This is a genomic window from Isoptericola sp. NPDC056134 (assembly GCF_042264825.1).
GTDB classification, from domain to species: domain Bacteria; phylum Actinomycetota; class Actinomycetes; order Actinomycetales; family Cellulomonadaceae; genus Isoptericola; species Isoptericola nanjingensis.
Genome location: NZ_JBHJVM010000005.1, coordinates 211,312 through 265,643 on the forward strand (window position 1 = coordinate 211,312; position 54,332 = coordinate 265,643).

Below are 54,332 nucleotides of genomic sequence, written 5' to 3' on the forward strand. Positions count from 1 at the left end.
GCGCCCGGCGGCGCAGGGCATCGACGAGGTGCAGGACCTCTACCTCGGCCGGATCCGCCCGCCCGTGGAGTACGGCGGCGCCGCGGGGCCGGTCGCCACGCTGGTGGAGCCGCTGCCCGACGACCCTCTCGCGGGCGGCACCGTCACGCTGGAGCCGCCGCCCGACGCCGCGCGCTGATCGCGCCGTGCGGGCGGACGCCGGGGTCTGTGCGCTCGGCGGTCTCCACGACGTCGAACCCCGCCCGCTCGACGCGCGCCGCCAGCTCGTCGACGGGCCAGAACCAGGCGGTCGTCACGGCGTGGTCGAACGGCTCGACGCGCGGGCCGCGGCAGAACCCGAGGAGCAGCCCGCCGCCCGGCGCGACGGCGCGGGCGAGCTCCGCCAGCACGGCGTCGACCCCCGTGCCGTCCACAGCCTCGGGCGGGCTGTGGATGAGCGAGTACCAGGCCAGCACGCCGCCGAGGCTGCCGTCCGGCACGCCGAGGTCGGCGAGCGAGGCGCGGCGGAACGGCACGGCGGGGTACTCGGCCCGGGCACGCTCGAGGAACGGCTCCGCGAGGTCGACGCCCTCCGCGTCCAGGCCGCGACGGGCGAGGAAGTCCGTCCAGTGCCCCGGCCCGCACCCGGCGTCGACGACGCGCCCGGTCAGCCCGGCGGCCCACCGCTCGACGAGCGCCCGGTCGTCGTCGTGCACCGCGTCCATCGAGCCGAACAGGTCCGTGTACTCCTGCGCCCGGGCCGCGTAGGCCGCGCTCGCGGCGCGAGCCGACGAGGACACGGGGCTCAGCCGAGCTCGCGCAGCGGCGCGGTCCGCTCGCCGCCGGCGTCCCCCGTGTTGACCGTGGCGGTCGGTTCGACGAGCAGCGCGTGCACCTCGCCGTCCGCCCGGGGGCAGTGCTCGACGCCGCGCGGCACGACGAACACGTCCTGCGGCCCGAGGACGACGTCACGGTCCCGGAGCTGGATCGTGAGCTGCCCGCTGAGCACGAGGAACAGCTCGTCGGTGTCGTCGTGCGTGTGCCAGACGAACTCCCCGTCGAGCTTGACCACCTTCACCGCGTAGTCGTTGACGCTCGCCAGCAGGTGCGGCTGCCACGGCTCGGCGATGCTCTCGAGGGCGGCCCGGATGTTCCTCACGTCGCTGCTCATCCCGTCAGCGTAGGCACCCGGACCGACGGTCAGACGAGGAACGGCGCCACCCGCCGTCGGACACCCGCCGCGTCGAGGCCGTGCGCGGCGGCGTGCTCGCGCGGCGTCCCGTACCTGCGCAGCTCCGACTCGCCGGGCACGCCGACGTGCAGCACACGGCTGGGCCGGTCGACCAGCGCCGCCGCGACGGCGGCGGCGCTCGTGCCCTCCAGGTACGGCTCCACGACGGCGAGCACCGGCGCCGGGCCGGCCAGCACGCGGAGCCCGTCGGCGTCGAGCGGGTGCGGCGTGGCCGTCCACGCGACACGGACGGGCAGGTCGGCGACGGCGTCCAGCACGGTGTCGAGCATCGGGCCGACGGCGACGACCAGCGGCGCCGAGCCGGACGACGGCGGCGTCTCCCCGCCGTCGCGCACCAGGTGCAGCCGTCCGTCCACCGGCCCCGGACGGGCGTTGCGCTGCCCGGAGAGCCGGATGTACGTGCGGCCCGTTCCGGCGGCCTCGCGGTGCAGCAGCTCGGCGACCTCGTCGGCGTGGCCGGGCACGTGCACCGTCCAGCCCGGCAGCGCGGAGATCAGCGCGACGTCCGCGGGCGACTGGTGCGTGCGGCCGCCGGCCGACACGTCGTACGAGGCGCCGGCGCTGACCAGCACGGCGCCGACGTCCTGGTGCCCGAGGTCGAGCTTCACCTGCTCGTAGGGCCGCTCCACGAGGAACGACGCGAACGTGTGCACGATCGGCCGTCGCCCGGCCAGGGCCAGGCCGCCGGCCACGCCGATGAGCGCCTGCTCGCGGATGCCGACGTCGATGATGCGGCCGGGGTGGCGCGCGATCGCGCGGCCCATGTAGCCGGAGCCGATCACGGCCAGGACGACGTCGACGTCCGGGTGCGCGTCGAGCAGCGGGTCGAGCTCGGCGTAGAAGCGGGTGCGCAGGTCGAGCGCCTGCGGGGCAGGGGCGAGGGCGGTCATGCGGCGTCCTTCGAGGTGGTGTCGACGACCACGACCGTGGGCCGGTCGGGCTCGGTGTGCCGCAGCGCGGCGGTCAGGCGGGGCTGGTCGTGGGTGCGCACCTCGGCGGCCGTCCAGCCCTCGAGGGCGAACCGGGGCGCGATGCCGCCGGGCCAGCCCAGGTTGTCGCTGTGGTTGTCGACGACGACGCAGGTGAGGTTGCCGAGCCCGTACCGGCCGGCGACCTGGATCGCCTCCGCGTTGCTGCCCTCGTCGAGCTCGGCGTCGCCCACGAGGACGACGACGCGCGCGGTCGACCGGCCGCGCAGCCCGAGCGCGAGGCCGACGGCGAGCGGCAGCCCGTGCCCGAGCGAGCCGCTGCCGATCTCGATGCCCGGCACCAGCATGCGGTCGGGGTGGTGGCCCAGCGGCGAGTCGAACGACCCGACGTCGTCCAGCCACGACGCCGGGAAGAAGCCCTTCGCCGCCAGCACGGCGTACGTCGAGGCCGGGCCGTGGCCCTTGGAGAGCAGGAACCGGTCGCGGTCGGGGGCGTCCGGGCGGGCCGCGTCGACGCGGAGCACCTGGTCGTACAGCGTCCACACGACGTCGAGGGTCGAGTGCGCGCTCGGGTCGTGCTTCTCGTCGCCCGTGACCCGGGCAACCAGGTCGCGGACGTGGCGCGGGACGGCCCGCGGGGTCGCGGCGGGCGGGGCCGGAGGTGAGCTCGTCGTCGTCATCCCTCGATGGTGTGACCTGAACCATGGTTGAGGTCAACCCTGTCGGGGAAAGCGTGCGGGTGCGCCACCTCACGTCCCGACGTCCTGCGGAAACACGGCACCGGAGGCAGGATCGAGACGGACCAGCCGCCGTCATCAGGAGGTCTCGTCATGGCCCGCACCGTCGCCGAACACCTCGTCGACCAGCTCGTCGCCGCCGGCGTGAAGCGCATCTACGGGATCGTCGGGGACTCCCTGAACCCCGTCGTCGATGCCGTCCGCCGCACCGACGGCATCGACTGGGTGCACGTGCGTCACGAGGAGGCGGCGGCGTTCGCGGCCGCCGCCGACGCCGAGGTGACCGGCGAGCTCGCCGTCTGCGCCGGGTCGTGCGGGCCGGGCAACCTGCACCTCATCAACGGCCTCTACGACGCGAACCGCTCCAGGCTGCCGGTGCTCGCCATCGCGTCGCACATCCCCAGCGCGCAGATCGGCACGCAGTTCTTCCAGGAGACCCACCCGGACCGCATCTTCAACGAGGCGTCCGTGTTCTCGGAGCTGATCTCGTCCCCGGCCCAGCTGCCGCGCGTCACACGGTCGGCCATCCAGCACGCGCTCGCCGCGCCGGGCGTCGCGGTGCTCACCCTGCCGGGCGACGTCGCCGACGAGCGCGTGCCCGACGACGACGCCCCGATCCTCGTGCCCGGCGCCTGCCCGGCGCGCGTCGTGCCGAACACCGCCGACGTCGAGGCCCTCGCCGACGCGATCAACCAGGCCAAGAAGGTCACGCTGTTCGTCGGCGCGGGCGCGCGCGACGCCCGCGACGCCGTCCTCGAGCTCGCCGACCTGGCCGCCGCGCCGGTCGGGCACTCGCTGCGCGGCAAGGAGATCATCCAGTACGAGAACCCCCACGATGTCGGCATGTCCGGCCTGCTCGGCTACGGCTCCTGCCACGAGGCGATGCACTCGGCGGACCTGCTGGTGATGGTCGGCACCGACTTCCCGTACGACTCGTTCCTGCCCGCCGACGTCCGCACCGCTCAGATCGACGTCGACGCCTCCCACCTGGGCCGCCGCACCCGCCTCGACCTGCCGGTGCACGGCGACGTCGGCGAGACCCTGAAGCTGCTCAACCCGCTGGTCAAGCGCAAGAAGGACCGCAAGTTCCTGCGCACGATGGTCGACAAGCACGCCGGGCTCATGACCAAGGTCGTGGGTGCGTACACCCGCAACGTGGAGAGGCACACGCCCATCCACCCCGAGTACGCGGCCGTGCAGCTCGACGAGACGGCGGCCGACGACGCCGTGTTCACCGTCGACACCGGCATGAACAACGTGTGGGCGGCCCGCTACCTCACGCCCAACGGGAAGCGGCGCGTCATCGGGTCGTTCATCCACGGGTCGATGGCGAACGCCCTGCCGCACGCCATCGGCGCCGCGTTCGCGGAGCCCGGGCGGCAGGTCGTGGCGCTCGCCGGCGACGGCGGCCTGTCCATGCTGCTGGGCGAGCTCATCACCGTGCGCACCTACGACCTGCCGGTGAAGGTCGTCGTCTTCAACAACGCGACGCTCGGCATGGTGAAGTTGGAGATGCTCGTCGAGGGGCTGCCGTCGTACGGCACCGACTCCCCGCCCGTGGACTACCGGAACATCGGCCTCGCCGTCGGCATCCCGTCGGTCCGGGTCGAGCGGCCGAAGGACCTGCGCCGCGCGCTCCGGGACGGGCTGGACCGCAAGGGCCCGGCGCTCATCGAGGTCGTCACCGACCCGAACGCGCTGTCCATCCCGCCGTCCATCACGTCGGGGCAGATCCGCGGGTTCGCCACCGCGATGACGAAGCAGATCTTCGGCGGCGGCATGGGCGAGGTCATGTCCATGGCGCGCTCCAACCTGCGGAACCTCCCCCGCTGACCTGACCCTGCCCCGCCACCCACCCGGGTGGCGGGGCAGGGTCAGGGGCGCCAGGTGGCGGCGACGGCGAGGAAGGCGTCGTTCGCCTCGACCTCGCCGATGCTGACGCGCAGGCCGTCGCCGGCGAAGGGGCGCACGAGGACGCCGGCGGCGGTCGCCTCGGCGGCGCGCGCCACGGTCTCCTCGCCGAGAGGGAACCACACGAAGTTGGCGTGCGTCTCCGGCAGGTCCCAGCCCTGCTCGCGCAGGGCGGCGACGACGCGCTCGCGCTCGGCGACCAGCGCGTCGACCCGCTGGCGCAGCTCGTCCTGCGCGACCGGCTCGAGCGAGGCCAGCGCCGCGCGCTGGGCGATGTGGTTCACGCCGAACGGCGTCGACACCGCGCGGATGCCGGCGGCGAGGCGCGGCTCCGCGACGGCGTACCCGACGCGCAGGCCCGCCAGCCCGTACGCCTTCGACAGCGTGCGCAGCAGGACGACGTGGGGGTGCCGGCGCAGCAGGTCGACACCCTCGGGCGCCTGCGGGTCGCGCACGAACTCGAGGTACGCCTCGTCGACGATCACCAGCACGTCGCGCGGAACCGCGGCGAGGAACTCCTCCAGCTCGTCCGCGTGCACCACGGGGCCGGTGGGGTTGTTGGGCGTGCAGACCATGACGACGCGCGTGCGGGGCGTGACGGCGGCGGCCATGGCGGACAGGTCGAGCCGGCCGTCCGCGGCGACCGGCACGGTGACGGCGACGCCGCCCGCGACGGCGACCACGATCGGGTAGGCCTCGAACGACCGCCACGGGAACACGACCTCGTCGCCGTGCTCGACGACGGCCTGCAGCACGTGCCCGAGCACGGCCACCGAGCCGTTGCCCACCACGACCTGCTCGGCCGGGACGCCCACGTGCGCCGCGAGCGCCTCGACGAGCTCCGTCGCGTACATGTCGGGGTAGCGGTTGGTCTCCTCCGCCGCACGCGTGATGGCCTCGAGGACGGACGGCAGCGGCGGGTACGGGTTCTCGTTCGACGACAGCTTCCACAGCTTCGCGCCCTCGGCGGGCCGCGCGCCCGGCACGTACGCGGGCAGCGCGGCGACGGCGGCGCGCAGGGGGACGGCAGGGTTCTGGACGGCCGGCGAGTCAGCGGGGGTGGTCACAGCGATCAAGGATGCCACCCGCGCGGTGGTGGGCGAGGTCGTCCCTCCCTCCGCGAGGCAGTACTACCTCGCGAGGGCTCGTACTACCTCGGCTCGGTCCGTACTACCTCGCGAGGGCTCGTACTACCTCGGCACGGTGGGTACTACCTCGCGGAGGCGGGTACTCCCCCGGCGAGCTCCCGCACCAGGCCGGCGAAGAACCGGGCGATCGCGTCGGCGGCGGGTACCTCGACGGACTCCTCGACGTCCGGGCTGTAGTTGGTGTTCGTGTTGATGTCGTACGGCACGGTGCGGCCGTCGACCGTCTCGAAGAACTCGACCCCGGCGATCTCGATCCCCTGCTCGGCGAGCAGCCGCTCGAGCCGCACGACGACCGGGTGCTCGGCCGTGACCTCGGGCCGCAGGGCGAACAGCGGCGGCGGGGCGACGCCGTCGGCCCCCGGCAGCGCGCACGCCTCGGCCGGGCACAGCTCGAACCCGGTGGACGTGTCCACGCGGACCGCGTAGTGGAGCCGGCCGCCGACGAACTCCGCACGGGTCACGAACGGCTCGGGCGCGACGAGCAGCTCCTGCAGCAGCCACACGCCGTCGACGGGCTCGTCGAGCAGGCCCGCGTCCAGGGCGGCGGCGAACGTCTCGACGTCGTCGAACCGCTGCACCCCCAGCCCCTTGCCGCCGCGGTTGTGCTTGGTGATGAACGGGGCGCCGAACCGTGCGGCCGCCGCCCGCAGCGCCGCGCGGTCCGTGACGGCGGTCGTGCGCGGCACGTCGAGCCCGGCGGCGCGCAGCAGGGCGTACTGCCGCACCTTGCTCACCTCGAGCGCCGCGGCGCGCGTGCCGTTGACGACTCGGCGGCCCGCCGCCTCGGCCCGGGACAGCACCGCCTGCGCGGCCTCCGGTGCGTGCGGGACGCCGCGCGTGTGCGCGGACGCGCTGAGCCGCGACCAGTGCACGGCCAGGGGCGGCGGCGCGGCGAGGTCCAGGGCGACGTCGCCCAGGTGCACCGGTTCCAGGGGCACGCCGGCGCGGTCGAAGGCCCGCTCGAACGGCGGCAGCCAGTCGGGGTTGTCGTGCAGGACGAGGACGGACGGCTCGCTCACCCGGCGAGCCTACGCGCGCGGGCCGGTCGCCGGGATCCGGCCGCCGAGCCCCGCGGCATCGAGCGTCGCGCCTGCCCCGCGCACTCATGACGTGCCACGATGGCCGCATGAACTTCATCGTCCGCACCCTCGTCACGGCCGTGGCGCTGTGGCTGAGCGACCTGATCTTCACCAACCTCGAGATCCTGCCCCCGTACGACGGCGACAACGTGCTCGAGTACATCCTGGCGGTGCTCGGTGTCGCGTTGGTGTTCACCATCATCAGCAGCTTCGTGAAGCCGATCGTCAGCATCATCTCGATCCCGCTGCTCATCCTCACGCTGGGCCTCTTCTACCTGGTCATCAACGCCGGTGTGCTGTGGCTCACGACCTGGATCACCGACCAGGGGTGGTTCGGGGACTGGGGCGTCGACGTCAGTGGCGGCTTCTGGTGGTTCGTCTGGATCGCCCTCATCCTCGCCGTGCTGCAGGCGATCATCGGCGCGTTCGCGCCGAAGAAGGGCTGACGCACCGGCCTCCGCCGCACGACACGCTCAGTGCAGCATCGCCCCCGTCGGGTTCCCCGGCGGGGGCGCCGTCGTCCCGGGCGCCATGACCAGGGGCGGCGCCGGGTCCACCCGGCGCGCCGCGAAGAACCGGGTGCGCGCCCGGGTGCCGTCGAGCAGCCGCTCCAGCCGCGCCGTCACCCCCGCCACCTGCACGTTCCCGGACCGCCGCGCCGCCGCCAGCGTGCGCAGGTGCGTGGGCATCGCATGGGCGAGCGAGATGCTCCCGGCCGCGGCGACGTCGGCCGGGTCCGTCGAGTCCAGCAGCCGGCGCCCCACCGTGACGCGGTCCGCCGTGGCCGGCCCCTCCTCGCGGGACCTGCCGTCCACGTTCTCGACCAGGCTCTCCTCGTTCTCCACGTGCAGCACGGGCACCCCCGCGGGGAGGGCGAACGACGCGGTCGGCGCCCCCGCGGTCACCACGCCGCCGACGGGGTGGTTCGCGCGGAACGCCGACGACGCCGCGAGCGCCGCCGCAGCGATCCCGCCGAGGCTGTGGCCCACGAGCACCACGGGCTCGTCCGGGGACGCGCCCGCCGCGTCGAGGGCCTGCTCCACGGCCACGGACACGTCCGCCGCCTCGTGCGCCATGAGGCCGAGGTCGGTCGCGGCGTCGAACGGGTTCGAGGACGACAGGAGCTCCTGGGTCCCGGGGATCAGCACGGTCCACGACGTCGTGCCGTCGCCGTGCACGACCTCCTCCACCGCGAGCGTCCCGGCGGGCACACCGGCCGCGGGCCGGTCGACGACTCCGCTGCCCTGGGGGTAGAGGTCCGCGGTGCGCGCGAGCGTCTCCGCGACGGAGCCCGCCGGCCGGTCCGCCCACCCGGGCCGAGGGCCGGCGAGGTCCGCGTCGGCCAGGGCCACCACCTGGGGCACCGCGTCGGGCAGCAGCGCGGCCACGACGTCGGACAGCGAGCCCGCGCCGCGCGTGACGGGGTCCAGCGCGGTCGCCGGGCCCTCCTCGATCCCGCGCCGCAGGTCCTGCCAGGTCAATGGCCGGGTGGCGCTGAACCCCGCCGCGAAACCCCCGACCGCCTCGTCGGAGAACGGCGCGACGACCCGCCACACGCTCGCCAGCCTCCCGTCGGGGCCCGTGGTCACCGGCGCTGTCGGCGGATCGGGCGGGGAGGACGCGGTCGGCGGCGCCACGGTCGCGCCGGTCGGTCCAGAGCCGCGTGGGCCAGAGCCGGGTGAGGCGCCGCGGGCCCGGACACCGCGCAGCCCGTCCGCCACGGACGTGACGGTCAGCACCGGCGTCGCCGCCAGCCCGAGCCAGGCTCCCGCCGCGCCCGCCAGCAGGGTCACGGCCCCGTCGGCGACGCGCTGCACCACGCTCTCCGCCTCCCGGTACAGGCCGGCCGCGAGCCGCAGCCGGCGCGAGCAGCCCTCCGCCGTCGAGGCCCGGGCGCGCAGCCGGGCGCTCACCTCGTCCAGCCGAGCCGCAGCCGCCTCCCGGTACGCGGCAGCCGCGGCGTCGTCCCCCGCGGCGCCGGGCAGCGGCACGGCCGGTCGCGGCCACGGGTCGGGGGCCCACGCCGCACCCCGCAGGGTCCCGGCGGCGCCGAACGACCGGTGGGACGCCCGCCGCAGGCCCTCCGCCACGCCGTCGAGCAGCACCGCCGCGCCCTGCACGGCCTCGGCGTCGACCTGGGCGAGGGCCCGGCCGCCCACGACGTCCAGGGTCTCCTCGGGCGGCAGCCCGCGCGTCACCGGGCCAGCACCTCGGCAGCCCCCTCGAGGAGCCGCAGATCGGCGTCGAGGTCGGCGAGCAGGGCGCCGACGTCGTCGCGGAACCGGTCGGCCGCCGTCGACTGCCAGGCCACCGCCAGGCTGCGCCGTGCGCCCGCAGTGGCGTCGAGGACGTCGTGGCGCGCCACGAGGACGGCGGCACGGGCGGCGCTCGGGTCGGGTGCCGGGGACGAGAAGGGTGGGGCCGGTGAGGTCATGCCCGCGACGCTAGGCCGCGCCCCGACCGTGACTCCGGGCGCGACTTCGGCCTGTGGACGGCGCCGCCCTGGGGACAGGCTCCCCACCGCGCCGCGCCGTCCCCGCGTCCGAAGCCGACGTCGGATACCGACGTCCGAGACCGACGTCCGCTATGCCTCCGGCACCCCCGCGAGCCGGGCGGCGTCCGACAGGATGTCGATGCCGACCACCCGGCCGTCCCGCACCGTGAACGCGAGCAGCGAGTAGACCGTCCCGTCCTCGAGGACGGTGACCAGGCCGGGCGAGCCGGCCACGAGCGCGAGCCGCGAGAAGCGCGCCGTGCCGAAGTGCAGGCGCGCCTGCTCCGCGACGGCCTGCGCGCCCCGCAGCACGCGGGACAGCTCCCCCGGCCCGTAGTCGAGGCGCACCACGACCTCCGGGTCGAGCAGCGCCACGAGGCCGTCGAAGTCCCCCGCCTGCGACGCGGAGAGGTAGGCGGCGACGACCTCCCGACGCCGCGCGACGTCGTCCTGCACGGGCACGGCGTCGCGCACCTTGCGGCGCGCGCGGCTGGCGAGCTGACGCGTGGCGGGGAGCGACCGGTCGACGAGCGGCGCGATCTCCTCGAAGGGGACCGCGAACTGGTCGTGCAGCACGAACGCGACGCGCTCGGCGGGAGCCAGGGTGTCCAGCACGACCATCAGCGCCGAGCCGAGGTCGTCCTGCTCGACCGCCCGCCGCTCGGGGTCGGCCGGCCCGTCGGCCGGCGCCACGAGCAGGTCCGGCAGGTGCCCGTCCCACGCCGTCTCCCGGCGCGTCCCGCGCGAGCGCAGCAGGTTGAGCGCCACCCGTCCGACGATCGTCGTGAGCCAGCCGCCGAGGTTCTCCACCCCTGCGGCGCCGGCGGCGTGCGCACGCACCCACGCGTCCTGCACGGCGTCCTCCGCGTCCGCCGTCGACCCCAGCACCCGGTACGCGACCGCACGCAGGTGCGGCCGGAACGCCTCGAACTGGTCCGCCGTGAGCCGGCCCGCCGCGAACTGATCCGTGCTCACCGGTCACACTCCTTCGTCGGGCCGTGTCAGAGAGGTGACAGCGCACGCTGCCGGTGACACCGAACCACGAGGGTGCGACACCGGCCCTTCGACCAGGAGCCCGCATGACCTCCCTGACCTCGAACGATCCGGCCTCGACCGATGTGGCCTCGACCGACACCTTCTCCCCGGCCTCCGCCCGCGACCTGCGCGGGCGGGTGCTCCTGCCCGGCGACGGCGCGTTCGACGCCGCCGCGACCCCCTGGAACCTCGCCGTCCGGCAGCCCGTCGCGGCCGTCGTCGAGGCCGCTGACGCCGACGACGTCGCCGCCACGGTGCGGCACGCGCGCGACGCCGGGCTGACGGTCGCCGCCCAGTCGACGGGCCACGGCGCGTCGGGCGACGTGGTGGGCACCGTCCTCCTGCGCACCCGCGCGCTCGACGCCGTCGAGGTGGACCCGGTGCGCCGCACCGCCCGGGTCGGCGCCGGGGCGTCGTGGGGAGCCGTGCAGTCCGCCGCGGCCCCGCACGGCCTCACGACCCTGCTCGGCAGCGCCCCTGGCGTCGGCGCCGTCGGCTACACCCTCGGCGGCGGGCTGGGGTGGTTCAGCCGCGCCCACGGCCTGGCGGCCGACCACGTGCGGTCGTTCGACGTCGTGTCCCCCGCGGGCGAGAAGGTCACCGTCACCGCCGCCTCCGACCCCGAGCTGTTCTGGGGGCTGCGCGGCGGGGGCGGCGACCTGGCCGTCGTGACGGCGATGGAGATCGACCTGGTCGAGCTGCCCGCGTTCGCGGGCGGCAAGGTCGCCTGGCCGGCCGCGCGCGCCGCCGAGGTCCTCGGCGCCTTCCGCGAGGTCACCGCCACGGCCCCGGCCGAGCTCAGCGTCTGGCTGTCGCGGGTGGAGGCGCCCGGCGCCCCGGCCGTCGTCGTCGTGCACGCCGCGTACCTGGGCGACGCCGCCGCGGCGCGCGCGCTGCTCGCCCCGTTCGCCGGGGTCCCCGACGTCCTCGGGCCGGGCGTCGACGCGGCGATCGGCCCGGTCGCGCCGGCCGACGTCGGCGACATCACCGCCGACCCGACCGACCCCTCCGCGGGGAAGGGCCGCGCCGAGCTGCTGCAGGGGATCGACGACGAGGCGGTGGAGCGCCTGTTCACGACCTCGGTCGCGCCGCTGCTCGTGCTCCAGCTGCGGCACCTGGGCGGCGCCCTGGCCGCGCCGGGCGACGGCGCGGGCGCGCTGGGCGCGATCGACGAGCCCTACCTGCTGTACGCGTTCGGTCTGGCGTTCGAGCCGAGCCTCGCGGCCGCCGTCGGCCACCGCCTCGAGGCGCTGCCGGCCGAGCTCGCGAGGGTCGCCACGCTGCGCAAGCCCGCGACGTTCCTCGCCCCGGGCGAGAGCGTCGCGGCCGCGTACGACGACGCCGCCCTCGCCCGGCTGCGCGACCTCAAGCGGGCCCGCGACCCGCGAGGCACGGTCCGCGGGAGCTACCCGCTCCTCGGCTGAACCGGGCGCCGGCGATCGTGGTGAGCGCGATCTCGGGGACAGTTCGCGGTCGGCCTGTCCCCGAGATCGCGCTCACCGCGTCCGTCTGGGCCCGTGGGAGAATGTGGGCCGTGACCTCCCCCGCGCCGCAGACCTCGCCGACAGAGTCCACAGCCGTCCCGACCCGCGTCACTCTCGCGGACGTCACCCCGCCGATCGCGCTGGGGCCGCTCGACGGCCGCTACCGCGGCGCCGTCGCGCCGCTGGTGGACCACCTCAGCGAGGCCGCGCTGAACCGGGCGCGCATCCACGTCGAGGTCGAGTGGCTGGTCACGCTGTGCAACGGCACGACGGCGACCCCCGGCGCCGTCGTCCCCGGCGCCCCCACGCTGACCGACGCCGAGATCGCCTACCTGCGCCGGATCCCCGCCGCGTTCGGCGCGGACGAGATCGCCGAGCTCGCCGCCATCGAGCGCGAGACGGTGCACGACGTCAAGGCCGTCGAGTACTTCATCAAGCGCCGCATCGCCGCCGCGCCCGAGGTCCTCGGCGAGACCGGCCTCCCCGCCGCGAGCGAGCTGGTGCACTTCGCGTGCACGTCCGAGGACATCAACAACCTGTCGTACGCGCTCATGGTGCAGGGCGGCGTGCGCGAGGTGTGGCTGCCCGCCGCGACCGCGCTGACCGACCAGCTCGCCGAGATGGCGCGCGAGCACGCCGAGGTCCCGATGCTCAGCCGCACGCACGGTCAGCCGGCCACGCCGACGACGATGGGCAAGGAGCTCGCCGTCCTCGCGCACCGCCTGCGCCGTCAGCTGCGCCGGGTCGAGGGCGCCGAGTACCTGGGCAAGCTCAACGGGGCCACCGGCACCTACGGCGCGCACGTCGTCGCCGTCCCGGGCGCCGACTGGCCGGCCGTGTCGAAGGCGTTCGTCGAGCACCTGGGCCTGGTCTGGAACCCGCTGACCACGCAGATCGAGTCGCACGACTGGCAGGCCGAGGTCTACGCCGACGTCGCCCGCTTCAACCGCATCCTCCACAACCTCGCGACCGACGTGTGGACGTACATCTCGCTGGGCTTCTTCACGCAGATCCCCGTCGCGGGGGCCACCGGCTCGTCGACCATGCCGCACAAGGTCAACCCGATCCGGTTCGAGAACGCCGAGGCGAACCTCGAGATCTCGTGCTCGCTGCTCGACACCCTGTCGGCCACGCTCGTGACGTCCCGCCTGCAGCGCGACCTCACCGACTCCACCACGCAGCGCAACATCGGCCCGGCGTTCGGCCACTCGCTGCTCGCGATCGACAACGTCCGCCGCGGCCTCAAGGCGCTCAACGTCAACGCCGCGCTCATGGCCGACGACCTCGACCACAACTGGGAGGTGCTCGGCGAGCCCGTCCAGTCTGCGATGCGCGCCGCGTCCGTCGCCGGCGTCGAGGGCATGGAGAACCCGTACGAGCGGCTCAAGGAGCTCACGCGCGGGCAGCGCGTCGACGCCGCTCGGATGCGCGAGTTCGTCGCCGGCCTCGGCCTGCCCGACGACGTCGCCGCGCGCCTCGCGGACCTCACGCCCGCGTCGTACACCGGCATCGCCGCCCGGCTGGTCGAGGACTACCTCGCCTGACCCCGGTGCGCCGGGGTCAGCGCGCCATGGCCTGCTGGCCCAGGACGGCGAGCAGGGCGAGCTTCTCCTCCGCCTCGGAGCGCGGCGGCGCGGTGAGCACCAGCAGCGCCTGGGTCTGGTCCTCGGTGAACAGCACCTGGCAGTCCAGCTCGATCGGCCCGACCTGCGGGTGCACGAGCGTCTTGTGGTCGGCGAACCGCTGGTGCACCTCGTGCCGGTCCCACAGCTCGGCGAACTCGGGGCTGCGCTCCCGCAGCTCACGCACCAGCTCGCCCGCGCGCGAGCGCGGGCCGAGCATCCCGTGTGCCACACGCAGCGTGGACACGAGCGAGCGCCCCTGCCGGTCGCGGTCGTCCTCGGGGTACAGCAGCCGCTCGGACGGGTCGGTGAACCAGCGGTAGACGTCGCTGCGCGCCCACCCCGTCAGCGCCGACCGGTCGCCCAGCAGCGCGACGGCGAGATCGTTGGCCACGAGCGTCTCGCCGAGCGCGGACAGCACGAGGGCGGGCGTGTCGGACAGTCGGTCGAGCACGCGCAGCAGCGCGGGCGACACGTGGGACGACATCGTCACCCGGTCCGGCGCCCCCCGACCGGCCACGCGGAACAGGTAGTCGCGCTCGTCGTCCGTGAGCCGGAGCGCCCGCGCCAGCGACGCGAGCATCTGCTCGCTGGGCTGCGGGCCGCGCTGCTGCTCCAGCCGCGTGTAGTAGTCGGCCGACATGGCGGCGAGCGCCGCGACCTCCTCCCGCCGCAGCCCCGCGGTGCGACGTCGGGCGCCCGTGGGCAGGCCGACGTCGGCGGGCTGCACCGCCTCCCGGCGACGGCGCAGGAACTCGGCCAGCTCTCGACGGTCGGCGGCACGCTCCATGCGCCCATCGTCCGCCGCCGCCGCCGGTCGGGCCAGGCCGCAGCCAGGGATCGTCGGTCCCCCGACGACCGCTCCTCTCCCGCCCGCGCGCCGGGCCGCGCAGGGTGAGGGGCATGGACCTCACCCGCAGCACCGTCTTCGTCCCCGGCGCGACCAGCGGCATCGGCCTCGCGCTCGCCCTCCGGCTCCAGGCCCGCGGCAGCACCGTGATCGTGGGCGGCCGCCGCACCGCCCTGCTCGACGAGATCGTCGCCGCCCACCCCGGGATCGACGCCGTCCGCGTCGACACCGCCGACGCCGCAAGCATCGAGGCGGCCCGCGACGTGGTGCTGGAGCGCCACCCCGGCCTGGACGCCGTCGTCGCCATGGCGGGCATCATGCAGCCCGAGGACTGGACCTCGTCCGACTTCCTCGCCACCGCCGAGCGCACGGTGACCACCAACCTGCTCGGCCCGATCCGCCTGGCCGCCGCGTTCCTGCCGCACCTGCGTGCCCGCGCCGCGGCGGGCTCGGGCGCCGCGTTCGTCACGGTCTCCTCGGGGCTGGCGCACGTGCCGCTCGCCGTGACGCCCACGTACAACGCGACCAAGGCCGCGGTCCACCGGCTGAGCGAGGGCATCCGGCTGCAGCTCGAGCCGGCGGGCGTGCAGGTGATCGAGATCGTGCCGCCCGCGGTCCGCACGGCCCTCATGCCGGGGCAGGAGGACAACCCGATCGCCATGCCGCTGGACGCGTTCGCCGACGAGGTGGTCGACCTCCTCGCGGCCCGTCCCGACGCCCACGAGATCCTCGTCGAGGGCGTGAAGTTCCTCCGCTTCGCCGAGACGTCGGGCGCTTACGACGCGACGGTCGCGCGGCTCAACGCCACGGACCGGCACGCCGTCTGACGCCCGGCGCTCAGGGCTTCGTCGACCCGACGTACTTCGACGCGACGTAGCCCTGGTGGCCGTTGACGAACACCTTGACCCACCCGCCGGAGGAGTCCCAGATCTTCTTGACGGCCTTGCCCTTGTTGAGCGTGTCGATGGCCTTGTAGCCGGTGCCTGGGCCCGAGCGCAGCCGCAGGCCGTCGACCTTCACGTACCGCGTCCCCAGCGAGGTGAGCCCCGGGGAGACGTAGTTCGCGTGCATCCAGCCGGTGGTGCCGCCGTAGCTCACCTTGCGCCACACGCCCGAGCCGGCGCCGGGCTTGGCGGTGAGCCAGCGGTTGACCTTGACGGTCTTGAGCACGCGGTAGCCGGTGCCCGGGCCGGAGCGCAGGTTGACCTTGGTGGTCGTGTAGTAGTTGCAGGACTTCGGCACGACCCGCTTGTACGCCCACGCCGCGCCGGCGGTGAGCGACGCCCCGTGGTTCTTCATCCACGGCAGCGGGTCGGTGGTGCTGCCGGAGCCCTTGTACTCGCGCTTCCAGATCTCCAGGTGCAGGTGCGGCGCGGTGGACGTGCCGGAGCTGCCGACGTCGGCGATGCGCTGGCCGCGCTTCACGTACTTGCCGGCCTTCACGTACTTGTCGCCGTCGACGACGTGGCCGTAGACGGCGAAGACCTTGCCGCCGTCGGCGTTGGAGCGCACCACCACGACCTGGCCGAAGCCGGGCGCCGACCCGGCCTTGACGACGGTACCGGGGGCGACGGACTTGATCGGGGTGCCCTTCTTCGCGCTCATGTCCTGGCCGAGGTGGGAGGTGGACGCTCCCCTGATGGGCATGCACCTCGGCCCGTAGTAGGAGGAGAGCCCGTAGCTCTTGTCGGGGAGCGGCCGGACGGCGGCCGCCGCGGCCCCCGCCCCCGCGACCCCGCTCGTGAAGGCCACCGCCGTGGCGATCCCCAGGGTGACTCCGGTCGTGATGATGCGTCGCACGGTGCGCATGGTGGTGCCCTCTCCGCGTCAGAAGGTCCGGGGCGTCGTTGCCCGAACGCACGGTAAGCACAGGCGCGGGGGTGGCGCGCGCGGTACCACATCCGCGACACTCGTCTTCACAGGTACCCGTGAGCGTGAAACTCCCTTACCCCACGCCTGACCACCGGAGGTCTGCAATGACGCACCCCGATCCGACCGGCCGAGCCGACCACGGCGCGAGCGAGCGCGCCCTCGACCGGCGCGGCTTCCTCTCCCTCGCGACGGCGGGGGTGGCGGGCTCGGCGCTGTCCGTGACCGTCGGCTCGATGACGCCCGCCAGAGCTTCGGAGGCCACCCCGAAGGCCGCCGCCGGGACCACCGCCCGCAAGCGCGAGCTGCGCGCGATGTGGATCTCGTCGGTCGTCAACATCGACTGGCCGTCGCGCACCGGCCTGAGCACGGACGAGCTGAAGGCCGAGTACCTCCACTGGCTCGACGTCGCCGTCGGCATGCACCTCAACGCCGTCTTCGTGCAGGTCCGGCCGACGGCGGACGCGTTCTGGCCCAGCCCGTACGAGCCCTGGTCGCAGTACCTCACGGGCACCCAGGGCGGCGACCCCGGGTTCGACCCGCTCGCGTTCGTCGTGGCGGAGACGCACGCCCGCAACCTCGAGCTGCACACCTGGTACAACCCGTACCGCGTGTCGATGCAGACGGACCCCACGAAGCTCGTGCCCGAGCACCCGGCCCGGCAGCACCCCGACTGGGTGTGGCCGTACGGCGGCAAGCTCTACTTCGACCCGGGCCTGCCGGAGGCGCGCGAGCACATCTACGCCGCGATCCTGCACAGCGTCGAGCACTACGACGTCGACGGCGTGCACTTCGACGACTACTTCTACCCGTACCCCGTGGCGGGCCAGACCCTGCCCGACGCCGCCACGTACGCCGAGCACGGCGGCGGCTTCGCGACGATCGAGGACTGGCGGCGGCACAACGTCGACGAGTTCGTCCGGACCGTCTCGGAGCGCATCAAGGAGCTCAAGCCCTGGGTCAAGTTCGGCATCAGCCCGTTCGGCATCTGGCGCAACGCGTCGACCGACCCGCGCGGCTCGGAGACCGGCGGCTCGCAGAGCTACGACCTGCAGTTCGCCGACACCCGCAAGTGGGTCCTCGAGGGCTGGCTCGACTACATCAACCCGCAGATCTACTGGCAGTTCGGGCTCGCCGTCGCGGACTACGCCAAGCTCGTGCCGTGGTGGGCCGACGTCGCGGCGACGTCGGGCACCCACCTGTACATCGGCGAGGCGCTGTACAAGGTGACGTCGGGCGTGTTCACCGACCCGGCGGAGCTCAGCAACCACCTCACGTTCTGCGCGGAGGTCACGGAGCAGGGCACGCCCGTGCACGGCAACGTGTACTTCTCGGCCGTGCACGTGCCGCAGGACCCGCAGGGCTCCATGTCGCGGGTCTTCGCGGACCACTACAGCCACCCCGCGCTCGTCCCGACGATGCCGCACCTGCCCGGCACCGCCGTCGAGCGGCCGACGCTCACGCACGCGCGCCGCGAGCGCGACGGCGTCCGGCTGCGCTGGGTGGACGCGGCGCCGCACCGGCGGCGCGCGACGTCGTTCGCCGTCTACCGGGCCGCCGGGGACCGCGTCCCCGTGGACGTCGAGGACGCCACGCAGCTGCTCGGCACGGTCCGCTCGGACGGGCACGTGCTGCAGTCCTTCACGGACGCGACGGCCGTGGGCGGCGAGCGGTACACGTACGCCGTCACCGCCCTCGACCGGCTGTGGAACGAGTCCGCCCCGAGCCGGAGCCGCACCGCCGGCTGAGCGCTCCCCACGACCGTCGAGCCTGTCGAGACCCGGCCGAAGGGTCTCGACAGGCTCAGCCGGCGGAGGAGAGGAAGATCCCGTTGCCCGGGCCCACGGGCAGGTCGAGGACGAAGAACACCGTGAGGATGGCGGCCCACACCAGCCAGAAGCAGACCGTGAACGGCAGCAGCCGCGCCATCACGGTGCCGAGGCCGGCGCTCGGCTCCCACCGCCGCAGGTAGGCGAGCAGCACGATCATGTACGGGTTGAGCGGCGTGATGATCTGCGTCGCCGAGTCGCCCACGCGGAACGCCGCCTGCACGAACGCGGGCTCGTACCCGATGAGGGCGAACATCGGCACGAAGACGGCGGCCATGAGCGTCCACAGCGCCGAGCCCGAGATGATGAACAGGTTGAGCAGCGACGCGACGACGAGGAAGCCGAGGATCGCGCCGTAGCCGGTGAGCCCGATCGACTCGAGCGCCGACGCCCCGGACACCGCGATCCACTGCCCGACGCCGGACCAGTTGAACAGCGCGATGAACTGGCCGAGCACGAACGCCAGCACGACGAACCCGATCATGTCCTTCAGCGCCTGGCCGAACATGATCGGCACGTCCTCGATGCGCCGGACCGTGCCGACCGCCCGCCCGTAGACGATCGCCGGCACCAGGAACATCGTGAAGACGATGAACACGATCGAGCTGAGCAGCGGCGACTCGGGCAGGAACGCGCCGTCCTCGTTGCGCCACGGCGAGGCGGGCACGAGCACGGCGGCCGCCATGACCGCCGCGACGCCGAGCGCCACCAGCAGAGCGTTCCGCAGCCCGCGACGCTCGTCCGTCGTCGTGGCCGCGGAGGCCGAGGCGAGCGGGTCCTCGCCGTCCTCCGCCACCTGCTCCACCGGCACGCGCTGGCGGCGGATCCGCGGCTCGAGCACCCTGTCGATGAGGAAGCCCGCGAGCAGGGCGAGCGCGATCGACGAGACGGCGTTGAAGAACCAGTTCGACAGCGGGTTCACGGGCGAGCCCGGGTCCGGCAGGATCTGCGCGACCGAGCTGGTGATGCCCGCGAAGAGCGCGTCGAGGCTGGTGACGAGGATGTTCGTGGAGTACCCCGCGCCGGCCGCGGCGAACCCGCCGAGCAGGCCCGCGACCGGGTGCCGACCGGCCGCGCGGAACACCATCGCCGCCAGCGGCGGGATGATGATGAACGCGGTGTCGGACATGATGCTGCCCATCACGCCGACGAACCCGACGGCGTACGCGAGCGCCCACCGCGGCGCGGAGCCGAACGCGTACCGCACGGCGGCGCCGAGCAGACCCGACTTCTCCGCCACGCCGACCGCCATGAGGATCGGCAGCACCGTGACCAGCGGCGGGAAGCCCAGGAAGTTCTCCCCGAGGTTCTCGGTGAGCCAGGTCATCCCCTCGGCGGTGAACAGGCCCTTGACCTCGACCACCTCGTCGCTGCCGGGCATCTGCACGGTGACGCCCGCGAGCGCCATGCCCGTGGAGGCCAGCGCGATGACGCCGAACAGGATGAGGAACAGCGTGAACGGCTCGGGCAGCTTGTTGCCGATCCGTTCCACCACGGCCAGGAACCGGTCGGTGCGGGATCGGGTGTCGAGGGTGCTGGTCACGCGGTCTCCCCGGGTCGGCCCGCCGCCGCGGGCGTGTCCGCCCGAACGTAGTGGCCCCGGTCACCCATGGCGAGAGATCGGCGGATTCGTCCGCATCGTGAGATTCGCGCGATTCCTCCCGGGCGCCGCGCCGGTTTCCCTACGATGCCTGACATGACCGTGCCCGACGCGAACGCCACGCAGCCCGCCCGCCCGAGCACCGCCTACCTCGACCACCTGTTCCACGAGAGCGAGGAGCGCCGTCGGTCGGCCCCGCCGTCCGACGTCGCCCCCTCGCTGCTGCCCGCCGCCGTCGCGGACGCCGTCGAGCGCGCGGCCGAGGCCCTGGAGCCCGACCTTCGGGAGGTCGTCGAACGCCTGCACGCCGACCCGGAGCCGGCCTGGGAGGAGCACCGCAGCGCCGCCCTGCTGGTCGAGGTGCTGGCCCGGCACGGGATCGACGCCGAGCTCGGCGCGCACGGCGTCCCGACGGCGTTCCGCGCGGAGCTCACGGGGGCCGGCGACGGCCCGACGATCGCGATCTGCGCGGAGTACGACGCGCTGCCCGTCATCGGGCACGCCTGCGGGCACAACGTCATCGCCGCCGCCGGGGTGGGCGCGTTCCTCGCGCTGCGCGGAGTCCTGGCCTCGGCGGGCGCGCCCGCGGGTCGCGTCGTCCTGCTCGGCACCCCCGCCGAGGAGGGGAGCTCCGGCAAGGAGGTGCTGGCCCGTGCGGGGGCGTTCGACGACGTGGACGCGGCGATCATGGTGCACCCGTACGGGCAGGACGTCGCCGAGCAGGTGTGGCTGGGGCGGCGGCTGCTCACCTGGACGTTCACGGGCAGGCCGGCGCACGCGTCGGCCCAGCCGTTCATGGGGCGCAACGCGCTCGACGCCGCGAACCTCGCCTACCAGGGCATCGGGCTGCTGCGGCAGCAGCTGCCACCGGTGGACCGCGTGCACGCGACCGTCGTCGAGGGCGGCACCCGGCCCAGCATCATCACCGAGCGCGCGGTGATGCGGCTCTACGCCCGGTCGAAGTACCCGGACACCCTGCGCGACCTGTCGGCGCGGCTCGACGACGTCGCCCGCGGCGCGGCGCTCATGACCGGCACCGAGGTCGAGATCGTGTGGGACGACGGCGCCCTGCCGAGCCTGCCCGTGCGCACCAACGCGGCGCTCACCGAGCGCTGGGTGGCGGCGCAGCGGCGGCGCGGGCGCGACCCGCTGCCGCCCGGCGTCGTGTCCGAGACGCTCGCCGCGTCCACCGACTTCGGCAACGTGTCGTTCCGCGTGCCCGGCATGCACCCGCTGATCCAGGTGTCGGCGCCCGACGTGGCCCTGCACACCGCCGAGTTCGCCGACGCCGCCGGCGGCGCGGCGGCCGTCCCGGCCGCCGTCGACGGCGCCGTCGGGCTGGCCCTCACCGCCCTGGAGTACCTCACGGACGACGCGCTGCGGACCGCCGTGCACGACGAGTTCGTCGCGCACGGCGGCCCGCTGGACGTGCCGACCTACTTCGACTGAGCGGGTCGGGGGGCGACGCCCGTCAGCGTGCGGTACCGGTCACCGAGCGGTGAGCTCCGCCGGGTCGGCGGGGCCCTGCGGTGCCGGCTGCACCGGCGCGTCGTCGCTCGGCACGTCGCCGCGCAGCACCGTCGCGGTCGCGGCAGGCCGGTCGTCGGCCACCGTGAACCGCAGGGTGTCGGTGAACTCCCGGCCGTGGTTGTCGACGGCCGTCACCGTCGCGGCGTGCGTGCCCGCCCCCAGGTCCTCGGGGAGGGGCAGCCGCCACAGGTGCGCGTTCGACCGCGTCGCGTTCCCGCTGGTGAGCAGGTTGCGCGTGGCCGCCGTCGGGTCGGAGTACTCCCAGCCGGTGCGCAGCGACTCGCCCGTCATCGGCTGGGTGTGCTCGGCCTCGACCGCGGCACCGCCGTCGATCGACACCTCGACGCTCGCGGCCGACGAGCCGGCATAGAAGTTGGCGGTGAGCCAGCTGTCGCCCGCGAGGTCGTCGGCACTCACCAGCCTCTCGTCGCCGAGCGCGGGCGCGTCGCCCTCCTTGCCGCCGTCGCGCCACGCGAGCGCCTCGCCGGCCCAGTCGCGCCAGTGCGGCGTGTTCACGCCGAGGGCGAGCTGGAGGTCGTCCTGCTCCCCGCGGATCGTGTACCGCTCGGCGAACGCGTTGCCGTCGAGGTCCAGGGTGAGGACGCCCGGCCGGGCGCCGTCGGCCATGTACGCGTAGGGCAGGCCCTGCTCGTCGAGGCCGCCGGAGTACCAGTCGCCCGAGACGGCGCCGGCCACGAGCTGGGTGTGCTCGAGCTCCTCGACGCCTCCCGCCTGCCACTCGGCGCGCGTGTCGCCCGGCAGCAGGTTCTCCAGCATGTGCGTGTGCCCGCCGACGGTCACCGCGTTGCGCCCGCGCAGCACGTCGTACAGCTCCGGTGCGTTGTCCACGATCACCTGGCGGTGGTCGACGATCGGTGCGTGCGTCGCGACCACGACGAGCTTGTTCTTCGGCACCTCGGCGAGGTCCGCCTCGAGCCAGGCGAGCTGCTGGTCGTCGATCTGCTCCCAGTAGCCGCCGTTCTTGCCGTCCGGCTTGGCGCCCTTGTAGACGATGCTGTCGAGGACGACGACGTGCGCCTGCCCGACGTCGTAGGAGAAGTAGCCGGGGCCGACCTCCTGGCGGAACGTGTCCAGGGCCCGGGAGTCGTCGGCGGCGTCGTAGTCCATGTCGTGGTTGCCGGGCGCCATGCGGACCGGGCCGTTCGCGGCGGCGTAGATGTCCTTGAGCTCGGGGTACAGGCTCAGGTCGTCGCCCACGTTGTCGCCGAGCAGCAGGACGCCGCAGCTCGCGTAGTCGTCGCGGGCCATGAGGTCCGCGACGGCGCCGTCGCGCGCGTAGCCGACCTGGGTGAGGTCGTACGTCTGGGTGTCGGCCGCGATCGGGCAGCTCTGCTTCGCCCTGCCGGTCGCCTTCGACTTCCCGAGGGGGAAGTTGACGGCCTTCGGCAGCGGCCCGGTGGGCTCGAGGCCGCCGTACCTCAGGTCGGGCGACCCCTCGGGCAGGTGGTTGTAGCTGAACTGGGCGATGGCGTTCTCGTCCACCGGCACCTGGTAGCCCGCGGGCTGGGTGACGAAGACGGTCATGTCGTCGAAGGCCGGGAGGCGGTAGCGCCCCTGGCCGTCGGTCGTGACGACGTCGCGCCCGTTGGACACCTGGACGCCGGCGACGCCCTTCTCGCCCTTGTCCTGGGTGGAGTCCTCGTCCTTGTCGTGGAACACGGTGCCGGTGAGCACCTCGGGGTCGGCGGCGTCGCCGCGGACGACCTCGACGGAACCGGTGTACAGGCCGGCCTGGGCGCGCTGGGCGGCCGCGGCCGCCTTCACCTCGGCCGGGTCGGGCGACGGCGCGGCCGCGGCGCCGGGCGCCACGAGGACCAGCCCGACGAGCGAGGCGGCGCCGGCCGCGGCACAGGCCTGGCGGATGCTGCGGGGGTTCATGTACTTCCTCCGGGGTCGTGAGAGAGCGGATCGAGTACACGCCCTCGTCAGGGCGCTCCGGCATGCCGATGGCGACGACGGTAGGCGGCCGAGGCAACCGTCCGGTGACGTCGAGACGCCGGGCAGCCGAACGTCAGACGGGGCACGGCGAACTCCCAGCGAACGAGGCCCGCCCGTTACCCGGCGGACACCCGTCCCGAACACGGGCGTCATGCGGGCTCCCTACCGTCGGGCCCAGCCGACCTCAGGAGGAGCACCATGCACGACGGACGAGACGCTGCCGAGACCCTCACCGCCGGCCTCGGGCGCCGACGGTTCCTGCAGGCCGCGGCCGGCGTGGGCGCCGGGGCCGCGCTGACTGTCGGCGCGGCGGTCCCCGCCGCGGCCACCTCGGGCGGCACCACCGCCGCGGGCCGGGGCGGCGCGGGCAGCTTCGGCGGCATCCTGCAGCCGGGCCAGGGCCGCATCCGCGGGGAGCACTACCTGCGCTCCGACGTCGACGACGTCCTGTGGGGCTACGTGCCCTCCGTGCACGCGACCGCCGTCACGCGGGTCCGGTCGGGCCGCACGATCACCATCGACTCGGTGTCGCACGAGGGCATCCTCGAGGACCAGGGCCGCGACCCCGTCGCGTGGTTCGGCGAGCGCGGCGTCCGGCGCCGCGAGGTGCTGGACGACGCCGTCGCCATCGCCGAGGGCTACGACCGCACCCCGCGGAACTTCGACACCGACGGACCGCACGTCATCACCGGCCCCGTGCACGTCGAGGGCGCCGCGCCCGGCGACGTGCTGAAGATCGAGACGCTCGACGTCGTGCCGCGCGTGCCGTACGGCGTCATCTCGTCCCGGCACGGCAAGGGCGCGTTGGCCCTCACCTCCTCGGGCGCACCCGCCGGCATCACGCTCGACGAGGTCATGCCGCCGGTCGCGACGGACGGCCGCGCCACCGGCGTCCCCACCGAGTACGGCAACGTGTCGGTGCTCGCGCAGATCCGGGGCGGCAAGGCGGTCATCGGCGAGGGGCGCTCGCGCGTGTCGTTCCCGCTGCGGTACTTCTTCGGCACGATGGGCGTCGCGTTCTCGGAGAACACGGGGCTCACCGCCCCCGAGGCGAACTCGATCCCGCCCACGCTGGGCGGCGGCAACATCGACATCAGCCGGCTGGGCGCGGGCTCCACGTTCTACCTCCCGGTGCGCGCGCCGGGCGCCCTGTTCTACGTCGGCGACCCGCACATGGCGATGGGCGACGGCGAGGTGGCGCTCACCGCGATGGAGGGCTCGCTGCGGGGCACGTTCCGCCTCACCGTGTGCAAGCCGGGCTCGGGCGACGCGCCCTCCGTCGCGTACTCGTACCCGTTCGCCGAGACCGCCGACGCCTGGATCCCCATCGGCCTGTCCGACCCGGACGGCGCGGTGGGCGGCAACGGCTCCGACCTCGACGTCGCGATGCGGCGCGCCGTCGTCAACGCCCTCGACTTCCTCGAGCACGACCAGGGCCTGGACCGCGCGATCGCGTACGCGTACCTGTCCGCGGCGGCCGACTTCGCCGTCTCGCAGGTCGTCGACCGCACGGTCGGCGTGCACGGGCTGGTGCGCAAGGCGGACTTCCGAGGCTGACGGCGGCGGGACAGCCCTGACACCCGGCGGCGACGACTGGCAAGATCGACCCCATGCACGAGCGCGCGGGGAAGCCGGCCCAGGACATCGACCTCATCGACGTCGACCAGGTGGTGGGGGCGTACTACGACCTCGCGCCGGACGTCGCGGACCCGGCGCAGCAGGTGGTGTTCGGCACGTCCGGGCACCGCGGCTCCAGCCTGGACACCGCGTTCAACGAGGCGCACATCGCGGCGATCACGCAGGCGATCGTCGAGTACCGGGCGTCGCAGGGCACGGACGGCCCGCTGTTCATCGGCCGGGACACGCACGCCCTGTCCCTGCCGGCGTGGCAGACGGCGCTGGAGGTGCTGGCCGCGGCGGGCGTCACGGTGATGGTCGACGCCCGCGACTCGTTCACGCCGACGCCCGCCGTGTCGCAGTCGATCCTCATCCACAACGGCGCGACGACGGGCGACGGCGTGCGCACGCAGGGGCCGGGCCTCGCGGACGGCATCGTCGTCACGCCGTCGCACAACCCGCCGCGCGACGGCGGTTTCAAGTACAACCCGCCGCACGGCGGCCCCGCCGGGTCGGAGGCGACGGGTTGGATCGCGGACCGCGCGAACGAGATCCTCCGCACCGGCGGGCTCGCGTCCGTGCGCCGGGTCGCGCTCGAGGACGCGCTCGGGGCCGACACCACCCACAAGCACGACTTCCTCACCACGTACGTGGACGACCTGCCGAACGTCGTCGACCTCGACGCGATCCGCACGGCCGGCGTGCGCATCGGCGCGGACCCGCTGGGCGGCGCGTCGGTCGAGTACTGGGGTGCGATCGGCGAGCGGTACGACCTCGACCTCACCGTGGTGAACCCGCAGGTGGACCCGCGCTGGTCGTTCATGACGCTCGACTGGGACGGCAAGATCCGCATGGACTGCAGCTCCCCGTACGCGATGGCGTCGCTCGTGGAGAAGATGGCCGGCGACGCGCCGTACGACGTCGCGACCGGCAACGACGCGGACTCCGACCGGCACGGCATCGTGACCCCCGACGCCGGGCTGATGAACCCCAACCACTACCTGGCCGTCGCGATCGGGTACCTGTACGGCGGGGCGCGTCCCGGCTGGCCGGAGGGCACGGCGGTCGGCAAGACGCTCGTGTCGTCGGCGCTGATCGACCGCGTCGTGGCGGGCCTGGGCCGGCAGCTGGTCGAGGTGCCCGTGGGCTTCAAGTGGTTCGTACCGGGCCTGCTGAACGGCGAGGTCGGGTTCGGGGGCGAGGAGTCGGCGGGAGCGTCGTTCCTGCGCCGCGACGGCCGCGTCTGGTCCACCGACAAGGACGGCCTGCTGCTCGCGCTGCTCGCCTCCGAGATCATCGCGACGACGGGTCGCACGCCGTCGGAGCACCACGCCGACCTCGTCGACCGCCACGGCGAGTCCTGGTACGCCCGCGTGGACGCGCCGGCCACGCGCGCGCAGAAGTCGCGCCTGGCCGCTCTGTCCCCCGACGAGGTCGCCTCCACGACGCTCGCCGGGCAGGACATCACCGCGACGCTCACCGAGGCGCCGGGGAACGGCGCGAAGATCGGCGGCCTCAAGGTGACCACCGAGGACGCGTGGTTCGCGGCCCGCCCGTCGGGCACGGAGGACGTGTACAAGATCTACGCCGAGTCGTTCGTGTCGGCCGACCACCTCGCCGAGGTGCAGGCCGCCGCCAAGGAGCTCGTCGACGGCGCGCTCGGCGACGCCTGACGACCGCCGTGCCGCACCTGCGCACGTACGTCGTCACCGGCGCGGACTCCGGCCTGGGCCGGGCGGTAGCCGACCTGCTCGCCGCGCGCGGGCGGGTGATCACCTGCGGGCTGGCGGACGGCGTGGACGTGCGCGCCGACCTCACGACCACCGAGGGCCGGGCGGACCTGGTCGAGGGGGTGCGGTCCCTCGGCGGCGGGCGGGTCGACGGCGTCGTCGCGGCGGCGGGCGCCGGCGCGCCCCGGCCAGAGACGGTGGCGCTGAACTACTTCGGCGCCACCGGCGTGCTGGAGGGCCTGCGCCACTGCCTGGCGGCCTCGGACGCCCCGGCCGCCGTCGTCGTCTCGTCGTCGTCGACGCTGAACCGCGGCAGCGGGGCGCTGGTCCGCGCCTGTCGCAGCGGCGACGAGCGGCGCGCGCTCGCCGTCGCGCGCCGGCTGACCCGCACCGGTCGCGGGAGCCAGCTCTACCGGTCCAGCAAGGCGGCCCTCAACCTGTGGACACGGGCGACCGCCGTGTCGCCGGAGTGGACCCGCGACGGCATCGTGCTCAACGCCGTGGCCCCGGGGATCGTCGCCACGGACGTCGTGACCCGCACCTGGGAGCGCGACCGGGTCCTCCTGGAGACGGCGCTCCCCCAACCCCTCGGCGCGCCGGGACCCATCGCCCCGGTGGCCGACCTGCTCGCGTTCCTGGTCTCGCGGGAGAACCGCTTCACGACCGGCCAGGTCGTCTACTGCGACGGGGGCACCGACGCCCTGACGCGCGGCGGCCGCCCCCAGCGGGTGCACCTCCGGTACGGGGTCCGCGCGATGGCGACGATGGCGCGCGAGGCGCGGCGCCGCACGACCACTCCCTGACATCCATTTGATTTCAGCAGGCAACCTTTTTATGTTTGCTCCCCGCAACCAACATGGGAGTGGGCGAGCATGCCTGAGCACGCGCGGTACGAAGAGCTCCAGCGCCAGCTGCGCGCTGTCGGCGTCGTCAAGCGCACCATCGTGCGCAACCTGCCGCACGACTGCGCCGTCGGGCCGACGGCCGTCATGTCGACCCTGCGGCGACAGGGGCCGATGCGGCTGAGCCGCCTGGCCGACCTGCTGTGGCTGGACCCGTCCGTCACCAGCCGGCACGCGTCCCACGCCGTCGAGCAGGGGTGGGTCGAGCGCACGCCCGACCCGGACGACCGACGGTCGTGGATCCTCAGCCTGACCTCGGAGGGGCAGCGCAAGCTCGAGCAGATCTCCGCGACCACCGCCGGTCTGCTCGCCGAGCGGATGGGCGACTGGGACGACGCCGAGATCGACCGCCTGACGGAGCTCATGGCCCGGCTGCACGGCAGCTTCGCCGAGTGCCCGACGTCGGCCCGCGCCGCCGTCCCCGCCCGGGCCTGACGCCCTCACGCACACGCAGCACCTCCCCCCGCAGCACCTCGGAAGGACCTTCATGGCATCGACCACAGCGGCGGCGCCCGCGCACGCCAAGCGCGGGCGCACCGACCACCAGGCCGGGGTCTCGATGACCCACCGCCAGATCCTGGAGGCCCTGTCGGGCCTCATGCTGGGCATGTTCGTCGCGATCCTGTCCTCCACGATCGTCTCGAACGCCCTGCCGGAGGTCATCGCCGAGCTCGGCGGCGGCCAGTCGGCCTACACCTGGGTCGTCACGGCCTCGCTGCTGTCGATGACCGCCACCACCCCGCTGTGGGGCAAGCTCGCCGACCTGTTCAGCAAGAAGGTGCTGGTGCAGGTCGCGCTGGTGATCTTCGTGCTCGCCTCGGCGGCGGCGGGGCTCGCCCAGTCCGCGGAATGGCTGATCGTCTGCCGGGTGTTCCAGGGCATCGGCACCGGCGGCCTGTCGGCCCTGGCGCAGATCGTCATGGCCACGATGATCGCGCCGCGCGAGCGGGGCCGGTACTCCGGCTACCTCGGCGCCACGTTCGCCGTCGCCACCGTCGGCGGCCCGCTCCTGGGCGGCGTCATCACCGACACCGACTGGCTCGGCTGGCGCTGGTGCTTCTACGTGGGCGTGCCGTTCGCGCTCGTCGCCCTGATCGTGCTGCAGAAGACGCTGCACCTGCCCGTCGTGAAGCGCGACAACGTGAAGATCGACTGGGGCGGCGCGTTCCTCTCCACCGCCGCCGTCTGTCTGCTGCTCCTGTGGGTCACGTTCGCGGGCGACAAGTACGACTGGAACTCGTGGCAGACCTACGCGATGACGGGCGGCGCGCTCGTCCTCGTCCTGCTGTTCGTGCTGGTCGAGTCGAAGGTCTCCCAGCCGATCATCCCCATGCGGCTGTTCCGCAACCGCACGGTGGCCCTGTCCTCGGTGGCGTCGCTCTTCGTGGGCGTGGCGATGTTCGCCGGGACCATCTTCTTCAGCCAGTACTTCCAGCTGGCGCGCGACAAGTCGCCGACGATGGCCGGCGTCATGACGATCCCGATGATCGGCGGCCTGTTCGTCTCGTCGACCCTCTCCGGCCTCATCATCACCAGGACCGGTCGCTGGAAGGGCTGGCTGGTCTCCGGCGCCCTGCTGCTCACCGCCGGGCTCGGGCTGCTGGGCACCATCCGGTACGACACCGAGTACTGGCACGTCGCCGTCTTCATGGCCGTGATGGGCGTCGGCGTCGGCATGATGATGCAGAACCTCGTGCTCTGCACCCAGAACCAGGTGGCCCCCGCCGACCTGGGCTCCGCCAGCTCCCTGGTGACGTTCTTCCGCTCGCTCGGCGGCGCGATCGGCGTCTCCGCGCTCGGCGCCGTCCTGGCGCACCGGATCCCCGACTACGTCGCGGACGGCCTGCGGAACCTGGGCCCGAAGGGCGCCGAGCTCGCGCAGGGCGCGACCGGCGGCTCGGGCGAGATCCCCGACATGGACCAGGTGCCCGAGCCCCTGCGCGGAGTCCTCGAGAGCGCGTACGGGCACGGCATCGCCGACGTCTTCCTCATCGGCGCGTGCGCCGCTCTCGTCGCCTTCCTGCTCGTGGTCTTCATCAAGGAGGTCCCGCTGCAGACCAAGGGCGCGATGGACCAGTCCGCCGCCGAGGAGGCCGACTCCGCGGCCACGGAGGCCGTCGAGGACACCGAGGCCTATGCACCGGAGCTCGTCGCGGTCGGCGCCGAGCCGACGGCCCGGCGTGCCGTCCCGGCCGCGGGCGGCCCGCCCGTCGGCGACGGCGGGACGGGCGGCGTTCCGGGCGGTGTCACCGTGCACGGCCTGGTCCGCGGCGCCGAGGGCGCCCCGCTGCCGCAGGCGGCGATCACGCTCATCTCGCTCGGCGGGCGCCAGCTCGGCCTCGCGATCGCACGCTCCGACGGTGCCTACGCGGTCGACGCGCCGGGTGCCGGCACGTACGTGCTCATCGCCTCGGCCGACGGGTTCCAGCCGCAGGCCTCGACGATCGTCGTCGGCGCGACGCCGTTGGCCCACGACGTGCTGCTCAGCGGCACCAGCGGCCTGCGCGGCGTCGTCCGCGGCCCTGACCTGCAGCCCGTCGCGGGCGCGATGGTGCTGGTCACGGACGTTCGCGGCGACCTGCAGGCGAGCACCGGCACGGCGGAGGACGGCACGTTCGCGCTCGAGGAGCTCGTGCCCGGACCGGTCACCGTGGCGGTCAACGCCGCCGGGTTCCGGCCGCGGGCGCTGCCCGTCGACGTGGGCGGCGCCGGCGTCACGCGCGTCGAGGTCGAGCTCGCCGCGGGCGCCCGGGTGACCGGCGTCGTGCGCGCCCCGCACGGCCCGCTCGCGGACGCCCGCGTGACGCTCGTCGACGCGGCCGGCAACGTCGCGGGCACGGCCACGACCGGCCCGGACGGCGCCTACGCGTTCACCGACCTTGACGGCGGCGAGTACACCGTGATCGCGACGGGCTACCCGCCGGCCGCGACGGCGCTGAGCCTCGCCGGCGCGGGCGTCGACGGTCACGACATCGTCCTCGCCCACCCGGCCGAGTGAGCGCGGAGGTGAGCGGGATCCTGACCGCGAGCGTGCGGACGCGCGACGGGTGGGCGGTGCCGCACGCCGTCGTCACCCTGACGGACGCCGGCGGCGCGCAGGTGCTGCGGGTGGCCGCGGACGACGACGGTGCGGTGCGCGGCGAGGCCGCGCTCGCCCCGGGCGGGTACGTCGCCATCGTCACCGCGGTGGGCTACGCGCCCGCCGCGACGTCGGCGATCGTCACCGCGGCGGGCCGCGCCGCCCTCGGCACGGTGACGCTGGCCCGGCAGGGTGGCACGGAGCTGCCGCCGCCGGGGCCGTGGACGATCGACCCGGCGCACTCGTCGGTGACGGCGGTGGCCCAGCACCTGGGCATCTCCAGCGTGCGGGGCCGGTTCACCGAGCTCGCCGGCCGGATCGACGTCGCGCCCGGCGACGTCTCCCGGTCCGGCGTGGCCGCGGTGATCGCGGCGGCGTCCATCGACACCGGCAACGCCTACCGGGACGGCCACCTGCGCTCCCCGGACTTCCTCGACGTGGAGCGGTACGAGCACATCACGTACCGCTCCACGGGGATGAGCCCGGTCGCCGACGGCCGCTGGACCGTGCACGGCGACCTCACCCTGCACGGGCTGGCGCACCCCGTCGACCTCGACCTGACCTACCTGGGCACCGGCGCCGACGCGCAGGGGGTGGTGCGCGCCGCGTTCCGCGCCACCACCGAGCTGCGCCGCGACGCCTTCGCCATCCGGTACAACGAGGTCGCCGCCGCCGGCGTCGCCATCGTCGGCACCACCCTCAAGGTCGAGCTGGAGATCCAGGCCGCGCAGGGCGCCGCGCTGCCCGCGTGACGCCCCGCCCGACGCCCCGCCGACGCCCCGCCCGACGTCGTGGCGCTACTCGCAGGCGGTCCCGTCGTTGTCGCCGTCCAGCCGGGAGGAGTAGCCGGGGTCCCCGCGGTGGACCGGCGCCGCCCCGGCCGCCCGCGCCGCGTCGCAGTTCGCGAACGGCTCCTGCGGCTCGGCGCCGGCGTCGTCGTCCGCCGGGTCGTCCCCCTGATCGTCGACCGGCGCGACGTCGGGCGCGGGCCCGCCGGCGGGCAGCGGCTCGTCGGGGCACCGGGCCAGGATGCCCGCGATGGCGTCGTGCTCGGCCTGCGTGACCCAGAGGGCGTATGCCTGCTTCACCGCGACCTGCCGCGCCACGTACTGGCAGCGGAACGCCTTGGACGGCGGCAGCCAGGTCGCGGCGTCGCCGTCGCCCTTGCCCGAGTTGGTCGGCCCGTCGACGGCGAGCAGGTTGAGCGGGTCGTTGGCGAGCTGCCGGCGCGCGACGCCGTCGAGCTGCTGGGCCCCCTTCTGCCACGCGTCGGACAGCGCGACCACGTGGTCGATCTGCACCGCGGTGGACGTCGCCTGCCCGCGCAGGAAGTCGATCCGCGTGCCCGTGTACGGGTCGGCGAGCACGCCGCTCAGCACGATGCAGTCGTGCGTGCCCGGGTCCGTGACGGTGCGCGTCAGGTCGCGCGCGAGGACGTCGTTGCGCGTGTCGCAGCCGTTGTGGTCGATGTCGGCCCACGCCGGCCCGAACTGGTCGCGGGAGTACCCCGTCTGGGGCGCGCGGCCCTTCACCGGCAGGCCCGAGAGCGCCGCGAGCGCCGTGCCGGACGCCGCGGGCGCGGACTCCCCCGGCGCGGACTCCCCAGGCACGTCCGGCGCGGGCGCCACCGTCGCCGCCGGCGGATCCACGTCCGCGCCGCCGATCCCGGACGCCGCGGGATCGAGGCCTCCGGCGCACGCCCCGAGGAGCAGCGCGACGGAGGCACCCAGCGCCGCGATGCCGACGCGCCGGGTGGTGGTCGCAGCCCTCACCGGGCGGGGTGGGCGAGCAGGTCGGCGTACTCGGGGTGCCGCTGCACGTACGCCTTGACGAACGGGCACAGCGGCACGATCTTCTCCCCGGCGGCGCGCACCTGGTCGAGCGCGCCGGCGGCGAGCTGGGACCCGATCCCCTGCCCCTCGAAGGCGGGGTCCACCTCCGTGTGCGTGAAGACGACCACCGCCGCCCCCCCGTCGTCCTTCCGCTCGTAGTACGCGCCGCCGGCGCGGCGACCGTCGTCGAGCCGGGCGAGGAAGACCTGGTGATCGCGGTCGTCGACGACCGTCACGGGGGTGGGAGTGGCGTTCATGGCCCCCATCCTGGCCGCTGACCCCGGCGTCTGTCGCCTCCCGTGCCGGGGCGAGACGGACCTCACGGTGCCTGGCGGGCCGGCTTCTCGTCGCGGGGCAGCAGGCGGTGCAGCAGCGGCGTGTTGACCCGCACGGTGAAGAAGTCGATGAGCGGCCCTGCGAAGAACGCCGTCATGACCGTTCCCACCCCCACGGGGCCGCCGAACACGACCGCCAGCCCCACGAACGCCAGGTCCTGCACCACCCGGACCGCCCGGTAGCGCCACCCGGTGCGGTCGACGACGATCGGCGCGATCGCGTCGTACGGCGCCGTCCCGATCCCCGCGGTCATGTAGGCCGACGCGCCCGCGGTGAACAGCACGATCCCCACCCCGAAGAGCACGGCCTGGAGCAGGTGGCCGGGCGGGTCGGGCACCAGGGGGTCCAGCAGCGCACCGAACCACTGCACGAAGAACCCCGTCATCACCATGTTGATGACCGTGCCCAGGCCGACGTAGCGGCGCGCCCACACCACGACGGGCACGAGCAGGACGACGTTCACGGCGAGCTGGTACGCCCCGAGCCCCATGCCGAGGTGCCCGCTGACCCCGATGTTCGCCGCCGTGAACGGGTCGACGCCGACGTGCGCGGACAGCAGCACGGCCGACCCGAGGGCGAGCACCGCGACGCCGCCGAGTGCCCAGAGCGCACGCGGGACGAGCTGCGCCGCGCGCACGCGGCCCCTGGCGGTCATGGGTCGTCACGGTAGGCGTCGTGCGGCGGGCGCGCGCGGTGGCGCTGCCGCCCCGTGGCCGGGGTGGGAGAATCCGGCAGTGACCGTGCCCGTCCCCGAGGGCCCCGACACGGCGTCGGCCGCCCGGAAGCGCAACCCGTACCTCGACGTCCTCCGCGTGCCGGGAGCCCTGCCGTTCTCCGCCGCGGGCGTGATCGCCCGGCTGCCGATGTCGATGGTCGGCATCGGCACGGTGCTCATGGTCCAGGCCCTGTACGGCTCGTACGCGATGGCGGGCCGGGTGTCGGCGGTGCTGGTGGTGGCGCAGGCGCTGGTCGCGCCGCAGATCGCCCGCCGCGTGGACCGATCGGGTCAGGCCCGCGTGATGACCCCGATGCTGGTCGCGACGACGGTGGGGCTGCTGGGGCTGGTGGCGGCCGCGACCCTGGGCGCCCCGGAGTGGGTGCTGTGGGTGTGCGCCGCGGTCGGCGGCGCGAGCCAGGGCTCGTACGGGTCGCTCGCCCGGGCCCGCTGGTCCCACGTGCTGCCCGAGGCGCAGCGCGTGCACACCGCCTACTCCCTGGAGTCGGCCCTCGACGAGCTGGTGTTCATCGTGGGTCCGGTGCTGGCCACGACGCTCGCGACGACGGTGATCCCGTCGGGCGGCCTGCTGGTGGCGGCCGTCGTGGGCGGCGCGGGCGCCGCCTGGTTCCTCACGCAGCGGCGCACAGAACCGCCCGCTCGCGGCGCCGCCGTGCCCGCGGACGGCGAGCGCGTCGGCACGGTGGCGCACCCCGACGCCGTCCGGCTCGAGCGCCGCTCCGCGATCCGCATGCCCGGGATGCCGGTGCTCGCCGTCGTCTTCGTCGGCATGGGTGTCATGTTCGGGTCGAGCGACGTCGCCACCGTGGCGTTCGCGGAGGAGCAGGGGGTCAAGGGCCTCGCCGGGCTGGTGCTCGCCTGCTTCGCGCTGGGCTCGATGGTCTCGGGCCTGGCGTACGGGGCCCGGCACTGGGTGTCCCCGCTCTCGGTCCGCTTCACGGTCACCGCCTGCGGGATCGCCGTCGGCGTCTCGCTGTTCTTCTTCGTCCAGAACCTCGTGGTCCTGGGCGTGGTCATGTTCGTGGCCGGCTTCGCCATCGCGCCCACGCTCATCAACGGCAACGCCCTGGTGCAGGCGCTCGTCGCACCGCACCAGCTCACCGAGGGCCTCACCTGGGTGGGCACGTCGCTGGGCGTGGGCGTCTCGATCGGCTCGTGGCTGGCCGGTGTGGCCGTGGACGCCGCGGACTCGCACGCCGGGTTCCTCGTCACGATGTCGGGCGGCTGGGCGTGCGCCCTGCTGGCGCTCGCCGCGCTGCCCGGGATGAGACGCCGGCGCCCGTACGCCGCCGTCGCCGGCTAGTCGAACCGCGGGGTCAGGGCTCCGGGTGGCGCGCGTCGTAGCGCCAGAACCGGGGCTGCAGCCGCACGACCAGCCACAGCACGGCGACGCACGCGAGCCCGCCGACGACGGCCGCCCACCCCTCGCCGAACCACGTGGCCTCCGAGCCGAGCACCATCTCCCCGAGCCGCGGCCCGCCCGCGACCACCACGATGAACACGCCCTGCAGGCGGCCGCGCATGTGGTCCGGCGTCGCGGTCTGCAGGATCGACTGGCGGAACACGGACGAGATCGCGTCGGAACCGCCCGCGAGCAGCAGCGCCACGCCCGCGAGCACCACGGCGCCCCACAGCACGCCGTCCGGCGCGCCCGGCCCGACGGCGACCAGCACCGCGCCGAAGGCGGTGACGCTCAGCCCCCACGCCGTGATCGCCCACACGATGATCCGGCCCTGCCACCGCACGCGGACGAGGGCGCCGGAGAACACGCTCGCGAGGATGCCGCCGACGGCGAACCCGGCGGCGAGCACACCCGTCGTCGTCTCCCCGCCGCCCAGGTAGAGGGCGCCCGCCGCGGGCCACAGCACGCGCGGGAAGGCGAGCACCATCGCGGCCAGGTCGACGACGAACGTCGTGCGCACGTTCGGCCGCGTCGCGAGGTAGCGCAGCCCGTCGAGCACGGAGCTCAGCCCGACGACGCGCCGCCGGGCGGGCGCGGCGCCCGTCGCGTCAGCGTCCGCGCCGTCGTCCAGCGGCTGCTCGGGCGGGACGGCGGGCAGCCGCCACACCGCCCACAGCGCCGCCGTGAACAGCAGCGCGTCGAGGGTGTACGCCCAGGCGTACCCGAGCCGGGCCACGAGGAGCGCGCCCACGAGCGGACCGCACGTGAGCGCCACGTTGAACGCCAGCGTCTGCAGGGCGAGGGCCGCCGGCATGAGCTGCGGCTCCAGCAGGCGCGGCACGATCGACGTGCGCGCCGGGTTGTTGATCGCGAACGCCGCCGACTGCAGCGCCACCAGCCCGTACAGCAGGTTCACCGAGCCGACGTCGAGCCAGGCCTGCGCCGCGATCGCCGCCGTCACGAGCCAGAGCACCGACGACGCGAGCAGCGAGACGCGGCGCCGGTCGTAGTGGTCCACCAGCGCCCCGCCGTACAGGCCGAGCGCGACCAGCGGCACCAGCGCCGCGATGCCCAGCGTGCCCACCGCGAGCGTGGACCCGGTCAGGGCGTACACCTGCAGGCCCACCGCGACCACGGTGATCTGCGTGCCGATGTTGGAGACGCCGAGGCCCCACCACAGGCGACGGAACGCCGGGGAGACGCGCAGCGGCGTGAGGTCGGCGATCAGTCGGGGCACGGTGTCCCAGGGTAGGCGTGTCCACGGGCAGCCCCGGGCGGGTCTCCCGGGCACCTCCGTCGAGGGTCCGGTGATCGTCCGCCCGGGGCCGCCACGCGCACCCCGCGGTGCCGGTGGTGTCGTGGGCGCGGCCCGGCCCCCTGCGCCGTGCTGCGCCCACGCCGACCCCAGCCGGGGCGGAGCTGCCACGGGACACTCCCCAGTGATCCCCCGTGACAGCGCCGCCCCGTCCGGAGCCGGTACCGGCTCCGGTGGGGTCAGCGGGTCGCGACCGCGAGCGCCTCCCTCCGACGACGCAGCAGCAGCACGCCGCCCGTCAGCATCAGCAGCAGGGACAGCCCCAGCAGCCGCAGGTCCCCACCCGTCGTCGGCAGGGTCTGCATCGCGTCGGTCCCGTCGGCACCGGCAGCGCCGGACGCCGCCGTGGCGCCGTCGGACCCGGTACCGCTCAGCTGTCCCGAACCGTCCGAGCCGGGCGCCTCGGCCACCGGACCGCCCACGGGGCCGGTCGCGCCGTCGCCGGTGCCGTCACCGGGGTTGTCGGTGCTGCCACCGCCACCGTTGTCACCGTCACCGGGGTCCGTGCCGTCACCAGGATCCGTGCCGTCACCAGGATCCGTGCCGTCACCAGGATCCGTGCCGTCACCAGGATCCGTGCCGTCACCGGGATCCGTGCCGTCACCGGGATCCGTGCCGTCACCGGGATCCGTGCCGTCACCAGGATCGGTGGCGGTCGTGCCGTCCTCCAGGACGTCGTCGACCAGGCCGTCCTCGGCGAGGACGTCGTCCGTCACGGCCCCGAGGTCGCCCTCGAGCAGGTCGTTCGCCGTGTCGTTGAGGTCCTCGACGACGTGCTCGACGAGCTCGTCGGTCACGCCGTCCTGCGGCTCGTCGGCGCCGATGATGTCGTCCACGGTGCCGTCCTCGCCGGCGATCCCGTCGACGGTGTCCTCGACCAGGTCACCCGTGCCGAGCAGGTCGTCCACCGCGCCGGTCGAGTCGACGACGTCGTTCAGCACCGGGTCGAGACCCTGGTCCTCCAGCACGTCGTCCACCAGGCCGTCGTCGGCGGTGAGGTCGTCCACGACGCCCGGCAGGTCGCCGGCCGTCACCGAGTCGAGCGTCGAGTCGACGTCGTCGACCACGGCCTCCACGAGGCCGTCCGTGACGCCGTCCTGCGGCTCGTCGGCGCCGACGACGTCGTCGACCACGCCGTCCTCGCCGAGCAGCCCGTCGGCCGTGTCCTGCACCGCCGAGCCGGTGCCCAGCAGGTCGTCCACCGTGCCGGTCGAGTCGACGACGTCCCCGAGCACCGGGTCCAGGCCCTGGTCCTCGAGCACGTCGTCCACCAGGCCGTCGTCGGCCGTGAGGTCGTCGGTCACGGCGCCGAGGTCACCCTCGGTGACGTCGCCGACGATCTGCTCCAGGTCGTCGAGCGCGTGCTCCACGGCCTCGTCCGTGACGCCGCCCTCGGGCTCGTCGGCACCGACGACGTCGTCCAGGACGCCGTCCTCACCGGCGATGCCGTCCACGACATCCTGCACCAGCGACCCGGTCCCGACGGTGTCGTCGACCGTGCCCGCCAGGTCCGAGACCTGATCGACCAGGTCGTCCGCGGCCGTGTCGACGCCGCCGTCCTCCAGCACGTCGTCGAGCACGCCGTCCTCGGCAGCGACCTCGTCGACGACGCCCGGCAGGTCGCCGGCCGTCACCGAGACGAGCGTCGAGTCGACGTCGTCCAGCACAGCCTCCACGAGACCGTCCGTGACGCCGTCCTGCGCCTCGTCCGGGCCGACGACGTCGTCCACCACGCCGTCCGGCCCGAGCAGACCGTCCACCGTGGACCGCAGCAGCGACTGCGTGCCCAGCACGCCGTCGACCGCGCCCGCGGTGTCGGCCACCGCAGCGGTCAGCTCGTCCACCGCGCCGTCCAGCCCGGACACCTCACCGAGGTCACCGAGGTTACCGAGGTCACCGAGGTCACCGAGGTCACCGAGGTCACCGAGGTCACCGAGGTCACCGAGGTCACCGAGGTCACCGACGATCGTGTCGGTCGCACCGTCCTCCAGCGCGTCGTCGACGAGCCCGTCGTCGGCGACGACGGAGTCCACGACGCCGTCCAGGTCACCGGCGGTCAGTGCACCCAGCGTCACGTCGACGTCGTCGAGCGCGTGCCCCACGACCTCGTCCGTCACACCGGCCTCGGGCTCGTCGGCACCCAGGACGTCGTCTGCGACGCCGTCCTCACCGAGAAGCCCGTCGACCGTGCCCTGCACCACAGGCTCGGTACCCAGCGCAGAGTCCAGCGCACCGGCCGCGTCCGAGACCCCGGCCAGCACGTCCTCGACCGTGGCGTCGACGTCCGTCAGCGCACCGAGGTCACCCAGCCCAGCGCCCGGCAGCTCACCGCCGCCAAGACCAGGCAGACCATCCACGACACCGGTCAGATCACCGACATCACCCAGGCCGTCGAGGTCACCCAGGCCGTCGACCGACCCCAGGTCACCGATACCGGGAAGACCGGCGGTCGCGTCACCCTCGAGCGCATCGTCGACGAGGCCGTCGTCGGCGACGACGGAGTCCACGACGCCCTCCAGGTCACAGGCGGTGACGCCGTCGAGCGTGCCGTCGACGTCGTCGACCGCGTGCTCCACGACCTTGTCGGTGACTCCGGCCTCGGCCTCGTCGGCACCGAGGACGTCGTCGGCGACGCCGTCCTCACCGGCCACCGCGTCGACGGCGCCGTCGGCGACCCCGCCCACGGTGTCCCGCACCGCCGTGCCGGTACCGAGGACCTCGTCCACCGCCTCGGTCGCCGAATCGGCGGTCTCGCCGACCTGCTCGAGCGCCGCATCGACGCCCTGGTCGTCGAGCGCGTCGTCCACGACACCCCCGTCGGCGGTGACGTCGTCCACGACACCCTCGACGTCACCGGCGGCGAGACGTCCCGTCGCCTGCTCGACGTCGTCGACCACGTGCTCGGTGACCTGGTCGGTCACACCGGACTCCGGAGCGTCGGCGCCGAGGACGTCGTCCACGACACCTCCGTCACCGGTGACCCCGTCGACGGTGTCCCGGACGTCCGCACCGGTGCCGAGCGCCTCGTCGGCGGCTCCCGCCACGTCCGACACGGCGTCCGACGCACGGTCCACGGTCTCGTCGACCGCGCCCCCGGCGCCACGCTCCGCGGGCTGCGGCACGTCGCCGCTCCCGCGGTCGTCGCCCCCGCCGGACGTCGCGTCCTCGGTGGCGGACCCGTCCGGACCGTCGCCGGCGCCGTCCCCGGCTGTCGCGTCGTCCGACCCGGTGTCCGCCCCGGCGCCATCGTTCGCAGCGCCGTCGTTCGCAGCGCCGTCGTTCGCAGCGCCGTCGTTCCCGGAGTCGCCGCCCGCCGGTTCGGCGGGCTGGTCCTCGATCGCGTCGTCGACGACGCCGTCGTCCCCGGCGACGTCCTCGACGACGCCCTGGACGTCACCGGACTGGACGTCGTCCGCCGTCCGGTGCACGTCCTCGGCGACGGCGTCCACGAGGTCGTCGGTCGTCGTGTCGGACTCCTCGTCCGGCCCGGCGACGTCGTCGGCCGCGCCGTCGTCGCCGGCGACGGCGTCGACCACGGCCTCGACGCCCTCCGTGTCGACCTCGGGGAGGTCCACGGGCGTGTCGAGCTCGGCATCGTTCGTCTCCTCGGAGACCTCGCTCAGGCGGAGGTCGACCGAGGTGTCCGTTCCGACGGTGGCGTCGACGACGTCATCGTCCGCAGCTTGGGCCGTCACGGCCCCGGCGACCACGAGGCCGCCCGCGACGAGCGCTACTTTCAGCGCTCGTCGGACATGGGTATGCATGATCCGCTCCTGACTGACGTGGTACGCGGGTGGCGGACGCCGCCCGCGGTCGCTGTCGCGCGTGAGGGCGCGACGCGACCACGTCAGGCAGGAGAGACGGGGATGTCGAAGGCGACCGCGGGAAGACGGTCGAGCTGGTCGCCCGCGGGGACGATCCACGCCCGCGCGGTCAGGTTCGTGCGGCCCGCGAGGTCGGCGGCGGCGTCGCCGCCCGACGACACACGGGTGGTCGAGGAAGAGCCCGACGACGCCGGGCTCGCGGCGGGTGCCGAGGGCGTGCCGGGCACGCTCTCCCGCTCGGACGGCGCGCTCCGCAGCTCCTCGGCAGCCGCGGCCGCGTCGAGCACGGGGGCGGCCGGCGCCGGCGGGGCGAGGGCGGGCGCCGCGGGGACGACCGGCCCGGGCGCAGCGGCCGGGTCGGTGGCCGGGACGACGTCGGACGTCGACGCACCGGTCACCGACGGCTCGGGCACCGTGGCCGTGGCCGCGTCCCCGTCGACCGGGGCGGGCAGGTCGAGCACGGGCTCCAGCACCGGCTCCAGCACGGGACCGACGGCCGGGGCCACCGCGTCCACGACCGGCTCGACGACGGGCTGCAGCGCACCGCCGACCGGCTCGACCACGGGCGCGAGGGCGTCGACCACCGGCGCCGCGGCGCCGAGGACCGGCCTGACGACGGGCTCGAGGGAGTCCGTCACCGGCGTCACCAGCCCGACCACCGGGTCGAGCACCGGGTCCAGGGTCGTCAGGACCGGCGCCACGACGGCGCCCACGCCGTCCGTGACCGGGGCGAGCGGGCGCGTCACCTCGTGGACCACCCGGCCCACCGGCACCAGCACGGGCGACAGCGCGTCCGTCACGGGGGCCAGCGTCTCCGCGGCCGCACCCGTCACGGGCTCGAGCGCCGCGCCGACCGGCGTCGTGACCTCCTCGACCACACCGGCAACCGGGTCGACCACCGGCGACAGCGGGGTGACGATCCCCTCGATCAGCGCGCCGACCGGATCGGTCACCGCACGGACCGGGGTCGTCACCGCCTCGACGGTGCGAGCCACCGGCTCGAGCATCGTCTCCCGCTCCGCGGGCTCGCCGGCAGGAGCATCGGCCGCCTCCGGCGCCACGTCCACAGGTGCGGGCGAGGTGCCCGGCAGCTCGGACGGGGCGTCCTCGCCGCGGGCGGGTCGCTCGGGCTGCCCCTCCGGTTCCGCGGCCGGCTCCTCGGCCGGCGCCTCGGTCATCTCCCCGGCCGCCTGCTCCGCCTCGCCGGTCAGCTCGCGGGCCACCCGCTCGGCCGCCTCCTCGGCGGGCGCGACGACCTCGTCGTGCACGGCCTTGTGCAGCCGCTCGACCTTCTCACGGACGGGGGCGACGGCCTCGTCGACCGCGTCGCGCACGGCGTCGGGACGAGGCTCGGCGGACCGCTCGCCGTCGACAGCCTTGGCCTCGTCCGCGTCAGGCTCGACGACGTCCGGCTCTGCCACGTCCCGCTCGGCGTCCACCTCTGCACCGTCGGGGGTCTCGGCGTCCGGCGTTTCCTCCGCGCCCTTCTCGACCGCGCCCTTCTCGACCGCGGGCTTCGCGGGAGCGGGCTTCGCGGGAGCGGGCTTCGCGGGAGCGGGCTTCGCGGGAGCGGGCTTCGCGGGAGCGGGCTTCGCGGGAGCGGGCTTCGCGCGAGCGGCGTCCTCGACCGGTGCCTGCGCCGCGGGCTCGATGTCGGCGGGCTCGCTCCGAGGCGGCTCGGGCGCCGCCTTCTCCTGGCCGACCGGCTCCTCGGCCGGTGCCTGCGCCGGCTCCTCCTGGCGAGGCTCGCCGTCGCCGCGCGCGCGGTCGTCGTCGTGGTCGATGAGCGACCGGACGACGGACGCCAACGGGCCCTCGTCCCCGCCGTCGTCGGCGGACGCTGCCCCGGCGAGGGTGACGCTCAGCGCGGCCGCCCCGGCGAGCCCGACGGCCGTCCCGGCCACGCGCGCGAGCCAGCGCCGGCGGCGTCCTGCCGCCGGAGCACGGTCCACGCTGCGTGTCACTCGGCCCCCTTCGATGCCACGCGGGGTCACGGGTTGCTCGGTCATGACCCAGATCACACTGTGACGCCCGAGCAACAGTCCCGCAACAGCAGCGGGCGAGATTTCACCCGCGGGTCAGGCCACCGACGTCCCGAACAGCAGGCCGAGCGCGTACGTGACGGCAGCGGCACCGAACCCGATGGCGAGCTGGCGCAGCGCGCGCGTCCACGGCGACGTCCCCGACAGGAGCCCGGTGATCGCGCCCGTGATCAGCAACGACACGCCCACGAGCGCGGCTGCGACGGCGATCGCCGGGAAGCCGGTGAGCCCCAGCAGGTAGGGCAGCACGGGGATGATCGCGCCGGACGCGAAGAAGCAGAAGCTCGAGATCGCGGCGCCCCAGGCGGTGCCGTGCGTCTCCAGGTCGTCGTCCTGCTCGACGACCGGGGCCGGCGCGGGCTCGCCGTCCCGCTCGTCGTCGAGCACCTCCGGGGCGAGCGTCCCGGTCGCGGCGAGGCCGGCCAGCACGCGGTCGGCCCGGCCCTGCGCCTCGTCGGACGACATGCCACGGGCGCGGTAGACGAGCGCCAGCTCGTTGGCGTCGACGTCGAGGTGCGGCAGCACGGTGGCGCTCTTCGGGTCGGGCGTGGACGCCTCGAGCAGCTCGCGCTGCGAGCGCACGGACACGAACTCGCCGGCGCCCATGGACAGCGCACCGGCGAGCAGCCCCGCGATGCCGGTGAGGAGCACGGTCTGCGACGAGACGCCGGAGGCGCCGATGCCGAGCACGAGCGCGAGGTTCGAGACCAGGCCGTCGTTGGCGCCGAAGACGGCGGCGCGGAACGTGCCGGACATCCGGTTGCGGCCGCGGGAGGCGAGCGCGCGCACGACCTCCTCGTGGATCTGCTCGTCCGCCGCCATCGTGGCGGTCGCGTGCTCGTCGGCGTCGTACGACGACCGCGCCTCGGCCCGCTGCGCGAGCGCGAGCACGAAGACGCCGCCGAAGCGTCGGGCGAGCAGGCCGAGCATGCGGGTGCGCAGGTCACCGCGCAGCGGCCGGCCGACGTCGTCGCCCAGGAGGTCGAGCCAGTGCTGCTCGTGCCGCCTCTCGGCGTCCGCGAGCGCGAGAAGGATCGCGCGCTCCTCGCCCGTGCGTCGCCGGGCCAGGTCCCGGTAGGTGGCGGCCTCGGCGCGCTCGTCGGCCAGGTAGCGCCGCCACTTGCGGATGTCGGCCGGGCGCCGGGCGGGCTGGTCGCGCGAGGGCCGATCGTTCTCGGGCATGCGGTCTCCGGGCATGCCACTTCCAGGCATAGCGGTGCCGTCGGTCATGCCGCCATGATCACCGCCGCGGACCGCTCGTGGGTTCCGGGCGGAGCCGCGCCCTCTTCCGGGGCCGCGCGCCCGAGTTTTCGGGCGTCCGCAGCCTGCGGGTTCCTCGTTCGGCGGGCGACGGCGTGGACGCGGCCCCGAGTGTCACCGGCTCGGGGCACAATGGGGGCGGCAACCAGGGGCTCGGACACTGGGAGACTCCGGCGTGATCATTGTCAGCACTGACGGCTCGTGCCTCCGTAATCCCGGGGGCGCGATCGGCTGGGCGTGGATCGCCCACGAGGGCGGCCGCTTCGACTCGGGCGGCGCTGCGTCCGGCACCAACCAGGTCGCGGAGCTCACCGCGCTCCTCCGCGCGATCGAGGCGCATCCCGGGGCAGAGCCGCTCCTCATCGAGTCGGACTCGCAGTACGCGATCCGGTGCGCGTCCGAGTGGATCCACGGGTGGAAGCGGAAGGGCTGGCGCACCGCGTCCGGCGACACCGTGAAGAATCTCGAGCTGATCCGCTCCATCGACGCCGCCATCACCGGCCGCAGGGGCCCGGTCCGGTTCCGATGGGTGCGCGGCCACGTGGGCAACCCGTTCAACGAGCGGGCCGACCAGCTCGCCGGCCTCGCCGCGCAGGACTGGGCGGCCGGCCGCGGCGGCGTCGACGAGCTGCTGCTCTCGGAGGACGCCGGCGCGAGCACCTCACCGCGCGAGGACGGCGCGGACCGCTCGGCGGGACGTCCTGCGCGGGACGCAGGGTTCGCCGAGGCCACGCCCGTCGGCGCGCGCGGCGACACCGGCTGGGAGCTCGGAACCCTCTTTGACTAGCACGACCCCCCTGACCAGCGCGGCCTCGACCGGCACGGACGTGACGGCCCGCCCGGCCGCTGCCGACGTCACGGTCGAGCACGCCTCGGACAGGCCGCTCGACCTCGCGCTGACGCTGGGCCCGTTGCGGCACGGCGCGTACGACCCCACGTTCCGGCGCACCCCCGACGGCGCCGTGTGGCGCACCACGCTGGTGCGCACCGGACCGGTGACGCAGCGGTTCGTCGCGACGGGACCGCGCTCCGCCGTGGTGCAGCACTGGGGCCCGGGCGCACGGGAGGCGGCCGACGCCGTGCCCGAGCTGCTGGGCGAGGCGGACGACGCCTCCGACTTCGTCCCGCCGCCGCAGGCGCACGACGTCGCGCGGCGCACGCCGGGGCTGCGGATGTGCCGCAGCGGGCGGGTGCTGGAGGCGCTGGTGCCGGCCGTCCTCGAGCAGAAGGTGCAGGTCGTGACCGCGCACCGGGCGTGGCGCTGGCTCGTCGCCCGGCACGGCTCGCCCGCCCCGGGGCCCGCCCCCCACGGCCTGACGGTGGTGCCGTCCGCGCGCGGCTGGGCCGCCGTCCCGACGTGGGACTGGCACCGCGCGGGGGTCGACCCGCGACGCGCGGCGACGGCGGTGCGGTGCGCGCAGGTCGCGGCGCGGCTCGAGGACGCCGTCGGGATGCCGGCCGACGAGGCGCGTGCCCGGCTCGAGAAGGTGCCGGGCGTCGGGGTGTGGACGTCGGCCGAGGTGGCGCAGCGCGCTCTCGGCGACGCGGACGCCGTGTCGGTGGGCGACTTCCATCTCGCCGCGGCGGTCGGTTGGGCTCTCACCGGCGAGCGCACCGACGACGACGGGATGCTGCGGCTCCTCGCGCCGTACGCGCCCCACCGGCACCGCGTCGTGCGGCTGCTGTTCCTCGACCGCAGGCCGCAGGCCCCGCGCCGGGGCCCGCGGCTGTCGATCGCGGACTACCGCGCGATGTAGCCGGTCAGTCCGGCAGGCTGCACACGCCGTCCACGCAGACCGCGCCGTCGTCGCCCAGCAGCTGCAGCGGACGTTCGTCCGCGCCGTGGTGGGGCGCCGCCGCCTCGGCCGCGCTGACGGTCATCAGCGTGGTGCGGCGCGGGTTGGCGATCGAGCGGTACGAGCTCTCGGTGGCGTCGTTCATGTTTCTCCTCCAACGGAACCACTGCCGCGGTACGACCGGGCGTGGTGGGCCCGAGACCGCGACGCCCCGCGACGGTGCGGGCTGGCCTCGATTCTCGGTGATACTGCGTCTCACAGCCAGGGCTGGCGGTGTGAGATGCGCCTCGCTCGCCCGGCTCAGGCCTCGGCGAGCACCTGGTCGAGCACCTGGACGAAGACGCCGGGGTCCTGCGCGCCGGACACGCCGTACCGGCCGCCGAGCACGAAGAACGGGACGCCGTTGATGCCGTACGCGCGGGCGCGGGCGATGTCGTCCGCGACCGCCTCGGCGTAGGTGCCGGCGTTCAGCGCGACGACGACGGCCTCGCGCTCCAGGCCGACCTCGGCGGCGAGGTCCGCGAGGTCCTCGACGTGGCCCACGTGCTCGCCCTCGGTGAAGTACGCGCGCAGCAGGCGCTCCTTCATCTCGTCCTGCTTCCCGAACGCCTTGGCCAGGTGCAGCAGCTCGTGCGCCTTGAGCGTCTTGGTGTGCCGGACCTGGTCCATCCGGTAGGTGAGGCCCTCGGCGGCGGCGAGCGCCGTCACCTGGTCCTGCATCTGCTGGGCGGTCTCCAGAGGGATGCCCTTGTGGTCGGCGAGGAACTCCGTGGCCGTGCCCTCGAAGTCGACGGGGGTGTCGGGCGAGAGCTCGAACGAGTGGTACTCGACCTCCACCTCGGGGGCGGCGCCGTCCCGCTCCGCCATCCGCTGCAACGCGGACTCGAAGCGGCGCTTGCCGATGTAGCACCAGGGGCACGCGACGTCCGACCAGACGTCGACCTTGAGGGGGGCGTTCTCGATGGTGGTCACGTACGCACGAACGCCCCGCCGCGGGAGGCGATTCCCAAGGCGGGGCGTGTCGTGCGTCGCAGACGCCTCTGAACGACGGGGCGTCAGTTGAGCGGCGCGGTCTCCTCCGACTTCGTCGGCAGCTGCCCGCCCGCGATGCCCGCGATGAGCTGGTGGATGTCCACCCCGGTGAGCTGCTTGACGACGCCCTGGCCCTCGCCGAGCACGGACGCCACGGTCTTGGTCACCGCCGACGCGCCGTCGGTGGAGACGACGGTCATGCCCTGGATCGAGCCGATCGGCTCGGCCGCGGCACGGACGATCTCGGGCAGGCGCTCGATGAGCTCCTGCACGAGGGCGGCCTCGCCGTACTTCTTCAGCGCCTCGGCCTTGGCGTCCGTGGCGACGGCCTCGGCCCGACCCTCGGCCTCGACGGCGAAGGCCTTCGCCTCGCCCTCCGCCTTGATACCGGCGGCCAGGGCGATCTGCCGGTCGCGCTCCGCCTCGCCGGCGCGGCGGACCGCCGTCGCCGAGGCCTCGGCGTCCTGGATCGCCGCCGTCTTGTTCGCCTCGGCGATCGTGGTGCGCTTGAAGGCGTCCGCCTCGGTGGCGGCGTTCGCCGCGTCACGGCGGGCGGTGGCCTCCTGGACCTCGGCGTACGCCTTCGCCTCGGCAGGCTTGCGGATCTCGATGTCGAGACGCTCCTGCGTGACGCGGGCCTGCTCGGCCAGCGCCTCGCGCTCCTGCTGCGCCACGAGCCGGTCCTGCTCCGCGCGGGCGAGCTGCCCGGCGGCCTCGGCCTCGGCGTTCGCGCGGTCCGTGTCGGCCTTGATGACCGCCTTCTTGAGGTCGAGCGCCTTCTGCCGCTCGGCGATCTGCTCGGCCGCCTCGATGACGGCGAACTCGGAGACCCGGCGGGCCTCCGCCTCGGAGACCTCCGCGACCTGCAGGGCACGGGCGCCCTCCGCACGTCCGAGGTTGGAGAGGTAGTCCGACCCCGGCGTCGAGATGTCGGAGATGTTGAGCAGGTCGACCTGCAGGCCCTGCTCCGCCAGGTCGGTCTTGGTCGACTCGACGACGCGGTCCGACAGCCCCTTGCGGTCGGAGATGATCTGCTCGATCGTCATGTCGCCGACGATGGAGCGCAGCGAGCCCTCGAGGGACTCCTTGATGATCTCGGTGAGCATCTCCTGCTGGGACAGGAAGCGCTGCGCCGCGCGGCGCACGCCCTCGTCGTCGCCCCGCACCTTGAAGTTGATCGACGCCTTGATAGCGATCTTGATGCGGTTCTTGTCGACGCCCTCGACGGTGATGCCGATCTGCCGCTGCTCGAGCGAGATCGCGAAGCCCTGCTGCAGGATCGGCCAGACGAACGTGCGGCCGCCGATGACGACGCGCTGGCTCTGGCTTGCCGTCTCCTTCTTGCCGGCACCACGGCCGACGATGACGAGGGCCTGGTTCGGCGGGACCCGGCGGATGCGCTGGGCGACGAAGATGCCCACCGCGAGGAACGCCACGACGAGCGCGAGCACCGCGATCGTGGTGATGAAGCTGCTGTCGGTCGAGTCGAACATGGTGCGCGCCGGAGCGCGTCTCCTTCCGGTCGTGGGGAGGGTTCAGCGGGCCTGCGGGCCGGGGACCCCGACACGCACGGTGGAGCCGGAGTGCTCGAGCACCACGACGCGGGACCCGGCCGCGATGGGCTCGTCGGACCGGGCCAGGCGACGCTCGAGCTCGCTCGGGACGTCGAGGGAGACCTCGCCCGAGGCCGCCGTCACGTCCGTCGTCGCCGTGCCGTGCGCGCCCACGAGCGAGACGGTGACGCCGTCGTCGCTCGCCGCGAGCCGCCGCACCAGCACCTGCGCCAGGACGACGGCCAGGAGGCCGACGACCGCGGAGGCCACGTACGCGATCCACGTCGCGAGATCGTTGGCGACGACGATCGTGCCCACCGCACCGAAGACGACCGCGCCGACCCCGAGCGACGTGCCCGACAGCGCCCCGTCGCCGAGGTCGACCAGGTCGCCGACGAGGAGCGACACGAGCAGCAGGACCATCCCTGCGGCGCCGATGAGAACGAAGACGAGCACGGGCGGCCTCCCCGAGTGGCGAGTGATGAAGATGTGACGGTCCTGTGACGGCGACGACACCCTAGCGAACTCTGGACGGTTCCTGGACAGCCCGTCCACAGCGCCCTCCCCAGGCCGTCCGGGTGCCGTCGTCGCAGGTCTGCGTGATGCTCGGAGCATGCCTCTCGTGCCGAGCAAGGACCCCCAGCTCGTGCTCCTGCGCCACGGCGAGACGGAGTGGAGCGTGAGCGGCCAGCACACCGGCCGCACCGACGTCGCGCTCACCCCCGCCGGCGAGGAGCAGGCCCGCACCGCGGGGCGAGCCGTCGCGGGGATCGAGTTCTCCGCCGTCTACACGTCGCCGCTCGAGCGCGCCCGCCGCACGGCCGCGCTCGCCGGCCACCCGGACGCCGTCGTCGACCCCGACCTCGCCGAGTGGGACTACGGGCCCGTGGACGGCCGCACCAGCGCCGACGTCGGCGACCTCCTCGGTCACCCGTTCCAGATCTTCGACGACGGCGTGCGCGTGCTTCCGCCTGACCCGGAGCACGGCGACGGGCGCCCCGGCGAGCTGCTGGAGGACGTCGCCGCTCGCGCCCGGCGCTTCGTGGAGCGCGCCGACGCGACCCTGCAGGACGGCGGGAACGTGCTCGCCGTGGCGCACGGCCACCTGCTGCGCGTGCTCGCCACCGCCTGGCTCGGCATCGACCCGCGGTTGGGGTCGCGGCTCGAGCTCGGCACCGCCGCGATCTGCCAGCTCGGGTACGGCCACGACCTGCGCACCATCGAGGGCTGGAACCTGCCGCCGCACGTCTGATCCGCCGGCGAGAAGCCGCGCCGTCCCCGGTGCCCGGTCTGGCACGATGTGCGCCATGGCCCTGAACGACGACGACCTCATCGACGGCGAGCGCGTCGTCATGGACCTGCACGAGCACGCGAAGGCCGTGGTCTGGCCGTTCCTGCTGCTGCTCCTGCTGCTCGTCGCCGCCGCGTTCTCGTTCGTCGTCCCCATGGACGACGTGGTGCGATGGATCGTGCTCGGCCTGCTGCTCGTCGTCGCCGTCGTGTGGGTGCTGGTGCCGTGGCTGAAGTGGCGCACCACCTCGTGGACCGTCACCACCAAGCGCATCGCCATGCGGTCCGGGATCGTCACACGGGTGGGCCGCGACATCCCGCTCTACCGCATCAACGACGTCGCGCTCGAGAAGGACCTCCTGGACCGGCTGCTCGGCTGCGGCACCCTGCAGGTCTCCGACGCCACCGAGAAGGCGGGCATGGTGCTGCGCGACGTCCCCCGCGTCGAGCGGGTGCAGGTGCAGCTGCAGGAGCTGCTGCACCACGCCGACGACGGCTCCGACGACGGCGAGTGGCCGCCGACCGAGCCGCCGCGCGGGCGCCGCCGCTGAGCGAGCCTCACCAACCGGCGCCTCGACCACCTCCTCATCCAGGCGGTCCACGCGGCGCTGGCGCTACCCGCGCCGCCCCCGGCTCCCGTACCGCGGGCGAGCCAGCACGATCCAGGCGCAGGCGACGCCCATCGGGACCAGGGTCAACGCTGTCACCGCGATGCCGTCCAGCGGGCCTCCCTCGTCCGCGGACAGGGTCGTCGCGGTCAGCAAGGACAGCACCATGTTGTTGCCCGCATGGGCGAGGCTCGACGTCCAGACCGTCCCCGAACGCAGGCGCAGCCAGGTCAGCAGGATCTCCTGCAGCACGAAGGACGCCGTCCACACCGCCAGACCCAGGAGGACGTGCGAGAACTCGACGTACCCCAGGAATGCCAGCGGGTAGTGCCACACCGCCCAGATCAGACCGGTCGCGAGGGTGGACACCCAGGGCCGGTGCGGCGCCAGCCGCAGCCGCAGGTACGAGGTCCAGCCGAACTCCTCGCCGCAGTACAGCGGGGTGAGGACGAGGACGAGCACCTGAAGGCCCACGACCGTCACCCACCAGGGAGCGCCGCTCCCGTCGGCCATGCTCGACGACGGCGCCCAGAGGCCGAGCATCGCGGCGGTCACCAGGGTCCCGGCGGTGAGCGCGAGCGGCCCCCACCAGGCGATCAGGTAGTGCGGCCAGGCCGTGCGCCAGCGCGGCCGGAGACCTGCGTCGGCGAAGCCCTCACGTGTCACCCAGCGCCGCACGACGACGGCCGCCACGGCCGGGGCGAAGGCGAACGGGAGCTGGACCAGCGGGTCCACCACGGACCAGCCCAGGACGAGCCGTGCGACGAGCACGTATCCCCAGGCAGGGACGAAGGCGAGCAGCAGGAACCAGGCGAGTCCGCGGGTCCGGGAGGAAGCACGAGGGGGCGAGGGCATGGGGAAGCTCGGTCCGATCTGACGAGGAGGTTGACGTGATCGATCGTCGCCTCGAGAGGCACCCCGGGAATCCCGAGCGGGGGCGAGGTGTCCGTCGCCCGAAGGTGGGGGGCCGCACCTCCCTCTCCTGGGGGAGGTGCACCCGGTCGTCGACGGCGAGACTTGGCGCGTGCCGACCCTGACCCACCGCCTCTTCGGGCCTGCCGCGCTCCGCTCCGCGGGCTACACCTTCGGCGGCCTCGCCCTCGCCGTGCTACCGACACCGTTCGCGCTCGTCGCAGCGCTCGCCGTCCCGCTGCCTCCGACCGGACGTCTCCTCGTCTTCGCGGTCGTCTGGGCGGCCCTGCTGGTCGCCGTCGGACTGGCCCCGGTCGCGCACGAGGGCTACGTCCGCCTGACCGACCGGCTGCTTGGCACGAGCCTGGGCGTGGTGCGGCGCACCCGCGGTCGGCAGGTGGGGACCGGTGTGTGGGCTCTCGTGCACGCCGTCGCCGCCTGCTTCGCCGGCGGCGTGTGCTCTCTGCTGGTCCTCACCGCCGCGACTCCCCTCCTCGTGTGGCTCGACGGGGGTGGGAGCATGGCGCTCCTGCGCGGACAGGTGACCGTCCCGGCGGGGCCTGCCGGCGCGTGGACGGTCGTGCTCGCGCTGTGCTGCGGCGTCCTCGGTGCCGCCGCGACCGCCGCCCTCGGTGCGGCTCTCCGGGCATGCGCGCCGCGGCTCCTCGGCCCGGGACAGGACGACCTCGTCGCGGCGGCCGAGGAGCGCGCTGCGGTGCTCGCCGACCGCAACCGTCTGGCGCGGGAGCTGCACGACTCGATCGGGCACACCCTGACGGCGTCGACGATCCAGGCGGCCGTGGCCGGTCGCATGGTGGACCTCGAGCCGGACGTGGCGAAGGCGGCGATGGCGAGCATCGAGCAGACCTCGCGGGTGGCGTTGGAGGACCTCGACTACGCGCTCGGGCTGCTGCGCGACGGATCCACCTCTCCGCGTCGGTCCCCGAAGACGCTCGCCGACCTCCCGGAGCTCCTCGACCACGTGCGGCGGACCGGGGCTGCCGTGCACGCCGAGCTCGGGCCCGACGCGACGTCGGTCCCGGCGACGATCTCGAAAGAGGCGTACCGGATCGTCCAAGAAGGGCTGACGAACGCGATGCGGCATGCGCGACGGACGCCGGTCCGCGTGACGGTGCGGGTGACGGCCGCCGTGCCGGGCGGGCAGCTGGAGATCGAGGTGGCGAACCCGATGCCGGTGCCGGCCAGCCGGCCCGGACGCTCCGAGCCCGGGCCGCCGGAGGACGTGCGGCCCGGTGGCGGGCACGGGTTGGCCGGCGTGACAGAGAGGGTGCGCACGCTGCGCGGAACGGTGACCTTCGGCGCGACCGACGGACCGGACGGGCCGGCCTGGCTCCTCTCGGCCCGCCTGCCCCTGCCGACCGGGCGGGGGTGAGGGCGTGCGCGTACTCATCGTGGACGACGAGGAGCTCACCCGGAGAGGGTTGCGGGCCCTGTTGTCGTTGGAGCCCGACATCGAGGTGGTGGGGGAAGGCGCGGACGGCGCGGAGGTCGTGCCGTTGGTGCTGGAGCTCCGCCCGGACGTGGTCCTGATGGACGTGCGCATGCCGGTGATGGACGGGATCGCGGCGACGGTCGCGCTCCGTGATGCCGTGGTGCGCGACGCGGCACTGCACCAGGAGGCGCCGGCGCCGCCCAGGGTCGTCGTGGTGACGACCTTCGAGAACGACCAGTACGTCTACGACGCACTGGCCGCGGGCGCGGACGGGTTCCTGCTGAAGCGGGCGCCCTCCGAGCGGATCGCGGCAGCCTTGCGGCTCGTGGTCTCCGGGGACAGCCTGCTGTTCCCCGAAGCGGTCCGACGGCTGGCGCGAGCGCGTCCCACCGCCGCAAGGACAGGCCCGGAGCGGGCGCTCACAGCCAGGGAGCTGGACGTGCTGCGACTCATGGCCGCCGGGCTCTCCAACCAGGACATCGGTGCTCGGTTGTACGTGACCGTGGAGACCGTGAAGACCCACGTGGGGAACGTGCTGACCAAGCTCCCTGCGACCAACCGGACGCAGGCAGTGGTCATGGCCTACGAGTCGGGCCTCGTGGAACTCGGGGGGACGGGGTAGCGCCGCGACATGACGCAGCGCCGTGGGCCTGCCCGGCGGATCGCGGCCGGCTCAGAACGGCGGCCACGGGCCCTCGTCAGTGCTCTGGACCACGTCGTGCCTTCCGACCGGTGGGATCTGGTCTGGCGGGATCTGGTCCGGTAGCCCGTGGACCATGGGCGGCCGGTCGAACCGGTGCCCCGTCGGCGACGTCCAGCGGGTCGTGCCGGACGCGGGGTCCCGCTCCGCCCGCCAACCGCCGACGGTCTTGGCGCGGTGGTGGGTGCGGCACAGCGCGTGCAGGTTGCCGCCGTGGGTCTGCGGGTCGTCCGACGCGGGGTCGTAGGGGTCGACATGGTCGAGGTCGGACGTCGCGGCAGGCACCCGGCAGCCGGGGAACGTGCACGTGACGTCCCGCGCGACGACGGCTGCGCGCAGGGCCGCGCTCGGGCGGTAGGAGCGGGACGACAGGTCCGTCAGCACGCCGCTCGCCGGGTCGGTGAACAGGCGCTGCCAGACGGCGTCCGGGTCGGACGCGAGCGCCCGCGCCATCGCCGCCGGGATCGGCCCGTGCCCCGCGAGGATCGCCGGCAGGTCGTCCGAGCCGAGCAGGGTCGACGCCGCCACCGTGACCCGGATGCCCGCCCGCGGGTGCGGGTGCCGCGGGGACGGGGGCACGCTCACGTCACCGCGCGTCGCCGAGCCTCCGACGGCAGGCCGCCCTCCGGTGACGGCCGGCCCGGTCGTGTCCTCTCGGGGCGCGAGCCCGCCGGTGGCGAGGCTGCCGGTGACGAGCGCGGTGAGGGCGTCGGCGCGGCACTCGTCGAGCCGTCGCGTCTCCCCCGGCGCACGGCGCATCGCGAGCCCGGCGTCGTCGATGGCGGCGAACGCGCGGGCGGCGTCGTCCGCGGGCAGGTAGGCGGTGAGGTAGGCCATCGCGTCGTCGACCGGCTCGAGCCGGACGAAGCGCTCGGCGCGCGCGGCGCGGTGCCGCTCCTCGGTGCCGTCCGGGTCCGCCTCGATCTCCGCCCGGCGCATGCGTGCGCGGATCTGCGGCGCCGTGAGGTGCTCGGCATCGGGCAGCACGCCGGCGACGACCTCGCGACGGAGGTCGTCGGGCAGCCGGCCCGCGTCGATCAGGGCCTCCGCCTTGGGACGGTCGACGACGCCCGCCGCGAGGGCGTCCGCCACCTCGGGCAGGCGGGCGGTCCCGTGCGCCACCGTGACGAGCTGCGCCGCGGCGCGCCGGGTCAGCCCGAGCCGTGCCGCGACGGCGTCCGCCACGAACTCGTGCCGCGACGACCCGCGCGTGCGCTCCAGCATCTCGGCCAGGACGCGCGCCGATCCCGCCTGCGCCCACGCCGCGACCCGCTCCCAGGCGGCCAGCACCTCGAGGATCGTGAAGTCGTCCAGCTCCGCCTCGTCCAGCGCCGCCAGCGTGCCGGCGAGGCCCGGGCCCGCGGCCGCGTCGTCCAGCACGGCGAGCAGCGGGCGCCCGTCGTCGGGGCCGGCCGCTCCGCCGACGAGCTCCCTGCCGACAAGGACCCTCCCGTCGAGCACCGCACGATCGGGCGACCAGCGAAGGTCGGTGACCCGGCGGCCGACGACGTCACGAGGCTCGCCGGGCGCACGGTCGGCGCCGTCGTCCCGGAGCAGCCCGGCCAGTGCCTTTTCGAGGACCGTCGCGCGCACCGCCGTGACGTGC

47 protein-coding genes (1 of these 47 running past the window's edge) are annotated in these 54,332 nt (G+C 74.5%); 21 read left to right on the forward strand and 26 right to left on the reverse strand.

What is annotated here, in order from left to right:
• On the forward strand, window positions 1-178 hold the 3' end of the coding sequence (locus ACFCZN_RS07420; protein WP_429765563.1) for a hypothetical protein. It extends 179 nt beyond the left edge of the window; the window shows 178 of its 357 coding nt (coding positions 180-357); its start codon lies beyond the left edge, outside the window; its stop codon occupies window positions 176-178.
• Here ACFCZN_RS07420 and ACFCZN_RS07425 read toward each other — a convergent pair.
• From ACFCZN_RS07425 to ACFCZN_RS07440, 4 genes are read right to left on the reverse strand one after another with little or no spacing between them, the layout of a single operon-like run.
• Window positions 144-779: a class I SAM-dependent methyltransferase gene (locus tag ACFCZN_RS07425; protein ID WP_429765561.1), complete on the reverse strand. Its 636-nt coding sequence runs from the start codon at window positions 777-779 to the stop codon at window positions 144-146. The genes ACFCZN_RS07420 and ACFCZN_RS07425 overlap by 35 nt on opposite strands.
• 5 nt (window positions 780-784) lie before the next feature.
• Window positions 785-1,150 carry a cupin domain-containing protein gene (locus ACFCZN_RS07430; RefSeq protein ID WP_430556337.1) on the reverse strand — a complete coding sequence of 122 codons (366 nt, stop codon included), beginning with the start codon at window positions 1,148-1,150 and terminating at the stop codon, window positions 785-787.
• A gap of 29 nt (window positions 1,151-1,179) precedes the next feature.
• Window positions 1,180-2,121, reverse strand: coding sequence for a transketolase family protein (locus tag ACFCZN_RS07435; protein ID WP_430556338.1), 942 nt, complete (start codon window positions 2,119-2,121; stop codon window positions 1,180-1,182).
• Window positions 2,118-2,840: a thiamine pyrophosphate-dependent enzyme gene (locus ACFCZN_RS07440; protein ID WP_430556339.1), complete on the reverse strand. Its 723-nt coding sequence runs from the start codon at window positions 2,838-2,840 to the stop codon at window positions 2,118-2,120. The genes ACFCZN_RS07435 and ACFCZN_RS07440 overlap by 4 nt, the downstream gene beginning before the upstream one ends.
• 150 nt (window positions 2,841-2,990) lie before the next feature.
• Between ACFCZN_RS07440 and ACFCZN_RS07445 the strand changes: the two genes are divergently transcribed.
• Window positions 2,991-4,730 (forward strand): pyruvate dehydrogenase, encoded by a 1,740-nt coding sequence (locus ACFCZN_RS07445; protein ID WP_430556340.1) that lies wholly within the window; start codon window positions 2,991-2,993, stop codon window positions 4,728-4,730.
• 41 nt (window positions 4,731-4,771) lie between these two features.
• On the opposite strand, the gene hisC is transcribed toward ACFCZN_RS07445, so the two are convergent.
• Together hisC and ACFCZN_RS07455 are read right to left on the reverse strand one after the other, a co-directional pair.
• Window positions 4,772-5,875, reverse strand: coding sequence for a histidinol-phosphate transaminase (hisC, locus tag ACFCZN_RS07450; RefSeq protein WP_430556341.1), 1,104 nt, complete (start codon window positions 5,873-5,875; stop codon window positions 4,772-4,774).
• Between the two features lie 143 nt (window positions 5,876-6,018).
• Entirely contained in the window at window positions 6,019-6,975 is a 957-nt protein-coding gene (locus ACFCZN_RS07455; protein WP_430556342.1) for a RimK family alpha-L-glutamate ligase, read from the reverse strand.
• Window positions 6,976-7,082: 107 nt separating this feature from the next.
• Between ACFCZN_RS07455 and ACFCZN_RS07460 the strand changes: the two genes are divergently transcribed.
• Window positions 7,083-7,481 carry a phage holin family protein gene (locus tag ACFCZN_RS07460; RefSeq protein ID WP_429765549.1) on the forward strand — a complete coding sequence of 133 codons (399 nt, stop codon included), beginning with the start codon at window positions 7,083-7,085 and terminating at the stop codon, window positions 7,479-7,481.
• A 27-nt stretch (window positions 7,482-7,508) separates the two neighbouring features.
• Here ACFCZN_RS07460 and ACFCZN_RS07465 read toward each other — a convergent pair whose 3' ends face one another.
• The 3 genes from ACFCZN_RS07465 to ACFCZN_RS07475 form a co-directional block, all read right to left on the reverse strand.
• On the reverse strand, window positions 7,509-9,233 hold the full coding sequence (locus tag ACFCZN_RS07465) for a hypothetical protein (protein ID WP_430556343.1): 1,725 nt from the start codon (window positions 9,231-9,233) through the stop codon (window positions 7,509-7,511).
• Window positions 9,230-9,469 carry a hypothetical protein gene (locus ACFCZN_RS07470; protein ID WP_430556344.1) on the reverse strand — a complete coding sequence of 80 codons (240 nt, stop codon included), beginning with the start codon at window positions 9,467-9,469 and terminating at the stop codon, window positions 9,230-9,232. The genes ACFCZN_RS07465 and ACFCZN_RS07470 overlap by 4 nt, the downstream gene beginning before the upstream one ends.
• 150 nt (window positions 9,470-9,619) lie before the next feature.
• The gene (locus ACFCZN_RS07475) at window positions 9,620-10,504 is read right to left on the reverse strand and encodes a sigma-70 family RNA polymerase sigma factor (RefSeq protein WP_430556345.1); all 885 of its coding nucleotides are present in this window, start codon (window positions 10,502-10,504) and stop codon (window positions 9,620-9,622) included.
• A gap of 104 nt (window positions 10,505-10,608) precedes the next feature.
• Between ACFCZN_RS07475 and ACFCZN_RS07480 the strand changes: the two genes are divergently transcribed.
• Entirely contained in the window at window positions 10,609-11,988 is a 1,380-nt protein-coding gene (locus ACFCZN_RS07480; RefSeq protein ID WP_430556346.1) for an FAD-binding oxidoreductase, read from the forward strand.
• A 101-nt stretch (window positions 11,989-12,089) separates the two neighbouring features.
• On the forward strand, window positions 12,090-13,592 hold the full coding sequence (purB, locus tag ACFCZN_RS07485) for an adenylosuccinate lyase (RefSeq protein ID WP_430556347.1): 1,503 nt from the start codon (window positions 12,090-12,092) through the stop codon (window positions 13,590-13,592).
• A gap of 16 nt (window positions 13,593-13,608) precedes the next feature.
• On the opposite strand, the gene ACFCZN_RS07490 is transcribed toward purB, so the two are convergent.
• A complete protein-coding gene (locus tag ACFCZN_RS07490; RefSeq protein WP_429765536.1) occupies window positions 13,609-14,460 on the reverse strand; it encodes a helix-turn-helix transcriptional regulator in 852 nt (283 codons plus the stop codon).
• Between the two features lie 113 nt (window positions 14,461-14,573).
• On the opposite strand from ACFCZN_RS07490, the gene ACFCZN_RS07495 reads away from it, so the two are divergent.
• On the forward strand, window positions 14,574-15,347 hold the full coding sequence (locus ACFCZN_RS07495; protein ID WP_430556348.1) for an SDR family oxidoreductase: 774 nt from the start codon (window positions 14,574-14,576) through the stop codon (window positions 15,345-15,347).
• Between the two features lie 10 nt (window positions 15,348-15,357).
• Here the strand turns inward: ACFCZN_RS07495 and ACFCZN_RS07500 are convergent, their stop codons facing one another.
• Entirely contained in the window at window positions 15,358-16,320 is a 963-nt protein-coding gene (locus ACFCZN_RS07500) for a peptidoglycan DD-metalloendopeptidase family protein (protein ID WP_429765532.1), read from the reverse strand.
• Between the two features lie 176 nt (window positions 16,321-16,496).
• Between ACFCZN_RS07500 and ACFCZN_RS07505 the strand changes: the two genes are divergently transcribed.
• On the forward strand, window positions 16,497-18,137 hold the full coding sequence (locus ACFCZN_RS07505; protein ID WP_430556349.1) for a family 10 glycosylhydrolase: 1,641 nt from the start codon (window positions 16,497-16,499) through the stop codon (window positions 18,135-18,137).
• Window positions 18,138-18,192: 55 nt separating this feature from the next.
• Here the strand turns inward: ACFCZN_RS07505 and ACFCZN_RS07510 are convergent, their stop codons facing one another.
• A complete protein-coding gene (locus ACFCZN_RS07510; protein WP_430556350.1) occupies window positions 18,193-19,761 on the reverse strand; it encodes an AbgT family transporter in 1,569 nt (522 codons plus the stop codon).
• Between the two features lie 153 nt (window positions 19,762-19,914).
• On the opposite strand from ACFCZN_RS07510, the gene ACFCZN_RS07515 reads away from it, so the two are divergent.
• Complete coding sequence (locus ACFCZN_RS07515; protein WP_430556351.1) at window positions 19,915-21,267, forward strand: M20 family metallopeptidase; 1,353 nt, start codon at window positions 19,915-19,917, stop codon at window positions 21,265-21,267.
• Between the two features lie 39 nt (window positions 21,268-21,306).
• On the opposite strand, the gene ACFCZN_RS07520 is transcribed toward ACFCZN_RS07515, so the two are convergent.
• Window positions 21,307-23,247, reverse strand: coding sequence for a calcineurin-like phosphoesterase C-terminal domain-containing protein (locus tag ACFCZN_RS07520; RefSeq protein ID WP_430556352.1), 1,941 nt, complete (start codon window positions 23,245-23,247; stop codon window positions 21,307-21,309).
• Window positions 23,248-23,505: 258 nt separating this feature from the next.
• Here ACFCZN_RS07520 and ACFCZN_RS07525 point away from each other — a divergent pair, with 258 nt between their 5' ends.
• The 6 genes from ACFCZN_RS07525 to ACFCZN_RS07550 all read left to right on the forward strand — a co-directional run bounded on the left by ACFCZN_RS07525 (window position 23,506) and on the right by ACFCZN_RS07550 (window position 31,387).
• On the forward strand, window positions 23,506-24,864 hold the full coding sequence (locus ACFCZN_RS07525) for an acetamidase/formamidase family protein (protein ID WP_430556353.1): 1,359 nt from the start codon (window positions 23,506-23,508) through the stop codon (window positions 24,862-24,864).
• 53 nt (window positions 24,865-24,917) lie between these two features.
• Window positions 24,918-26,597: a phosphoglucomutase (alpha-D-glucose-1,6-bisphosphate-dependent) gene (gene pgm, locus ACFCZN_RS07530; RefSeq protein ID WP_430556354.1), complete on the forward strand. Its 1,680-nt coding sequence runs from the start codon at window positions 24,918-24,920 to the stop codon at window positions 26,595-26,597.
• An 8-nt stretch (window positions 26,598-26,605) separates the two neighbouring features.
• The gene (locus tag ACFCZN_RS07535) at window positions 26,606-27,457 is read left to right on the forward strand and encodes an SDR family oxidoreductase (RefSeq protein WP_430556355.1); all 852 of its coding nucleotides are present in this window, start codon (window positions 26,606-26,608) and stop codon (window positions 27,455-27,457) included.
• Window positions 27,458-27,526: 69 nt separating this feature from the next.
• Complete coding sequence (locus tag ACFCZN_RS07540) at window positions 27,527-27,991, forward strand: MarR family winged helix-turn-helix transcriptional regulator (RefSeq protein WP_430556356.1); 465 nt, start codon at window positions 27,527-27,529, stop codon at window positions 27,989-27,991.
• Window positions 27,992-28,043: 52 nt separating this feature from the next.
• Entirely contained in the window at window positions 28,044-30,554 is a 2,511-nt protein-coding gene (locus tag ACFCZN_RS07545) for an MFS transporter (RefSeq protein WP_430556357.1), read from the forward strand.
• Window positions 30,555-30,562: 8 nt separating this feature from the next.
• Complete coding sequence (locus ACFCZN_RS07550; RefSeq protein WP_430556358.1) at window positions 30,563-31,387, forward strand: YceI family protein; 825 nt, start codon at window positions 30,563-30,565, stop codon at window positions 31,385-31,387.
• 45 nt (window positions 31,388-31,432) lie between these two features.
• Here ACFCZN_RS07550 and ACFCZN_RS07555 read toward each other — a convergent pair whose 3' ends face one another.
• The 3 genes from ACFCZN_RS07555 to ACFCZN_RS07565 all read right to left on the reverse strand — a co-directional run bounded on the left by ACFCZN_RS07555 (window position 31,433) and on the right by ACFCZN_RS07565 (window position 33,458).
• Entirely contained in the window at window positions 31,433-32,407 is a 975-nt protein-coding gene (locus ACFCZN_RS07555) for a DUF1524 domain-containing protein (protein WP_430556359.1), read from the reverse strand.
• Entirely contained in the window at window positions 32,404-32,724 is a 321-nt protein-coding gene (locus tag ACFCZN_RS07560; RefSeq protein ID WP_430556360.1) for a GNAT family N-acetyltransferase, read from the reverse strand. Before ACFCZN_RS07560 ends, ACFCZN_RS07555 begins: the two co-directional genes overlap by 4 nt.
• Window positions 32,725-32,786: 62 nt before the next feature.
• A complete protein-coding gene (locus tag ACFCZN_RS07565; RefSeq protein ID WP_429765510.1) occupies window positions 32,787-33,458 on the reverse strand; it encodes a YczE/YyaS/YitT family protein in 672 nt (223 codons plus the stop codon).
• A 79-nt stretch (window positions 33,459-33,537) separates the two neighbouring features.
• On the opposite strand from ACFCZN_RS07565, the gene ACFCZN_RS07570 reads away from it, so the two are divergent.
• Window positions 33,538-34,842: an MFS transporter gene (locus ACFCZN_RS07570; RefSeq protein WP_429765508.1), complete on the forward strand. Its 1,305-nt coding sequence runs from the start codon at window positions 33,538-33,540 to the stop codon at window positions 34,840-34,842.
• Between the two features lie 13 nt (window positions 34,843-34,855).
• On the opposite strand, the gene ACFCZN_RS07575 is transcribed toward ACFCZN_RS07570, so the two are convergent.
• The 4 genes from ACFCZN_RS07575 to ACFCZN_RS07590 form a co-directional block, all read right to left on the reverse strand.
• The gene (locus ACFCZN_RS07575) at window positions 34,856-36,178 is read right to left on the reverse strand and encodes an MFS transporter (protein ID WP_429765506.1); all 1,323 of its coding nucleotides are present in this window, start codon (window positions 36,176-36,178) and stop codon (window positions 34,856-34,858) included.
• A gap of 257 nt (window positions 36,179-36,435) precedes the next feature.
• Window positions 36,436-40,020: a hypothetical protein gene (locus ACFCZN_RS07580; protein ID WP_430556361.1), complete on the reverse strand. Its 3,585-nt coding sequence runs from the start codon at window positions 40,018-40,020 to the stop codon at window positions 36,436-36,438.
• Between the two features lie 83 nt (window positions 40,021-40,103).
• On the reverse strand, window positions 40,104-42,044 hold the full coding sequence (locus tag ACFCZN_RS07585; protein WP_430556362.1) for a hypothetical protein: 1,941 nt from the start codon (window positions 42,042-42,044) through the stop codon (window positions 40,104-40,106).
• Between the two features lie 114 nt (window positions 42,045-42,158).
• Window positions 42,159-43,304 (reverse strand): VIT1/CCC1 transporter family protein, encoded by a 1,146-nt coding sequence (locus ACFCZN_RS07590; protein ID WP_429765500.1) that lies wholly within the window; start codon window positions 43,302-43,304, stop codon window positions 42,159-42,161.
• A gap of 253 nt (window positions 43,305-43,557) precedes the next feature.
• Between ACFCZN_RS07590 and ACFCZN_RS07595 the strand changes: the two genes are divergently transcribed.
• Window positions 43,558-44,169 carry a ribonuclease H gene (locus ACFCZN_RS07595; RefSeq protein WP_430556363.1) on the forward strand — a complete coding sequence of 204 codons (612 nt, stop codon included), beginning with the start codon at window positions 43,558-43,560 and terminating at the stop codon, window positions 44,167-44,169.
• A complete protein-coding gene (locus ACFCZN_RS07600; RefSeq protein WP_430556364.1) occupies window positions 44,162-45,139 on the forward strand; it encodes a DNA-3-methyladenine glycosylase family protein in 978 nt (325 codons plus the stop codon). Before ACFCZN_RS07595 ends, ACFCZN_RS07600 begins: the two co-directional genes overlap by 8 nt.
• A gap of 4 nt (window positions 45,140-45,143) precedes the next feature.
• Here the strand turns inward: ACFCZN_RS07600 and ACFCZN_RS07605 are convergent, their stop codons facing one another.
• The 4 genes from ACFCZN_RS07605 to ACFCZN_RS07620 form a co-directional block, all read right to left on the reverse strand.
• A complete protein-coding gene (locus ACFCZN_RS07605; protein ID WP_380244887.1) occupies window positions 45,144-45,323 on the reverse strand; it encodes a hypothetical protein in 180 nt (59 codons plus the stop codon).
• Window positions 45,324-45,478: 155 nt separating this feature from the next.
• Window positions 45,479-46,150, reverse strand: a complete 672-nt coding sequence (locus ACFCZN_RS07610; RefSeq protein ID WP_429765495.1) for a DsbA family oxidoreductase — start codon at window positions 46,148-46,150, stop codon at window positions 45,479-45,481.
• Window positions 46,151-46,233: 83 nt separating this feature from the next.
• A complete protein-coding gene (locus ACFCZN_RS07615; RefSeq protein ID WP_430556365.1) occupies window positions 46,234-47,703 on the reverse strand; it encodes a flotillin family protein in 1,470 nt (489 codons plus the stop codon).
• 42 nt (window positions 47,704-47,745) lie between these two features.
• Complete coding sequence (locus ACFCZN_RS07620; RefSeq protein ID WP_430556366.1) at window positions 47,746-48,219, reverse strand: NfeD family protein; 474 nt, start codon at window positions 48,217-48,219, stop codon at window positions 47,746-47,748.
• A 157-nt stretch (window positions 48,220-48,376) separates the two neighbouring features.
• On the opposite strand from ACFCZN_RS07620, the gene ACFCZN_RS07625 reads away from it, so the two are divergent.
• The gene (locus ACFCZN_RS07625) at window positions 48,377-49,015 is read left to right on the forward strand and encodes a histidine phosphatase family protein (protein ID WP_430556367.1); all 639 of its coding nucleotides are present in this window, start codon (window positions 48,377-48,379) and stop codon (window positions 49,013-49,015) included.
• 55 nt (window positions 49,016-49,070) lie between these two features.
• On the forward strand, window positions 49,071-49,604 hold the full coding sequence (locus ACFCZN_RS07630; RefSeq protein WP_430556368.1) for a PH domain-containing protein: 534 nt from the start codon (window positions 49,071-49,073) through the stop codon (window positions 49,602-49,604).
• A gap of 63 nt (window positions 49,605-49,667) precedes the next feature.
• Here the strand turns inward: ACFCZN_RS07630 and ACFCZN_RS07635 are convergent, their stop codons facing one another.
• Window positions 49,668-50,516: a type II CAAX prenyl endopeptidase Rce1 family protein gene (locus tag ACFCZN_RS07635; protein ID WP_430556369.1), complete on the reverse strand. Its 849-nt coding sequence runs from the start codon at window positions 50,514-50,516 to the stop codon at window positions 49,668-49,670.
• A 169-nt stretch (window positions 50,517-50,685) separates the two neighbouring features.
• On the opposite strand from ACFCZN_RS07635, the gene ACFCZN_RS07640 reads away from it, so the two are divergent.
• Both ACFCZN_RS07640 and ACFCZN_RS07645 read left to right on the forward strand, forming a co-directional pair.
• Window positions 50,686-51,966, forward strand: a complete 1,281-nt coding sequence (locus ACFCZN_RS07640; RefSeq protein ID WP_430556370.1) for a sensor histidine kinase — start codon at window positions 50,686-50,688, stop codon at window positions 51,964-51,966.
• Window positions 51,967-51,985: 19 nt separating this feature from the next.
• A complete protein-coding gene (locus tag ACFCZN_RS07645) occupies window positions 51,986-52,648 on the forward strand; it encodes a response regulator (protein ID WP_430556371.1) in 663 nt (220 codons plus the stop codon).
• A gap of 51 nt (window positions 52,649-52,699) precedes the next feature.
• Here ACFCZN_RS07645 and ACFCZN_RS07650 read toward each other — a convergent pair.
• A partial coding sequence (locus ACFCZN_RS07650; protein ID WP_430556372.1) for a DUF222 domain-containing protein occupies window positions 52,700-54,332 on the reverse strand: 1,633 nt, incomplete at its 5' end.

Bases quoted from the DNA above. Each gene is read 5' to 3' on its own strand.
- ACFCZN_RS07430 (WP_430556337.1), bottom strand. From the start codon at position 1,150: ATGAGCAGCGACGTGAGGAACATCCGGGCCGCCCTCGAGAGCATCGCC.
- ACFCZN_RS07435 (WP_430556338.1), bottom strand. From the start codon at position 2,121: ATGACCGCCCTCGCCCCTGCCCCGCAGGCGCTCGACCTGCGCACCCGC.
- ACFCZN_RS07440 (WP_430556339.1), bottom strand. From the start codon at position 2,840: ATGACGACGACGAGCTCACCTCCGGCCCCGCCCGCCGCGACCCCGCGG.
- ACFCZN_RS07445 (WP_430556340.1), top strand. From the start codon at position 2,991: ATGGCCCGCACCGTCGCCGAACACCTCGTCGACCAGCTCGTCGCCGCC.
- ACFCZN_RS07460 (WP_429765549.1), top strand. From the start codon at position 7,083: ATGAACTTCATCGTCCGCACCCTCGTCACGGCCGTGGCGCTGTGGCTG.
- ACFCZN_RS07470 (WP_430556344.1), bottom strand. From the start codon at position 9,469: ATGACCTCACCGGCCCCACCCTTCTCGTCCCCGGCACCCGACCCGAGC.
- ACFCZN_RS07480 (WP_430556346.1), top strand. From the start codon at position 10,609: ATGACCTCCCTGACCTCGAACGATCCGGCCTCGACCGATGTGGCCTCG.
- purB (WP_430556347.1), top strand. From the start codon at position 12,090: ATGTGGGCCGTGACCTCCCCCGCGCCGCAGACCTCGCCGACAGAGTCC.
- ACFCZN_RS07490 (WP_429765536.1), bottom strand. From the start codon at position 14,460: ATGGAGCGTGCCGCCGACCGTCGAGAGCTGGCCGAGTTCCTGCGCCGT.
- ACFCZN_RS07495 (WP_430556348.1), top strand. From the start codon at position 14,574: ATGGACCTCACCCGCAGCACCGTCTTCGTCCCCGGCGCGACCAGCGGC.
- ACFCZN_RS07505 (WP_430556349.1), top strand. From the start codon at position 16,497: ATGACGCACCCCGATCCGACCGGCCGAGCCGACCACGGCGCGAGCGAG.
- ACFCZN_RS07515 (WP_430556351.1), top strand. From the start codon at position 19,915: ATGACCGTGCCCGACGCGAACGCCACGCAGCCCGCCCGCCCGAGCACC.
- ACFCZN_RS07520 (WP_430556352.1), bottom strand. From the start codon at position 23,247: ATGAACCCCCGCAGCATCCGCCAGGCCTGTGCCGCGGCCGGCGCCGCC.
- ACFCZN_RS07525 (WP_430556353.1), top strand. From the start codon at position 23,506: ATGCACGACGGACGAGACGCTGCCGAGACCCTCACCGCCGGCCTCGGG.
- pgm (WP_430556354.1), top strand. From the start codon at position 24,918: ATGCACGAGCGCGCGGGGAAGCCGGCCCAGGACATCGACCTCATCGAC.
- ACFCZN_RS07540 (WP_430556356.1), top strand. From the start codon at position 27,527: ATGCCTGAGCACGCGCGGTACGAAGAGCTCCAGCGCCAGCTGCGCGCT.
- ACFCZN_RS07545 (WP_430556357.1), top strand. From the start codon at position 28,044: ATGGCATCGACCACAGCGGCGGCGCCCGCGCACGCCAAGCGCGGGCGC.
- ACFCZN_RS07560 (WP_430556360.1), bottom strand. From the start codon at position 32,724: ATGAACGCCACTCCCACCCCCGTGACGGTCGTCGACGACCGCGATCAC.
- ACFCZN_RS07565 (WP_429765510.1), bottom strand. From the start codon at position 33,458: ATGACCGCCAGGGGCCGCGTGCGCGCGGCGCAGCTCGTCCCGCGTGCG.
- ACFCZN_RS07580 (WP_430556361.1), bottom strand. From the start codon at position 40,020: ATGCATACCCATGTCCGACGAGCGCTGAAAGTAGCGCTCGTCGCGGGC.
- ACFCZN_RS07590 (WP_429765500.1), bottom strand. From the start codon at position 43,304: ATGCCCGAGAACGATCGGCCCTCGCGCGACCAGCCCGCCCGGCGCCCG.
- ACFCZN_RS07605 (WP_380244887.1), bottom strand. From the start codon at position 45,323: ATGAACGACGCCACCGAGAGCTCGTACCGCTCGATCGCCAACCCGCGC.
- ACFCZN_RS07615 (WP_430556365.1), bottom strand. From the start codon at position 47,703: ATGTTCGACTCGACCGACAGCAGCTTCATCACCACGATCGCGGTGCTC.
- ACFCZN_RS07625 (WP_430556367.1), top strand. From the start codon at position 48,377: ATGCCTCTCGTGCCGAGCAAGGACCCCCAGCTCGTGCTCCTGCGCCAC.
- ACFCZN_RS07630 (WP_430556368.1), top strand. From the start codon at position 49,071: ATGGCCCTGAACGACGACGACCTCATCGACGGCGAGCGCGTCGTCATG.
- ACFCZN_RS07635 (WP_430556369.1), bottom strand. From the start codon at position 50,516: ATGCCCTCGCCCCCTCGTGCTTCCTCCCGGACCCGCGGACTCGCCTGG.